This window comes from Lachnoanaerobaculum sp., assembly GCF_057250505.1.
Map to the genome: position 1 here is coordinate 1 of NZ_DBHIEQ010000017.1, position 57,671 is coordinate 57,671.

A 57,671-nucleotide genomic window follows, 5' to 3' on the forward strand; every position below is an offset into this window, starting at 1 on the left:
TAAACAGGACATTTTCGTTTGGGGTATATTAGGACTTTATCATATACGGCTTATATAAATATAAAACTTGTTATCAAATTTACTTGAAAAATGATAAAAAAAGTTGTAATATGATAACGAGTTTCAAATTAGACTATCCGAGTAGGGTAGCAATGTTGGAGGTGTGATTTGACAAAGGCTCAGTATAAAACCAAACAATTGTTGGAAATAGAGGATTTCCTGAAGGAAAATGCGAACAAGCATGTCACCGTGAATGATATTATTCTTTTTTTCAAAGAGCAGGGAAAGAATATCGGGAAAGCCACTGTTTACAGACATTTGGAAAGAATGGTAAGTGACGGATCTGTACATAAATATATGCTTGATGCGGGAGACAGTGCGTGCTTTGAGTATATTGAAGATGAGGACTTGCATCCGGTTTGCTTTCACTGTAAATGTGAGAAATGCGGTAAACTCATTCACTTGGAGTGTACTGAATTGTCCCTAATTGGAGACCATCTGAGAGAGGAACACGGCTTTGATATAGACCACACCAGAACAGTTTTTTATGGAACTTGTAATGAATGTAGAAAAGAGGGTAATCTATGAAAAGGTTTATTGGAATAGGACTTGGTATCCTTATGGTCATGATGACACTTCTCGGCTGTGCAAAAAAAGAGGATACGGCTGCAAGTGCGGGAAAAGAAGGTAAGAAAATCAGCATTGTTACCACTATCTTTCCGGCATATGACTGGGTAAAGCAGGTGGTAGGAGATAATAAGAATGTGGATATTACCTTCCTTATAGATAAGGGAGTGGATTTACACAGTTATCAGGCATCTGCACAGGATATTGCAAAAATCACAGACAGCGACCTGTTCGTATATGTAGGCGGAGAGTCTGACGGATGGGCTGAGGATATTGTGAAGGAAAATCCTAATCTAAAATATATCAGTATGGTAGACAGTATCGGTAAAGCTGCATTAGAAGAAGAACTTGTAGAGGGTATGCAAGAGGAACAAGGTGAAGAAGAGGGTGAAGAGTGCGCTATCGATGAGCACGTTTGGCTTTCATTGGCAAATGCCAAGACTATAGTGGGGGCTATAGAAGCCAAGTTGTCGGAGATAGATCCTGATAATAAGAGCAGCTATGAAAAGAATGCAAATGATTATATTGCAAAGCTTGATGCGCTTGACAAAGAGTATCAGGATGCCCTTTCAAATGTTCAGGATAAGACAATCCTTGTGGGAGACAGATTCCCGTTCAGATATCTTGTAAATGAGTATGGAATAAAGTATTATGCCGCATTTAAAGGATGTGATGCAAACAGTGAGGCGTCATTTGAAACAGTCAAATTCTTGGCAAACAAGATGGATGAGTTAAAGCTTACAAAGATATTTATAATTGACGGTTCAAAAGGTGACCTTGCAAAGACAATAGTGGAAAACACAAAGGATAAGAATGCAAAGGTTTTAGTACTTGACTCTATGCAGTCAACAAAGAGTAGTGATAATGCCGACTACCTCGATATAATGAAAAAGAATTTGGAAGTACTCAAAGAGGCATTATAGACTGGAGATTTATGATAAAATGTGAAAATCTGTCACTTGGATATGACGGAAAGGCTATAGTAGAGAATCTGAACTTTGAGATAAAAGACGGAGATTATCTATGCATTATAGGGGAGAACGGTGTGGGAAAGTCTACATTGATAAAGACGCTTTTAAAACTTATAAAGCCTATATCCGGAGAGGTTATATATAATGAGAATCTTGTGCCGACAGAAATAGGATACCTTTCACAGCAACAGCAGCTTATGAAGGATTTTCCGGCATCTGTCTTTGAAATAGTAATCTCGGGATGTCAGTCAAAAGTGGGGATTAGACCATTTTATAATAAAAAAGAAAGGATGGCCGCAAGGCAAAGGATAGAAGGGCTGGGACTTCTTAATCTTATGAAAAGAAGCTTCAGTGAACTCTCCGGCGGTCAGCAGCAAAGAGTTCTTTTAGCCAGAGCATTGATGGCAGGTCAGAGGCTCATGATACTTGATGAGCCTGTGACCGGTCTTGACCCGCATGCAAGTCAAAATATGTATGATATTATCAACGGGCTTAACAAAGACGGAATGACCGTAGTCATGATATCACATGATGTGGACGAGGCACTTGAGTATGCAACAAATGTGTTATATATCGGAAAGCAGATATTTTTTGGAGATACAGCCGAGTATAAAAGGAGTGTGGGAATACAATGAAAGAAATCAGCTTATATTTTAGTTATCCTTTTGTACGCTATGCGATAATTGTAGGAATACTTATAGCACTTTGCTCTTCACTTCTTGGAGTTATCCTGGTTTTGAAGAGATTTTCATTTATAGGAGACGGACTTTCTCATGTAGCTTTCGGTGCGGTATCTGTGGCTACAGTGTTTAATCTTACCGACAATATGATACTCGTACTGCCGGTAACAATTATTGCCGCAATTATCCTTTTGAAGGGCGGTACAGGCGGCAAGATAAAAGGTGACGCCTCTATAGCTATGATGTCGGTAGGAGCGTTGGCCTTCGGCTATTTGGCGATGAATGTATTCTCAAGCGGAGCAAATCTGGCAGGAGATGTATGTACCACTCTTTTCGGTTCCACCTCAATACTTACATTGACCAAGGAAAAGGTAATGCTTTGTATTATACTTTCGGTAGTTGTGATAGCTATATTTATACTGTTTTACAATAAAATATTTGCAGTAACGTTTGATGAAAATTTTGCTGTTGCAACAGGTATCAATACAAGAAAATACAATCTTTTGATAGCGATTGTCATTGCGGTAATTGTTGTACTTGCAATGAATCTGGTGGGATCATTGCTTATATCCGCACTTGTAGTATTCCCTGCACTTGCTTCTATGTGTGTGTTCAAAAGCTTTTTATCCGTAACAGTATCATCGGCAATATTTTCGGTGGTATGTACAAGTCTCGGACTTTTTATTTCAATACTTGCAGGTTCACCTGTAGGTGCAACTATTGTATGTATTGATATATTGGTATTCTTTGCATTTTATATAATAGGCAGAGTGAAGGGGTAGTTAGTACAGACTACCCTGTATTTATGCTTATATTTTATATTCTTTGTTATTTTTTTATCTTGATAATACTTTTGAATTAATGTAAAATCAAAGTCGAGTTTAGAAATAACAAACAACCGCAGTTATTTTCGGTTGCTTAAGATAGCATTTGATAGAAAAAGAGGTATATATGGATAAGAGACCGATAGTACTATGTATAATGGATGGTTTGGGTATAAGAAAAGGACATGATCACAATGCCGTGTTCGAGGCGAAGACTCCGAATCTTGATAGAATCGAGAAGGAATATCCTTTTGTAGAAGGTCAGGCAAGCGGACTTTATGTAGGTCTTCCTGACGGACAGATGGGCAATTCGGAAGTAGGTCATATGAATATGGGTGCCGGAAGGATTATATATCAGGAGTTGACCAGAATATCCAAAGCAATAGAGGATGGAGATTTCTATAAGAATAAGGGACTTTTGGCTGCTGTAGAGAATGTAAAGAAAAACAACAGTGCACTTCACCTTATGGGACTTGTTTCAAGCGGCGGTGTTCACAGCTATAACACTCATATCTACGGACTTTTGGAGCTTGCAAAGAGAAACGACATAAAGGAAGTTTATGTACATGCATTCCTTGACGGTAGAGATACACCTCCTACATCAGGTGAGGAGTTTGTAGCCAAGCTTGAAGAACAGATGAAAAAGATAGGTGTAGGTAAGGTTGCATCTGTGATGGGTCGTTTCTATGCAATGGACAGAGACAACCGTTGGGACAGAGTTGAAGCGGCTTACAATATAATGACAAAGGGCGGCAATGAAAAGGTAAGTGCCACAGAAGGTATACAGGAGTCATATGATGATGACAAGAACGATGAGTTCGTAGTACCTTTTGCAGTAGAAGGAACAAAGAGAATACAGAACAATGATTCTGTAATATTCTTCAACTTCAGACCTGACAGAGCAAGAGAGATGACAAGAGTGTTCTGTGTAGACGACTTTAACGGTTTTGACAGAGGACAAAGACTTCATACAACATTTGTTTGCTTCACGGATTATGATGACACTATCACAGATAAGATAGTTGCATTTGAAAAAGAAGAGATAAAGGATACATTCGGTGAGTTTTTGGCGGCACATCATTTAAAGCAGCTAAGGCTTGCAGAGACTGAAAAGTATGCACATGTTACTTTCTTCTTTAACGGCGGTAAGGAAGAGCCGAATGAGGGTGAGGACAGAATCCTTGTAAACTCTCCTAAGGATGTGGCAACTTATGACCTTAAGCCTCAGATGAGTGCTTATGAAGTTTGTGATAATCTTGTTAAAGCTATAAAGGGCGGTAAATATGATGTTATAATCATCAACTTTGCAAACCCTGATATGGTAGGACATACGGCAGTGGAAGCTGCAGCCATAAAGGCGGTAGAGGTAGTGGATGAGTGTGTCGGAAAGGCTGTTGAAGCCATCAAGGAAGTGAACGGTATAATGTTTATCTGTGCCGACCACGGAAACTGTGAGACATTAGTTGATGAAAAAACAGGTGAGCCTTATACAGCACATACTACAAACCCTGTACCTTTCATACTTGTGAATGCAGATCCTAAGTATAAGCTTGCAGAGGGAGGAAGACTTTGTGATATAGTTCCTACACTTATAGAGCTTATGGGAATGAAGAAGCCTGAGGTTATGACAGGAAAGAGCCTTTTGGTTGAGAAATAAAATATAATGATATGATAAAACGCTCGAAGGTAATACACCCGGGCGTTTTTTATTGCCGATATTTTAAACAAAAGTTAATCAATATGTACTTATTATTCATATGATATTACTTGACATTATAAATAGTTGGTGTATTATATGTGTTGGTACAGTTAATATAATTTATCACCTGACAAAAAGTAAAATAAATTATAAATATTTTGTGATTATTCTTGTTTAGAGGTAAATTTGCGATATAATATCAAGTAATTTACTGTAAAATGACGGAGGTTATATGAGAGGTAATATAATAAAAATAGGGGCTTTGGGAATGGCTTCCATATTAGCTTTTGAGAGCGTAGGGGCAAGTCATGTATTTGCACAGAGCTCAAACTTTGACTTAAGAAAAAAAGTAATAGGTCTTACAGGAATCACCTTTGTAAGTGGAAATATAGATAGATTTGTAACCAGAGGTGAGTTTGCAAAGATGCTCGTACAGGCTTCACAATATCGCTCTGTACTTACAAAAAGCAGCAATACATCAGTATTCAATGATGTTCCGAAAGACAATGAGAATGCCGCTGCAATAAAGATGGCGGTAGAACAGGGTTATATGACAGGTTATCTGGGCGGAAACTTCAAACCGAATGATAACGTTACACTGAATGATGCTGTAAGAGGAGTACTTACATTACTTGGATATCAGGCAAGCGACTTTGCAGGGGATGCCAATAATAAGAGAATGTCAAAGTACGGCTTTCTTGAACTGAATGAAAACCTTACATCACTGACTGCCAATTCAAATCTTACGGTAAGAGATTGTATAAACCTTTTCTACAATATGCTTAAGACCAATATGAAAGATGGCGGTGCATATGTAGTGACAGTTTTTAACGGTGAAATAAACAAAGATAAAGAAGTAAATCCGTTAAAGCTTGCCGACAATTCATTAAAGGGACCAAAGGTTGTAAAATCGGTAAATCAGTTGGCTAAGGCACTGCCGTTTGATTACAAGGATGCAAACTTATTTGTAGACGGAAGAAGTGTCGGTGCGGATTACTTTAAGAGTCTTATGGTATCATCCGAGGTTGGACTTGTAATATACTATTCGGCGGCGGCAAAGACTGTTTGGGCATATGATGAGAATACAGATGCCACTAACGGCAAGAAGGCTGTACATGGTACTGTAGAAAGTATTTATTATGAGTCAACATCTACACTTACACCTACATCAGTTACAGTAAACGGGGAGACATATCAAATTACAAACAGTGATATGCAGTTTGCATTCTCCATATATGGAAGCATCAAAGTAAATGATGATGTTACACTGGTAGTTGATATAAACAATGCTGAAGACGGTACTTCAACATATTCGGTAGTTGATTATATAGAGGATTAGTGGGGGAAAGATGAAGAAAAGATTTATAGTTATACCTGCACTTGTGCTGGCCGGAGTAGGTGTATTTTTCTTTATGAAATCAAGGAATGCTTCAAAGGTGGATATGAGTACATTTGTACCTACAGCTGTGGCTACAAAGCAGGATATATCTTCCGAGATTTCATCATCAGGAACCATTACTCCAAAGGATACTTACAATATCACGGCACTTGTATCGGGAGAGATTGTTTCAGCTGATTTTAATATCGGAGATATGGTAAGTAAGGATCAGGTGTTGTATCAGATAGATAAGTCAAGTATTGTATCTGATATAAATTCTTCAAATAATTCTTTAAATAAGGCTAATTCGGGTTATGCCTCGGCAAGTAAGGAGTATGCAAAGGCGAAGGCCGAATTTGCGGGGAATCTATATCGCTCCACCAGAAAGGGATATATAAAAGAACTTAGTATTCAAACCGGAGATAAGATAAGCGGAGGCACGAAGCTGGCCACTATATATAATGATAATGTCATGAATATTCGTATTCCTTTCCTAAGTTCGGATGCTGTCAATATAACACCGGGAATGTCCGGTACATTGACTATCGCCGATACCGGAGAGCAGGTAGAGGGCAAAGTTGTATCTGTATCAAGTATGGATCAAACCTTGGACGGAGGCCGACTTGTCCGCAATGTCACATTTGAAGTAAACAATCCGGGCGGACTGACAGATAAGACTACAGCCAATGCTACAGTCGGAGATATCACTTCTACAGGTGACGGTACTTTTGAAGCCTCTACAAATGTAGATATGAGTGCCGATTTGGCTGCGGGTGTGGATATAGAAAGTGTACTGGTAAATGTAGGTGACTATGTGGATGTGGGAACTCCTATATTCAAGATGACATCGGAAAGTACCGATAAACTCCTAAAGACTTACAAGGATGCTCTTGATACTGCACAGGGTGATGTAGATACAGCCAAAAAGGGTGTAGATACAGCTAAAAAAAATTCGGACGAATATACTATCAAGTCACCTATAGCAGGAAAGGTAATCAGCAAAAATTATAAGGTAGGAGATAAGGTCGGTTCAGGCAGTGACAATAAGGCGGTTACTATGGCGGTTATCTATGATATGAGTTCATATACCTTTAAAATGAGTGTGGATGAGAAAGATATCTCAAAGGTTCAAAACGGTCAGAAAGTAAGGATAAAGTCGGATGCTTTTCCTGATAAGGAGTACTCAGGTACAGTGACTAATGTAAGTCTTGAGAGTACAAGTCAAAATGGTGTGTCTACTTATCCGGTTACTGTAAAACTTGATGAAACATATGACTTACTTCCGGGAATGAATGTAGACGGATATATTACATTGGAGTCTGCAAAGGATGCACTTACTATACCGTCCAATGCGTTGATGAGAGGAAATAAAGTATATGTAAAGGACAATTCCGCTACAGAGACAAAGACGGCTGATTCAAAAGCAAATAAAGATTCAACAAATGCAAATTCAAGCGGAGACGGACTGGTTCCTGCAGGCTTTAAGGAAGTTACTGTAACTACAGGTGTTATCAATTCCGACTATGTGCAGATCACTTCAGGATTGAATGAAGGAGATGAGGTCTATATAGATGAGACTGCAAATATGAGTGTAGGTGAAACCGGTGCGGACGGAATGCCGGCAGATAACGGCGGCGGAATGGATGCAGGCGGAGAAGGAGCCGGCGAAGGCGGAGCAGGTGCAGGCGGAGCTGATGCAGGTGGTGCCGATGCAGGCGGAGCCGGAGGTCAGTAATGGAAAAACTTATCCAAATGATTGATATTCGAAAAGAATACAAGATGGGTGATGAGACAGTCTATGCAAATGACGGTATTACATTGGATATTGATAAGGGAGAGTTTGTGGCCATTGTCGGAAAGTCGGGTTCAGGAAAGTCTACACTTATGAATATCATTGGAGCTCTTGATGTACCGACTTCCGGAACTTATCTTCTGGGTGGCAAAAATGTAGGCAAACTGAGTGACAATCAGCTTGCAGATATTCGTAATAAGATGATTGGATTTGTTTTCCAGCAGTACAATCTTCTGCCCAGAATGAATATACTTGAGAATGTGGAATTGCCGCTTTTGTATGCACATGTACCGACACATGAGAGAGAAAAAAGAGCTTTGGAGGCACTTGAAAAGGTCGATTTGGCAGAGAAGGCAAAGCAGATGCCGAAGCAGCTTTCAGGAGGACAGCAGCAAAGAGTGAGTATTGCAAGAGCTCTTGCCGCCAATCCTTCTCTTATACTTGCAGATGAGCCTACAGGAGCCCTTGATTCAAAGACAAGCCGTCAGGTACTTGACTTTTTTAAGAAGATTCATGAAGATGGAAATACAGTTATTATGATTACACATGATAATTCAATCGCTGTTGAGGCAAAGAGAGTCATTCGAATAGCAGACGGCAAAATAAATTTTGATGGAAGTAGTGAAGATTATGCTGCAATCATTTAAACTTGCAATAAAAAGTATTATTGCTAATAAGATGAGATCATTCCTTACCATGCTTGGTCTTATTATCGGTGTATCCGCAGTTGTTATACTGGTAAGTGTAATGATGGGATATCTGAACAATATGGTAAAATCTTTTATGGAAATGGGTGCCAATACTATAACTGTCAGTTTGGTAAATATGCCTGCAAGACATGCTAGTGTTGACCAGATGTATGATTTTTTCAATGAGAATAGAGATGTTTTTTCTGAGATGACACCACAGGTAAACGTAAGCGGTACTGTAAAGGTGGGCACTACAAAGTCTACAACCACCACAGTAAGTGGTGTAAGCGAGTATTATGGTAAGTTAAAAAATTATAAGCTTGAAAAGGGTAGATTTTTATCATATTCAGATATGATATCCAGACAAAAGGTGGTTGTTATAGGTTACTATGTAGCCTTAAAGCTTTTCGGTTCGCCAAAGGAAGCTATGGGGCAGATTATAAAGATAAACGGCTCCGCCTTTACTGTTGTAGGTGTGGTAGAGAGACAGGATAAAAAACAGTTATCTGCAAGAGGAAATGATGATTTTGCATTTATGCCGTACTCTACAGCGGGGCAGTTAAACGGTACTTCAGTACCTGATAATTATATATTTGCTACAGTAAATACCAATATAAGTGATAAGGCCGTAAAGCTTTTGAATGAGTTTTTAAAGACTATTTATACTCAGAAAGATACTTTTTTTGTGCAGTCTATGAGTCAGATGCTTAGTGAGATAAATGTACAGATGGCACTTATGAGTACCATTATAGGAGCTATAGCAGGTATATCACTGCTTGTTGCAGGTGTCGGCGTTATGAATATTATGCTGGTATCGGTAACTGAGAGAACCAGAGAAATCGGTATAAGAAAAGCACTTGGTGCAAGAAGGGGTGTTATACTTCAACAATTTGTTATAGAGGCATTGGTTACCAGTACCATTGGCGGTTCAATCGGAATCGTAGTGGGCTGCATTGTCAGTCCTACTATCGGCAATATTATGGGAATGAGTTCACCTGCAAACTTTAATGCTGTAATTATTTCTTTCAGTGTATCCGTAGCTATAGGTCTTATATTCGGCTATATGCCGGCTATGAGAGCTGCAAGTCTTAACCCTATAGATGCACTCAGAAGTGAATAAAGTAACAGTCGGGACGGTTATGACGTTCCGGCTTTTTTGTGAGTTGAAAAGCTGTTGTCAAATTAATTTTAATACAAATTTTATTGGCTTATTAGATGAGATGGGTTATAATAGTGAAATGAAGAAATTTTTTTATACATTATGGATATCTTTATATCCGATACTTATTTATACATTTATACAGGTTGTATTGGCAATGGTAATGGCGGTTTTTGTCGTTGCTGCCGGAGTAAGTCAAAGAAGCATGACTGAAATCTTTACGAAAAATGCATTGCCGATTATAGCTGTAAGTGCGGTTTTGGCATCTGTATTTATGATCTTATTTTTTAATTTGGATTATAATAAGGGCAGGATTGAAAGACGGGAAAATATTAAAGCATTGGATTTTGTAATGGCTGTTTTAGGAGGGGCGGGAATTGCGGTTGTGCTTAATATTATTGTCAGTATTACAAATGTTTCCGGCCTTGATAACAGTTTTACAGAAGTCAGTAAGATTTTTAATGCAGGTCCTGTTTTTGTCACAATACTTTGTGCAGGTGTAATAATACCGATAGCTGAGGAGCTTATATTCAGGGGACTTGTCTTTAACAGAATAAAGTTTCAATATAATTTCATATCCGCACTTTTGATATCGTCTATAGTATTCGGACTCTTTCATGGAAATTTAGTTCAGGGTATTTATGCAACTCTATTGGGATTTTGCTTATCTTATACCTATAATAAAACTAAGAGTATTTTAATACCTATTTCCATACATTTCAGTGCAAATACATTTGTAATTATATTAGGTAAGCTGACAGAAAACAGTGACAGTCATGTTATATTAGCAATAATCATAATTGTCAGTTTGATATTTGCAGCTATGGGAATTATATATTTTGTAAAAAGAAAGGTATAGTAATGAAGATTTTGAGTATAGCGGTGCCATGCTTTAATTCTGCGGCATATATGAGAAAATGTATCGATTCCCTGCTTGCGGGTAAGGAAGATGTTGAGATATTGATAGTAAATGACGGTTCTAATAAGGATAATACTGCACAGATAGCGGATGAATATGAGAAAAAATATCCTACTGTCTGTAAGGCAATACATAAAGAAAACGGCGGGCATGGTGACGCTGTAATGTTTGGATTAAGAGCCGCTACAGGTGAGTTTTTCAAGGTGGTGGATTCTGATGACTATCTGGATAAGAAGTCTTTTTTAGAAGTACTCAACAAGTTAAAAGAGTTCATCAGAGACAAAGAAAATATTGATATGCTGCTTTGTAACTTTGTGTATGACAAGGTGGGAGTAAAGAAGAAAAAGGTAATGACTTACAAGAGGAATTTACCTGTGAATAAGAAGTTTGAATGGGAGGATATAAAGCCTTTCCATACAGGACAGTATATTCTGATGCACTCTGTAATATATAGAAGAGAGCTTTTGATTGAGAATGGGCTTGATTTGCCGAAGCATACATTCTATGTTGACAATATCTTTGTATATCAGCCTTTAAAGGCGGTGAAGGATATCTATTACATGGATGTTAATCTTTACAGATATTATATAGGAAGAGAAGACCAGTCTGTAAACGAGCAGGTTATGATCGGCAGGATAGACCAGCAGATAAGAGTGACCAAGCTTATGCTTGACGCCTTCAATCCGTATGATGTTGTCAATAAGAAGCTTAGAAAGTATCTTATAAGCTATCTTGAGATAATGATGGTAATATCTTCAATACTTGCCATTTTGTCAAAAGACGAGGAGAATCTGAAAAAGAAGGATGAGCTGTGGGACTACCTTAGAGACCGTAATCCTAGACTTTACAGAAGAATAAGGAGAGGTGCACTGGGTCAGGCTATGAATCTTCCGGGCAAGGTCGGAAGAAGTATTGCAGTAGTAGGATATAGAATAGCCAATAAACTTTACGGATTTAACTAATCGTTCAGATGTAGTTGCAGCTGTGTTTTAAGGGTGTAGAAAAAACGCTGAAGAGAAAATGTTAATGAAACTTAAAAAATGAAAATATCCTGACAAATACAAGGCATTTTTGCTTTGTGGTTTTGTCAGGATATTTTTTGTAATATTCTCATAAACTGATAGTTTAGATTATGTTTCAAAACTTTTCCTTTGAATTCTATATTATTAGGATTTAACATAAATAAGCAAATCAGTGGTGGAGTGTGTGCATATTTAATTGAGCGTCAATATCCCTTCCGGAATACATTACTCTAATAACTGTTACAATTTTTTTATAGCTATTTGGAATATAAAATATAAGATAATTATCAACCGGTAATACTAGAAGTTCACGGCTTTTCCATGGATCTTTTTCATACTTTGGATAACGTTCAGGCAAAGTATGAAGTTTTAATATATGTTCTTCCAAACGGTCAAGCTGTCCGCTTGCATTCTCGGGAGATTGTAAATCAAAAGCAATATACTCAAAGATTTCTCTCAAATCTTTGTCAGCCTGTTCAGATAATTTTATTTCATATATCATAGTCCATAATCTTTGCGAATGTCGGCAAAGACAGTATTCACATTTTTCGTTCGTCCGGCTTGCATATCCGCATATCCCTTTTCCAATTCATTATTAAATTCCTCCTCTGATAATGTGTTTATATCAACGGGCATTGAAGTCGGGATTTTTAATTCAAAAGGTAGTCCTTTATGTAAGATAATCTGCTTATAAAACATATTGATTGCACCGGAAGCCGGAATGCCGAGTGTAGAAAGAATGGCTTCTGCTTCTTCTTTAACATTCGGTTCAATCCTTGCATATAAATTTGCTGATTTTGTACCCATATAGAATATCTCCTTTCACGAGTAGTTTAAGTTTATATTTATTATAAAATAATGTGCGTACAATAGCAATACAATATTTTTGTAAAGGTGCTAAAGTATAATATACCTTAAAAAAATAGGGTAAAAAAACTTTAAAAAGTTTAAAATAATGCTTGACATATATTGGGATTTTTTATATACTTACAGAGCGTTAAACGCGACGGGATCTTAGCTCAGCTGGGAGAGCATCTGCCTTACAAGCAGAGGGTCACAGGTTCGAGCCCTGTAGGTCCCACTTTTTCATGTAAAGCATGAATTTAATATATGGCGATGTAGCTCAGTTGGCTAGAGCATACGGTTCATACCCGTAGTGTCGAGAGTTCGAATCTCCCCATCGCTATTTTTTCCATTTTGTCCCGACCTATTTGTCGGGGTCTTTTTTATTGCAAATTTTAATATTGTGAAAAAGCCGACCTATAATATCAGATTATAAGCCGGCTTATTTTTTAAAATTACTTTATCTCAAAACCGAAGTATCTTACTGCATTGTTAAATGAGATATTTTCTACAAGTTCCTTAAGTGCCTTGTCATCATTAGGATATTGTCCGCTCTCTACCCACTCACCTATAAGCTGACAAAGTATTCTTCTGAAATAATCATGTCTGGTATATGAGAGGAATGAACGGGAGTCTGTAAGCATACCGTTGAAGTTACCGAAACATCCGAGAGCCGCAAGTGATTTCATCTGAGCTCTCATTCCCTCATAGTGATCGTTGAACCACCAAGCCGAACCCTGTTGAACCTTGCCTATAGTGCTTGAGTCCTGGAAACATCCTATGATTGTACCGATAGCGGCATCATCATTAGGATTCAGAGAGTAAAGGATTACCTTCGGAAGCTCATCTGTTAAAGTGAGAGCGTCCAAAAAGTTTGCAAGCTGATCTGCCGGGGCATATCCGCTGATAGAATCAAAGCCTGTATCAGGACCCAGCTTGTCAAACATTGCGGTATTGTTGTTTCTCTTACAACCGAAGTGCAGCTGCATTACCCAGTTAAGCCTGTGGTACTCTCTGCCGAGGAAAAGAAGAAGAGCGGTCTTATACTGATACTGTTCTGTAAGACTTATATCATCACCTGCAAGTTTCTTTTTCATTATTGCATCAATGGCGGCGTCATCAGCCGGGTAGTAATATACGAAGTCAACACCGTGGTCAGAAACCGAGCATCCGTTTTCGTTGAAGAAATCAAGTCTGTTTTTAAGAGCAAGCTTCAGACTTTCAAAGTCTTTTACAGATACGCCGCTGACACTTGAAAGCTTTTGAATATACTCATTGTAGTCTGTCTTTTCAATATTTGTTGCCTTATCAGGTCTCCAGGCAGGAAGTACACTGAATCCTAAATCGGCTACCTCTCTAAGCTTTATATGCCACTCAAGAGAGTCTATAGGGTCGTCTGTTGTACAGATAACTTTTACATTTGAATTTCTTATGATATTTCTTACACTGAGTTCATCACTTGAGAGCTTTTCCTTTGTAAGGTTCCAAACCTCATCTGCGGTCTCAGGGCATAGATGACCTGTGTAGCCGAAGTATTTTTGAAGCTCAAGATGTGACCAGCTGTAGAGAGGATTACCTATAAGCTTAGGCATAGTGGCGGCCCATGCGTCAAACTTCTCTCTGTCTGTGGATTCATTTCCTGTTATAAGCTTTTCAGGCACACCGTTTGATCTGATCTGACGCCATTTGTAGTGGTCACCTCCAAGCCAAACCTGTGTGATATTGTCAAATTTTTTGTCTTCATATATTTCCTGCGGATTGATATGACAGTGATAGTCGACTATCGGCATCTTCCCTGCATAGTCGTGATAAAGGTGTTTTGCTGTTTTTGTATCAAGTAAAAAATCCTGATCCATAAAATTGTTCATGTTAACCTCCTTAGCCAAACGGCTGCATAAAGTAAAATTTATAAATAACTACATACAGTAGCCATATATCAATAAGTCTGCTTATAAAGGTTCTAAGCCTTAAAAGTATCTCTTTCAATAATCACAGGTTCAAATACTCTGATATTTTCAGGCGTTTGCCCGTCAAATACTTCTAAAAGAGTGTTTACACTGTGACTGCAAAGGTCAAAGAGCCTTGAGTCTACAGTGGTAAGTTCAGGGGATGAGAATTTGGAAAAAATCGAATTATTATATCCGATTATAGATAAGTCTTCAGGTACCGAAATATTATTTTGCTTTGCAAACTTCAGAGCAATCATTGCTAAAAAATCATCACTTGCAATTATACCGTCTGGTATAAAATTCTCCTCACCGAATTTAAAAAGTGCCGACAATATACTGTCTATATCGTTTTCCATACATAAAAGAGAGGAAAAAACGGCACCTGAATGTTCGTACTCTTTACATCCATTCATAAATCCGTCAAGTTTTCTTTTGGCGGACTGTGATGTGGAGTTGTAAAGAAAAAGCAGTTTTCTTTTTCCGGCTTTGTATAACATATTTGCACATTTTTTTGTGGCGTTAAAGTCGTCATAGTATGAGCAATATATGTTCTCACCGGTTAAAGAGCCGTTTATCAAAAGTATGGGTAGGGATTTTGCAGTGTTTTTTATAAGATTTTTATTATCTCTTGAAGATATATATTTTGAGCCTATCATAATGACGGCATCCACACTTTTTGAGATAAGTATATCCATATATTTTTTCAGATTCTTTGTATCATAGCCGCTGCAACATAAAAGTGAGTCGTATCCGTTTTTACGAAGCATTTTTTCAAAGCAGGACAATGCTCCGGCTACATAGATATCTGAAGGGTCAGAGCAAAGTATACCTATGGTCTTCATAGTATTAAGCCCAAGCCCTCTTGCAAATACATTAGGAGTAAAACCCAGCTCATCCACTATATCCAAAACCTTTTTTCTTGTTTTCTCACTTACCTTAGGGCTGTTGTTGATGACTCTTGAAACCGTGGCTATAGAGACATTTGCCCTGTTTGCAATATCATATATATTCATAATCCTCCAAGACCGTACAGTAAAGTCTGTAAAAGTATAAATTCATAACTTTTACTATACAAGCATATCTGTGTCTTGACAAGCCGTAAAAGTCCCTTGTATAATGCGATTGTAAACGCTTACATTCATTATAAGCTTAATACTGAAATTTGGCAAGGAGTAAGAGATGGATTATATCAAAATCAATGATTCGGACAATGTATGTGTGGCACTGAATGCATTGAAGGCCGGAGAAAAAATCACTATAGGGAATGAAAGTGTGGTGACAAACAGCGATATTCCGGCAGGACATAAGGTGGCATTAAAGGATATAGGTGCAGGTGAAGACATTATCAAGTACGGAAACAGAATAGGTCTTGCAAAAGAAGATATAAAGGTCGGAGACCACGTACATACTCACAATATAAAGACGGCTCTTGGAGATCTTTTGGAATACAAGTATGTTCCGAAGATAAAGGAGATAAAAGAAACGGCTCATGAGAGCTTTATGGGGTTTAGGAGAGCAAACGGCAAGGTGGGAGTAAGAAATGAGATATGGATTATTCCGACTGTGGGTTGTGTCAACAATATAGCACAGGCTATTGAAAGAAGAGCAAAGTCTCTTATAAGGGGAAGTGTTGAGGATGTTATAGCGTTTGTACACCCGTACGGTTGCTCACAGATGGGAGACGATCAGGAGAATACAAGAAAGATTCTTGCAGATATGATAAATCATCCCAATGCCGGAGGCGCACTTGTACTTGGACTTGGTTGTGAAAACTCAAATATTCCTGTGTTGAAGGACTATCTTGGAGATATAGATGAAAGCAGGGTAAAGTTCCTTATCTCACAAGAGGTGGAAGATGAGATAGAAACAGGACTTTCACTTATAGAAGAACTTATAAACAATATAGCCTATGAAAAGAGAGAAGAAATAGATGCAAGCGAGCTTATTATCGGAATGAAATGCGGAGGTTCGGACGGACTTTCAGGTATTACGGCAAATCCTATAGTAGGAGAGTTTTCCGATATCCTTATTTCAAAGGGTGGAAGTACAATACTTACAGAGGTGCCTGAGATGTTCGGAGCGGAGACGCTTCTTATGGAGAGGTGTAAGGACAGAGAGACTTTTGAAAAGACTGTGGCTCTTATAAATGATTTTAAGATGTATTTTAAAAATCATAATCAGACTATATATGAAAATCCTTCGCCGGGAAATAAGGCGGGCGGTATATCTACACTTGAGGACAAGTCACTCGGATGTACACAGAAGTCCGGAAGTGCCAAGGTGGTTGATGTGCTTTCTTATGGCGAAACTTTAAAGACAAAGGGCTTAAATTTGCTTTCTTCACCGGGAAATGACCTTGTTGCGGCTACAGCTCTTGCAATGAGCGGTGCACATATAGTATTATTCACCACAGGAAGAGGAACACCATTTGCGTCACCTGTGCCAACTTTAAAGATTGCCACCAATTCAAGACTGGCAAAGGCTAAGGGAAACTGGATTGATTTTAATTCAGGCAGGATGATAGAAGATAAGTCAAAGGACGAGCTGGCAAACGATTTATTCAAATTGGTATTAGAGGTTGCAAGTGGTAAGAAGGTGAAGTCTGAAATCGCAGGATTCCATGACTTTGCAATCTTTAAACAGGGAGTAACGCTTTAATGAAAATAAATCGCACAACAGAAAGAAGTGTAAAGATACTTGAGCTTGTAGCCAAGGCAAATGACGGACTTGATATGGATGAAATCTGTGAGAAGCTCGCTATACCCAGAACAAGTTGCTATGATATTTTGGTGACTTTGGTACATATGGGAATGCTTGAGGTAAGTACGGGTACAAAGAGAAACTATAAGATAGGGTTGAATGCATACAGGATCGGAATGAGTTATACAAATAACAGAAATATATCTGAGATTATAGATCCTGCACTGAAGGAGCTGTCAAAGGAACTGAAAAAGACCTGTTTTTTCGGAGTATTGGAAGGGACAAAAATTGTGTATATATCAAAGTTTGAACCTGAGAATCCGATAATAACCACAGCCACCATAGGAACAAGAAATCCGGTGTACAGCACTTCTTTGGGTAAGGCGATATTAAGCACTATGAGTGATGAGCAAATAAGAGAGATAACAAAAGATATTGAGTTTAAGCAGGCTACAAGGTTTACACTGAAAAGTCCGGATGAGCTGATTGAAAATATAGATATTGTAAGGAGCAGAGGTTTTGCACTTGATGAGAGAGAGGTGGAAGAGCATATGGAATGTGTCGGAGTGCCTGTTTTCAATGAAAAAAGAGAGTGCATAGGTGCCATATCGGCGTCAAGTCTTTACAGAAAAGATGAGGACTATATAGCTCTTGGAAATACACTGAAAGAAAGAGCTTTTAAAATATCAAAATCTTTAGGCTATATGCCTTGACAATACTTAGAAAGTTAATTACAATCAAGTCATCGCAAATATGAATTGAGGTTCGTATATACGAATATTGATATATTATTTATGGAGGTTCAAATGAGAAAAGAACAGGTTCTTACAAGAATGAAAGAAGATTGTTTGGTTGCCGTTGTTCGTGCAAAGAACAAAGAGCAGGGTGAGAAGGTAATAGATGCTATAGTTGCAGGCGGCATCAATTTTATTGAGATTACAATGACTATGGATGAGGGCAATCCTGTAGAGTTCATACAGTTTATGGCTGATAAGTACAGAAATAACGACAAGGTAGTTATAGGTGCAGGTACTGTGCTTGATCCTGAGACGGCAAGAGCGGTAATCCTTGCAGGTGCAAACTATGTGGTAAGTCCGGGACTTAATGTGGAGACAATCAAGCTTTGCAACAGATACAGAGTACCGATGCTTCCGGGTGTAATGTCACCTACAGAGGCTATTACAGCACTTGAAGCAGGATGTGATATTATAAAGGTATTCCCGGGAAATGTTGTAGGACCGGGTGCAATCAGCTCATTTAAGGGACCTCTTCCACAGGGAGATTTTATGCCGAGCGGCGGTGTGGATGTAGACAATGTAGACAAGTGGATTAAAGCGGGTGCTTGTGCTGTAGGTACAGGTTCATCACTTACAAAGGGCGCAAAAACAGGAGACTTTGCGGCTGTAACTGCAAAGGCAAGAGAGTTCGTAGAGGCTGTAGCGGCAGCAAGAAAATAGTATTGGAGAAATTATGGCAAAGATAGTTACAATGGGAGAGATAATGCTCAGATTATCAACTCCGAACAATGAGAAGTTTATTCAGGCGGATGAGTTCGATATCAATTATGGCGGCGGTGAGGCAAATGTTGCCGTTTCACTTGCAAACTACGGTCATGATGCGGATTTTGTAAGTGCGTTACCGAAGAATCCTATAGGTGATGCGGCTATTGCAACTCTTCGCAAGTACAATGTAGGTACAAAGCATATTTCAAGAAGCGGTGAGAGAGTGGGTATCTATTTCCTTGAGACAGGTTCCGCTATGAGAGCGTCAAATGTAGTATATGACAGAGCACATTCTTCTATTTCTACAGCTAAGGTGGATGAGTTTGACTTTGATGAGATTTTCAAAGATGCGGATTGGTTCCATTTTACAGGTATTACACCTGCAGTTTCAGACAGTGCGACAGAGCTTACAGAGGCTGCTCTTAAGGCTGCCAAGAAGGCCGGAGTTACAGTATCTGTAGACCTTAACTTCAGAAAGAAACTCTGGTCATCAGAGAAAGCAAAGAAAATAATGACAAATCTTATGCAGTATGTAGATGTATGTATCGGTAATGAAGAGGACGCTGAGAAGGTTCTCGGATTTAAGCCGGGCAACACGGATGTTACAGCAGGAGAACTTGAGCTTAGCGGCTATGTGGATATCTTCAATCAGATGTGTGATCAATTTAAGTTTAAATATGTTATAAGCTCACTTCGTGAGAGCTTCTCAGCTTCAAACAATGACTGGTCGGCTTGTATCATGGACGGAAGCGCAAGAGAGTTCTATCACTCAAAGAAATACCATGTAACTCCGATAGTAGACAGAGTCGGCGGCGGTGACTCATTTGCAGCAGGCGTTATCTGCGGACTTTGCGATAAGAAAGACTTTAAGTCTGCACTTGAATTTGCCGTAGCGGCTTCAGCACTTAAGCATACAATTCCGGGAGATTTCAACCTTGTAACAAGAGAAGATGTTGAGAGCCTTGCAGGCGGTGACGGTTCAGGCAGAGTGCAAAGATAAGACAAAATATGTATTTTCCTATAAAAAGGAGCCGGCAAGTTGCCGGCTCTGTTTTTATTGGATCTTTCTCTTTTTTAGTGTCACTTCTGTGACATATATTAATGTTGAATAACTATATTCCCTACAGTTTCAGTACTACTTAATGATGATTAGATAATCAATGGAGAAGTGGTTAGAGTATATCTTCGGCGGATTAAGAGTTTTCATAAAAATATGACAATGTATGTCCGGTTATTGTGATATAATAATTATAGGAGATGTTAAGACGATGAAAGATAATAGGCTGTTTAGGATACTATATTACATTCTGGAAAAGGGAAAAGTTACAGCAAGCGAACTTGCTGATAAATTTGAGGTATCAGTCAGAACAATTTATAGAGATATTGACTCTATCAGTAGTGCAGGTATTCCCGTTTATGCGTTGCAAGGAAAGGGCGGCGGAATAGAAATTGCTGAGGATTTTGTTCTTAGTAAATCACTACTGTCTGAAAACGAGAAACAACAAATTATGTCAGCTCTTCAAGGATTGTATAATACCGCAATACAGCATGAGAATGAGCTTCTAACAAAACTTTCCGCACTCTTTAAAATGAAAAATACCGGTTGGATAGAGGTTGATTTTAATAATTGGCAAAACAATAAGCTGTATGAACAAACGTTTAATGATATTAAATCTGCAATTTTAAGTAAAAATATTATTTCATTCACATATTTTAGCAGCAATGAAAAAGAAACAAGTAGAAGAGTTAAACCCGTTAGACTACTTTTCAAGAGTCAGGACTGGTATCTATATGCTTTCTGTTTACTTAGAAATGATTTTAGATATTTCAAATTGTCCCGGATAAAGAATTTAGAAATCCATACTGAAAAGTTTGATGACAGCTTTGAAGATGCAATACTCAAGAAAGAAATGCCACACGAGAACACGGTGCATATAAAAGTTAAGTTTGATCGTAAAGTTGCTTTTCGAGTATATGATGAATTAAACGGAGAAATTATAGAAGATAATGATGGAAATTTATATTCAAAAATAGAAATAACGAATGACTATAACCTATACAATTATATTTTTTCTTTCGGAGATGGAGCGGAAGTATTAGAACCGAAAGAGATACGAATGCAGATTAAAGAAATGATAAATAAAATGGCAGAAAAATATATAATATGACAAATGGTGTCAAGTATCCTCCTGTATAATAAATTAACCAAATGTAAAGGGAGGACCGGATAATGAAATATGAGTGGAGAAAACAAGAAAAGAATCTTTATGGTGTAAAGCAAACACCTGTCATTGTAGAAGTGCCAAAGCAAAAATTTATTTTGGTAAAAGGTAAAGGCAATCCGAATGAAGTAGATTTTTCAGATAGAATATCCGCATTATATTCTCTTGCTTATGCCATTAAAATGTTGTTTAAAAATGCAACGAAAAATAAAACTGATAACGAGATTGCAGATTTTACGGTATATCCACTAGAGGGATTTTGGAAAAAAGTAAATGGAGAAGAGCTTGATAAAAATAAACTGGAATACACATTGATGATTAAACAACCTGATTTTATTACACAAGAGATATTCACAAAGGCACTTGAGAATATAAAAAAGAAAAAGCCTAATGCATTGTATGATGAGATGAGTTTTAGAGAAATAGAAGAAGGTAAATCCATTCAGATTTTACATGTTGGAAGTTATGATGATGAGTCAAAATCATTTGAACGGATGAATGAATTTGCAAGAAAACTTAATCTTAGAAGAATAGGTGATTTTCATAAAGAAATATATCTAAGTAATAAAAACAGAACATCAGAAGAAAAACAAAAAACCATATTAAGATATTCAGTTGAATAGGAGGAATTTGTTGTGCCAAGACCAACGACAAAAAATGATTTAATGACTGCTGCTAAGGGAAACTATGAAAAGTTAAATTTACTTATTTCAAAGATGACAGAGGAAGAGTTAAACACACCGTTTGATTTTTCAAAAGATGAAAAGAAAAAAGAAGCTCATTGGAAAAGAGATAAAAACTTAAGAGATGTTTTAATCCATCTCTATGAATGGCATCAGCTTATTTTGAATTGGGTACATTCCAATCAAAAGGGAGAAGAAAAACCATTTTTGCCTGAACCATATAACTGGAAAACTTATGGAGATATGAATGTGGAATTTTGGAAAAAACATCAAAATACTTCTCTTGAAAATGCAACTAAAATGTTTCATAAATCCCATAGCGATGTTTTACAGTTGGCTGAAACCTTTACAAACGAAGAACTTTTTTCAAAAGGTGTATATAAATGGGTTGGAGGGAGTACGCTGGGTTCATATTTTGTGAGTGCGACTGCAAGCCATTATGATTGGGCAATGAAAAAGATTAAAGCGCATCAGAAAAATGTAAATCAAAAATAATTGGAATAGGATAGTAAAGTGCATTTTACAAAAGTAAAAGTTATATGTAAATGATGCAGAAATATATTTTTTATATCACGGTGATAATTTTCTGAAACAATAAGTCTATACTGTTCCATCATTTAATCCCTCCCGAAGACGTTTCATGGACTCCTCAAAACTTAATGTATGACCGTTTGAAAAGTCATCTTCGCTTTGTTCCAAAAGCCTATATAGTTCATACTTACTTGTTAATTTATTATATAAGTCAATGCTCATAACGGCTAAGTCACCTCGACCGTTTTTAGTAATAAATATAGGTTCATTTGTGTTATGACAAAATGTAGATATATCATTGTAGCTGTTACGTAAGTCTGTACTTGATTTAATTATCGGCATAAAACCTCCTTTCTAAAGAAATTATAATATTATTTCTTTAGAAACTCAATAAATAAAAGTCGTAAAATTTGAAAAACCATATTGACAAAAAAATAACAATATAGTATCATTTAATTATGTTAAAAAAATAACGAAATATATTTTATTATGTCGGAGGAAATATGGCAGATAAGAGTTTTATTGTGGATAATATCGACAATTTGAGCATCAAAATGAAAGAGTTAAAAGAAGCCCAAAGAGAATTTGCAACCTATTCTCAGGAACAGGTGGATAAAATATTCTATGAGGTGGCTATGGCTGCCAACAAGGCGAGATTTGAACTTGCAAAGATGGCTGTAGAAGAGACGGGAATGGGCGTATTGGAGGATAAGGTTATCAAAAACCACTATGCGGCAGAGTATATCTACAACGCATATAAGGATACAAAGACCTGCGGTGTGATTGAAGAGGACGATATATTCGGAATAAAGAAAATAGCAGAGCCTATAGGTGTTATAGCTGCCGTTATTCCTACTACAAATCCTACATCAACAGCTATATTCAAGATACTTTTGGCACTTAAGACAAGAAATGCAATCATCATAAGTCCTCACCCTAGAGCAAAGAACTGTACAAACTATACTGCAAAATTTCTTTTGGAAACAGCGGTAAAAGCCGGTGCACCAAAGAACATAATAGGTTGGATTGATGTGCCTTCACTTGAACTTACAAACGAAGTAATGCATGAGGCCGATATCATACTTGCTACAGGCGGTCCGGGAATGGTTAAGTCCGCATACTCATCAGGAAAACCTGCAATAGGTGTAGGTGCCGGAAATACTCCTGTAATTATTGACGAAACGGCAGATATCAAGATGGCTGTAAATTCAATAATACACTCAAAGACATTTGATAACGGAATGATTTGTGCTTCAGAGCAGTCTGTTACCGTAATGGAAAGCATATATAATGAAGTGAAAAAAGAGTTTGCTTACAGGGGTTGTTATTTCCTAAAGAAGGATGAACTTGATAAGGTCAGAAAGACTATCATAATAGGCGGTTCTTTAAATGCAAAGATAGTAGGACAGCCTGCATATAAGATTGCAGAGATGGCAGGAGTCAATGTACCTGAAAATACAAAGATTCTTATCGGTGAAGTTGAATCTGTAGATATAAGTGAAGAGTTTGCACATGAGAAGCTTTCACCTGTACTTGCAATGTATAAGGCAAAGACATTTAATGAAGCCGTTGCAAAGGCTGAAAGACTTGTTGCGGACGGCGGTTACGGTCATACATCAGGTATCTATATAGGTGTAAATGAAAAAGAGAAGCTTAATATACATCAGAATGCAATGAAGACTTGCAGAATTCTTGTAAATACACCAGCATCGCATGGAGGTCTCGGAGATTTATACAACTTCAAGCTCACACCTTCACTTACATTAGGCTGCGGTTCATGGGGCGGAAACTCCGTTTCGGAGAATGTAGGCGTTAAGCATCTTATAAATATAAAAACTGTAGCACAAAGGAGAGAGAACATGTTGTGGCTTAGAACTCCTCAAAAGGTATACTTTAAGAGAGGCTGTCTGCCTGTAGCACTTGACGAGCTTAAAACTGTAATGCATAAGAAGAGAGCCTTTATTGTAACAGATACCTTCCTATATAAGAACGGATATACAGATGTTATAACAAACAAGCTTGATGAGATGGGTATAAGATATTCATGCTTCTTTGATGTAACTCCTGACCCTACACTTCAGTGTGCAAGAGAAGGTGTGAAGGCGATGACAGCTTTTGAGCCTGATGTAATAATAGCACTCGGAGGCGGTTCTGCTATGGATGCCGCAAAGATAATGTGGGTAATGTATGAGCATCCTGAAGTTAACTTTGAAGATATGGCAATGGACTTCATGGATATCAGAAAGAGGGTATATAAGTTCCCTAAGATGGGAGAGAAGGCATACTTTGTGGCAGTACCTACATCATCAGGTACAGGTAGTGAGGTAACACCTTTTGCTATCATTACAGATGCGGATACAGGAATAAAGTGGCCTATAGCGGATTATGAAATCCTCCCGAATATGGCAATCGTTGATGTAAACAATATGATGGATCAGCCTAAGGGACTTACTGCGGCATCGGGAATTGACGTTCTTACCCATGCTCTTGAAGCATATGTATCTATAATGGCTACAGATTATACTGACGGACTTGCTCTCAGAGCGATGAAACTTGTGTTTGATTATCTACCTTCAGCATATGAAAACGGAAGTGCGGATCCGATTGCAAGAGAGAAGATGGCTGACGCTTCATGTCTTGCAGGTATGGCTTTTGCAAATGCATTCCTCGGTGTAAACCACTCAATGGCACATAAGCTCGGTGCATTCCACCATATAGCACACGGACTTGCAAATGCGGTAATACTTACAAGGGTTATGAGATACAATGCATCTGATGTTCCTACAAAAATGGGTACGTTCCCGCAGTATGAATATCCTAAGGCAAAGGCAAGATATGTTGAGGCTGCAAAGTACTGTGGTGTAACCGGAAAGAATGATGACGAGATATTTGAAAACTTTATAAAGAAAATAGAAGAATTGAAGAAATTCATAGGGGTAAAAGAGACAATAGCACTCTACGGAGTAGAAGAAAAATACTTCTTAGATACATTGGACGAGATGAGTGAGCAGGCATTCAACGATCAGTGTACTGCTGCAAATCCGAGATATCCGCTTGTAAGCGAGATCAAAGAGCTGTATTTGGACGCTTATTACGGCAGATAATACCTGGTTGGAAAGGAGATTGATTATGGATTTGACAAACAAAAAGCTTATTGTAGAGAGAAAGCATAAGAAGGTATATGAAACAAGCGATTGCATTATAAAGGCATTCAGCGGCGAGCATCCGAAGTCTGATGTATTTAACGAGGCGCTCAATCAGGCAAGAATAGAAGAGACAGGGCTTAATGTTCCGAAGGTACTTGCCGTAGAGGCGATGGATGACGGATGGGCAATCATAATGTCAAAGAAAAACGGAAAGACATTGAAAGAGATTATGGAGTCGGACAAGGACAATATAAGAAAGTATATGGATATGTTTGTGGATATTCAGCTTGATATAAACACCAAGTCGTCACCGCTTCTTAACAGAATGAACCTTAAATTCAGCAGACAGATAAATGAGTTGAAGGAACTGAATGCAACCATCAGATATGAGCTTTTAACCAGACTTGACGGAATGAAAAAGCATACAAAGATTTGTCACGGAGATTTCAATCCGAGCAATGTGCTTGTGGGAGAAGATGGAGAGGTATCAATAATCGACTGGTCTCACGCTACTCAGGGAAATGCTGCCGCTGATGCTGCAAATACCTATCTGCTCTTTGCACTTACAGATAAGAATCTTGCAGATATGTATATGGATATTTACTGTGAGAAATCCGACACTGCAAAGCAATATGTACAAAAGTGGCTTTCAATAGTTGCGGCACAGAGATTGTCCAAGCATATAGAAGATGAGAAAGAACTGCTGATGCAGTATATTGACGTAGTGGATTACTTATAGAAGCGATTTCGGAGTGAAAAAGTGATAAACAAGGGATTGTATATGATTTTATAATTGTATACAATCCTTTTTTGTGCTATCATAGGTACTCATATAATGAAAGGAATAAAGGTAAAATATTTTAAATGAATGAGGGAGTAACATCATCAAATTTTAGAATAGATGCAAACGAGAGAAGAAAAAAGATAATAGCCGTGTCCGTAACAGGTATTGTCACAAATCTGTTTCTGGGTATTTTAAAGGCCGTACTCGGTGTGCTGTCAGGATCCGTTGCACTTGTCAGCGACGCTTTAAACAATATAACGGATTCGTCATCGTCACTTATCACTATAATAGGTACAAAGCTTGCCGGTAAAGCACCTGACAAACAGCATCCTTTCGGACATGGCAGAACCGAGTATCTGACAAGCCTTTTGATAGGCGGTATCGTATTTTTGACAGGTTTTCAGTCGCTTATAAGTTCGGCTAAGGCCATATTTCATAAAGAAGAGATGAGTACCGGTGTTGTGACTGTGATAATAATTATTGCAACAATTGTGGCTAAAATAATATTGGGGACATATACACAAAACAGCGGAATAAAGTACAATTCAGGTGCGCTGCAAGCTTCAGGTGCGGATGCCAAGAATGATGCAATAGTATCTGTGGTTACGCTTATTTCTACGGCTGTATACATATTTACAAAGATTTCGATAGACGGTATTGCCGGTGTTATCATATCTTTGTTTATATTAAAGGCTGCATATGACATACTCTCCGATACAATAAAGAAGCTTCTCGGTGAGAGAGTGGACGGAGATATGGTCAGAGGAATAAAGGAGATAGCAAGGAGTACTGAAGGTGTTATAAATTGCTTTGACCTTATATTAAATGATTACGGTCCCGACTTTTATACCGGTTCCATCAATGTTGAAATAGAGGACAACAGAAGTATAGGAGAGATGTATCCTATCTTACATGAGGCGCAGACAAAGATTTATGACAAGTATAATGTATTCTTAGTGTTCGGATTTTATGCGGTAGATGTAAAAGATGAGAGATATAAAAAGATAAAGGCGTTGCTTCAAAATTATAAGGACAGTGAAAGACATATCATAAACTATCATGGAATAGTGATTGATGAAAAAGATATGACTATATACTGTGACATTACAAAGGATTTTGATATTAAGCCGGAAACTATCATAGAAGATGTGAACAGAATATTGAAAGCACAATTCCCGCAGTACGACATACATGTGAATATAGATACGGAATTCACAGGAGAATAGTTAAATTTCAGACAATAGGCAGTGTACAGATGATTTTGTACACTGTCTATTATTTTTTAATATTAAATTTATTACAATGTATATATTAAGTATTTTAAAAACACAAAAAATACATGAAAAAACTTGAAAATAAATTTATCTTTTAGTATACTCTTCAAAGTTAGATATAGCTAACCCAACCAATAATATAGTACTTAAATGCAAAGGGGAGAGTTTTTGCAATAGTATTTAGTCATAGTTGCAGTATAACATTATGATTTAAATACTTTTTTGTAGTGCAACTTTCCTTTATTTAAGTAAAAAAGTTAGAGGCCACTAACTAAAATGTAATAGGAGATTTATGAAAAGAAAGCTTATTTTTAATGTAGGAGTCGGTGCATTGAGCATATTGATGGCTACAACACAGGTTACACCTGCTTTTGCCGGATCGTGGAAGAAAGAGCAGAGCGGCTGGAGTTATATAAACGACAACGGTGCCAAAGCTGTCGGGTGGACAAAGACTCCAAGCGGATGGTATTACTTGGATTCTACGGGTCTTATGAAGACAGGCTGGTTGCAGGACGTTGACGGAAAGTGGTATTTTTTGGATACTGCTAAAGGTATACAAGAGGGCAAGATGCTTACAGGATGGAATTGGATAGACGGATATTGCTATTATTTAGACATTCAAAGCGGAACTTTGCTTGTAAATACCACAACACCTGACGGCTACAAGGTGAATGCCGACGGCAAGTGGGAAAAAGACGGCAAGGTTATGTTCTCACAGGGTAAAGGGCATTCGTCAGTTTCAAGTATAGTCGGAAATACTGCAAATCAGTCAGCGGCAAAAAAGAGAGGTGCAGCTGCTAAGGGCGGCTCAAGAGGCGGCTCCGGCGGTTCAAGAAGCGAAGCGAGCAGTTCTCGAGGCGGTTCCTTAAAAAACTCAGGTGGAAACAGTGTAAGCCAAAACGGTTCCGATACAGCTAACGGGCAAACAAATAACGCAGGAAATAATAATACAGTAAGTAACGGAACACAAAATCAAGTTTCAGGAATACAAGAAGGTAGTGTTAACAGCGGACATTTGACAGGTGACGCGGAGCATACGGAGCATAGTGTTAATGCGGGAAATAATGTAAGCAATATAATAGGAAATGCACGAGTTTATGCGACTTTAAACAATGAAGGTGCAACAACAAACCAAACAGGCAGTGAAACTGCAAGTAATTCAGAAAATACCTCAAATAATGAGGCTTCAAATAACGCAGGAAACACCTCAAACAGTGAGGTTACAAATAACACAGGAAACACCTCAAACAGTGAGGTTGCAAACAATGATAAATTTGCATATGTAAATTATACAAAAAATGTTAATACGGATTTTGGTCAGTATGTAGTGGTTACATTCAAATACGGAACAATCGACAATTACAAGGTGCTTGTAGACGGTACGGATGTCACATCAAGGATGACAAAGGTGGATGATGAAGGACATGTGGTAAAGTGGCTTTCAACCGTAAAAGATCCGTCGGCACTGCAGATAGTAAGTAAGGCTGATAATGATACTCAGGATATCAAACTTGCAGGCGGTGAGAGAAAGAATATAGCAAGGACTGATGTAAAGGCTCCGAAGTATGTGCTTTCAAACGGACCTATGACAAAGTTTGATTAGCTGCTTGAAACCTATGACAATGAAGGTAAGGTCAGAAAAGATCCTGCAAAGACAACATTTACATTACAGACCAAAAAGACAGATTCAACTGCTGCCGCAGTTCCGTCAAAGTACTATATACCTGTGACGGAGATAGATAATATAGGAACAGGAAATATAAAGATAAAGCTTCAGCTTGAGAATGAGGAGCAGGAGGCTTGGTTTGACGGACTTAACAATATAAAGCTCCTTAGTGAGGAACACAATATTATAAATCAGAACCTTGTATACAATAAGAGTAAGGAAACAAAGTACGGCAAGGTCGGAGTTATAAATATTCCGCTTCCTCAAAACAATGCAAGGAGCAGAGGAGACTATTATGTAAGTGTAGGTTCTTCAAAGAATTCTAAAAGGGTAAGCCTTCCTATATCACTTGTAACCAAGACAGATTTCAAGGTGGTAAGAGACAGTTCAACACCGAATCCTAAGGTTGGCGGAGATATAAGATTTAAGATAGAGGATCCTAAGGGATTGCAGAGCTTCGGCAATGACTACGGTCTTGTTATGTATAAGGTGACACTTACAAAGCCTGACGGTTCTGTGATAGAGTTGCCTCATTATGACAGCTGGTACAATATAATGGGACTTATGCATATCAGCGGAACGGATAAGACATCAGGTAAAGTGTACACAGATGTAGCGGGAGTGTATACAGCTACTATTTACGCCAAGGGCTATAAGACAATGACAAAGAAATTTGAAGTCTTAAACAGCGACGGTTCATCGGCTGCGACAACAGGTGATAAGGATTCGTCAAAGTCTGTTGATGCAATATCCACTCCTACAGTAAATAAGACACATTCGGGAAACAGAGAGTCATCAAGTACTTCATCCGTAGTTATAGGAGGATACACAGGTTCATCAAGTTCAGGCAAGAAGGCGGACAGTGTATCGGGTGCTACGAAGAAGTCCGGCGGTAAGGCTGACTCCACATCAAGTGCGACCGGAAGTATGATGATAAACGGATATTTACTTTATGACTATGACTTGCTTACAAATGCTATGGTTCTAAATGAAATCGGACTTAGAAGTAAGGATTCGGATGCGGTAATGAATTGGTGGTTTGACCAGACTCCTGAGGCGATAGTCGGAGATGACAAGGGAAAACTTTATGAGTTAAACAGCTTTGTAGATGCATATAAAGATGCAAGACTTGACGGAAATGTATTGACATTTGAAGATTATATAAAATCATCAGATGCAAAGACAAGAGAGATGGTAGGCAATGTAAAGAATGTGCTTGAGAACGGTAAACTCGGTACGGTATATCGCTACGGAAATCTTGTGGGAGAGGCCGCACCTACATTTACAGGACTTACAGCCCCGGTTGCGGACAGCTTTACAATAACTACCGACAATGCCGACTTTATAAAGAATCTTAATTCAATCATGCTTGACGGTTCAGGTTCACCGCTTAGAAGTGACAACTATCTGAAGCAGTATGAGATAGGTGCGGACGGTAAGAGTATCATAATCTATAAGAGTGCATTCAACAAGTATCTGAATCCTTTAGTAGGAAAGCATAAGATAGCACTTGATTCTATAGGTTTTGAGAAGATAGAGCTTGAACTGAATATAACGGATACATTTGAAAATATAGAACTTACCGATGTAAGTGATAAGCATGAGACCGATTCGGCTATAGTGATAAAGGCTGTTAAGGATGATGATCCTAAGAAGGGTGACTTCTTAAGTAAGCTTGGAAGCGTAAAGGTACAAAATCCTGACGGAACTATAAGAGATGTAATGTCGGCATTTGCAGGCGGCAATACTTCAGATACGGTATATGATATAGCGGACGGAAAGATTACTCTTCGAGGAGGACTCTTTAAAAATGCCGGAGAGTATACAATCTACTTGCAGTCAAGTGATGCAAACTACGCCGTACAGTCTGTTAAGGTAAATATTGCACAGAAGGAAAATGCAGCTCCTGTAACACCGGTAAGCCCTGTAACACCTGTGACACCGGTTGCTCCTTCTACAGAAGAGGGCAAGGATACACCTAAAGCAAATACAGGTAAAAAGTCAAGCTCATTTATGTATGATATGCTTACAGTAAAGTTTGAAGGCATGAATGAAGGTGACCTTGAGAAATATTTGAAAGCGGTCACAAGTGTTAGTGTAAACGGAGAGGATTATGCTAAAGCGGGTATACTCGGATTCGGATATGAAAGCAACAAAGAATTTAAGGCACATGATGATTCGGTCTATGGCGGTAAAGTGAGTCAGTTGTCTGTAAAGGCACGCAGCTTCACAGACAATAAGTTTGATTTTGTTGTAAAGGCTGAGGGCTATAAGGATTTGGCATTTACAATGAATGCTGACGGAAGTATCGTTAAAAGCACTGTGCCTGCACCTGTAGTTCCGGCTACTAATGATGTGGAAGTTGATAAGGTAGAAGTTACAAAGTATAACAATGCCGAGGTCTATGCGGTTACACTAAAGGGTGAGTCAGCAAAGATTGATAAGTTTATCGAAAAGCTTAACGCTATAGAAGTAAACGGCGTAAAGGTTGAAGAAGGTAGAATATCAATACTTGGCAGAGACTGCTTTGCTGTAAACAATGACAATGTAATCTATATAAAGTCAAGGAAGATAAAGGGACTTGCAGACAGACTGGTATTTAAGGGAGACGGTATGGACGATTTAAGCTATACCACATCTTCAAAAATAGATACGCCTGCAATCACAGGTTCGGAGATTAGGAGAGGTTATGATAATTATGTAAGATTGACATTTGATGATACAAATAAGCCGATGCTTAAACTTTTTACGGAACTGATAAAGCCCGGAAAGGCTACAGTGACTGTAAACGGTGTTACTTATAACAAAGGTTATAATATAAGCAATACCGCTACATATAAGCTTTCATCAAATATGACTTACGGATATACTCAGTTTATTGACCTTTCACTTGACGGATTCAATCAGTCAAGCAATGAAGTGGTGATAAGCTCTGAAAACTTTGGTACGATCAGATTTAATGTAGAGGTATCTGAGAATACTTCGGGTAAGCAAAGAACAAGAAGAGATTTGAGTGCTTTTGAAATTGCTACATCATCCAACGCAAACAGATAAAAATGATGTCGACTCCATAGCGGGTCGGCATTTTTTATATAAAATATGACAAAGAACAAATGTTTGGGATTGACAGATAAGATTTCTTTTAGTAAGATGAAAGTTGCACTATTGTAGGGGGTTTTATGCCCTTTGATAGATGCCCAGATAATGTAACTTGCCAAAAGGCTAAACTAAATGAAATGGTTTTTCTATTATATCATAGAAAAATCTAAATTCATACCAGAAAAATATACAGGGGTGAAACGTCAATGGATAGAAGCAAGATGCGTCCGATAACTTCCGGAAAGAGCATGAGGATGAGTTTCCAAACACAAAAAGAAGTTCTGGAAATGCCGAATTTGATAGAGATACAAAAAGACTCATATCAATGGTTCCTGGATGCAGGTCTAAAAGAAGTTTTTAGAGATATATTTCCTATAGAAGATTTTGCAGGACATTTTAGCCTCGATTTTGTCAATTTCAAGTTGGCAAGAGATGAAGTTAAATATTCCATAGAAGAGTGTAAAGACAGAGATACAACATACGCAGCTCCGCTAAAGGTGAAAATCAGACTTATAAATAAAGATAAGGACGAGATAAATGAGCACGAGATCTTTTTAGGAGATTTACCGCTGATGACTGATACCGGATCATTTGTAATAAATGGTGCAGAAAGAGTTATTGTCAGCCAGTTGGTTCGTTCACCGGGTATTTATTATACAATAGAACATGATAAAATAGGTAAAGAGTTGTTTATGTGTCAGGTCATCCCGAACAGAGGTGCATGGCTTGAGTACGAAACGGATTCAAACGATATTTTCTACGCAAGAGTGGACAGAACAAGAAAGGTTCCGATTACAGTACTTTTGCGTGCTTTCGGACTTGGAACAAACACACAGATTATAGATATGTTCGGAGAAGAGCCGAAGATTATGGCAAGCTTTGCAAAAGATCCTTCCGAGAATTATCAGGACGGTCTTTTAGAGCTGTATAAAAAGATAAGACCGGGTGAGCCGCTTTCTGTAGACAGTGCGGAAGGGCTTTTAAGGTCAATGTTCTTTGATGCCAGAAGATATGATTTGGCAAAGGTCGGAAGATATAAGTTCAATAAAAAGCTTCACTTCAAGAACAGAATAAAAGGACATACTCTTTCAAGAGATGTAGTGGATGAGAATACAGGCGAGGTGATTGCACAGGCTGAGACCGTAGTGGATGCGGATATCGCTACAGCTATTCAAAATGCGGCAATTCCTGCAGTGTGGATACATGGAGTGGAGAGAGAAGTCAAAGTCCTTTCAAACTTGATGGTAGATATTGAAAGCTATGTGCCTGAGCTTAGTGATCCTAAGTCTATAGGTATTACGGAACAGGTATATTATCCTGTACTTAAAAAGCTTATGGAAGAGAATGAGGGCGAAGAGCTTATAAAGGCAATCGAAAAGAGTGTCAATGAGCTTATCCCTAAGCATATAACAAAGGAAGATATCTTTGCTACCGTAAACTACAACATGCATATCGAAGAGCATATCGGCAACAAGGATGATATCGACCACTTGGGAAACAGAAGAATAAGAGCGGTAGGAGAGTTGTTACAGAACCAGTACCGTATCGGTCTTACAAGAATGGAAAGAGTTGTAAGAGAGAGAATGACTACTCAGGACATCGACTCCATTACGCCTCAGTCACTTATCAATATTAAGCCGGTAACGGCGGCGGTAAAGGAATTCTTCGGAAGTTCACAGCTGAGCCAGTTCATGGATCAAAACAATCCGCTTTCAGAGCTTACTCACAAGAGAAGACTTTCAGCTTTGGGACCGGGAGGTCTTTCAAGAGAGAGAGCAGGATTCGAGGTTCGAGACGTTCACTATACTCACTATGGAAGAATGTGCCCTATTGAGACACCTGAAGGACCTAACATCGGACTTATCAACTCACTTGCAAGTTTTGCAAGAGTAAATGAGTACGGATTTGTCGAGGCTCCTTATCGTGTGGTGGATAAGTCGATAGATCCTTTAAACCCGGTAGTAACGGATGATGTTGTATATCTTACAGCGGATGAAGAGGATAACTTCACGGTAGCACAGGCGAACGAGCCGCTTGATGCTGACGGACATTTTGTACACAACAATGTATCAGGTCGTTATCGTGACGAAACTTCAGAGTTTGCAAAGAAAAATATAGATTTGATGGACGTATCTCCCAGAATGGTGTTCTCGGTTGCTACAAGTATGATTCCTTTCCTTGAGAACGATGATGCGAACCGTGCACTTATGGGATCAAACATGCAAAGACAGGCTGTGCCTCTTATGATTACCGATGCTCCTGTAGTAGGTACCGGAATGGAGACCAAGGCCGCAGTCGACTCAGGTGTATGTGTGGTTGCAAAGAATTCGGGAACAGTAACGGAATGTTCATCAGATAAAATTGTTATAAAAAGAGATGACGATGCGGTACTTGATACATATAAGCTTATCAAGTTTGCAAGAAGCAACCAGTCAAACTCTTACAATCAAAAGCCTATAGTATTTAAGGGCAATCATGTCAATGCAGGTGAAGTTATTGCAGACGGTGCTTCCACATACAACGGTGAAATAGCACTTGGAAAGAACCCTCTTATCGGATTTATGACATGGGAAGGATATAACTACGAGGATGCCGTACTCCTCAGTGAAAGACTTGTCGAGTATGATGTATATACATCCATTCATATCGAGGAATACGAATGTGCGGCGAGAGAAACAAAGCTTGGACCTGAAGAGATCACAAGAGATGTACCGGGTGTAGGTGACGACGCTCTTAAAGACCTTGATGAGAGAGGTATCATAAGAATCGGCGCCGAGGTAAGAGCCGGAGACATTCTTGTAGGTAAGGTTACTCCAAAGGGAGAGACCGAGCTTACAGCGGAAGAAAGACTGCTTCGTGCAATCTTCGGTGAGAAGGCAAGAGAAGTAAGAGATACTTCACTTAAGGTACCGCACGGTGCATACGGTGTCGTTGTTGATGCGAAAGTATTTACAAGAGAAGCCGGAGATGAATTGGCTCCGGGAGTTACACAGAATGTAAGAATTTATATAGCACAAAAGAGAAAGATTTCAGTCGGTGATAAGATGGCGGGCCGTCATGGTAACAAGGGTGTTGTTTCCAGAGTATTGCCTGTAGAAGATATGCCTTTCCTTCCGAACGGAAGGCCGCTTGATATAGTTCTTAACCCTCTGGGTGTGCCTTCGCGTATGAACATCGGACAGGTACTTGAGATTCACCTCTCACTTGCGGCAAAGGCACTTGGATTTAATGTTGCCACTCCTGTCTTTGACGGTGCAAACGAGAACGACATTATGAACATGCTTGAAGTGGCAAATGACTATGTCAATACCGAGTGGGACAGCTTTGAAGAAAAGTATAAGGATGTATTGGAGCCTGAAGTTATAGATTACCTCGGTTCACATCTTGAGAACAGAAAGCTTTGGGAAGGTGTTCCTCTTTCAAGAGACGGTAAGGTAAGACTTCGTGACGGTAGAACCGGAGAGTACTTTGACAGCCCTGTTACAATAGGTCACATGCATTATCTTAAGCTTCACCACATGGTAGATGATAAGATCCATGCCAGATCTACAGGTCCTTACTCACTTGTTACACAGCAGCCGCTTGGCGGTAAAGCGCAGTTCGGCGGACAGAGATTCGGAGAGATGGAGGTTTGGGCACTTGAGGCATATGGTGCTTCATACACCTTACAGGAGATTCTTACCGTAAAATCCGATGATGTTACAGGCCGTGTAAAGACTTATGAGGCTGTAATCAAGGGTGAGAATATACCTGATGCAGGTATACCTGAGTCATTCAAGGTACTTTTAAAAGAGCTCCAGTCTTTGGGACTTGATATAAGTGTACTTGGAGAAGACGGAAGAGAAGTGGAACTTAAAGAGAATACGGAATATGCAGATCTCAGCATTCACTCTATTATAGAGGGTGAGAGCAGACACCATGGAAGAGAAGATTTCAAGTCTGCAGGTTATAGTGAGCAGGAAGTAAAGGAAGGGGAGTTTGTATCCGTTTCGGAAGATGCTGCCGATATGCAGAATGTCGATGCTGACTATGATGGTGATATAGATTCGGGGGATGATTCCTCCTATGACGAAGATTCATTTGATGACACAGATAATTTTGAAGAATAATCTGAAAGTGGAGTGAATACTTATACAGCAGATGCCTTTTTTGGCATCTGCGAAAAAATCAATGAAGTCGATTTATCGTTTTATATAGAAGGGAGCAAATTTTATGCCTGAAAACAATGATGCTTATCAGCCAATTTCTTTTGATGCAATTAAGATTGGTTTGGCTTCTCCTGAAAAAATACTACAGTGGTCTCACGGTGAGGTTACAAAGCCTGAGACTATCAACTATAGGACATTAAAGCCGGAGAGAGACGGTCTGTTCTGTGAAAGAATATTCGGACCGAGCAAGGATTGGGAATGTCATTGTGGTAAATACAAGAAGATACGCTACAAAGGCACAGTCTGTGACAGATGCGGCGTAGAGGTAACAAAATCCAGCGTGCGTAGAGAGCGTATGGGTCATATAAAGCTTGCAGCTCCGGTATCACATATCTGGTACTTTAAGGGTATTCCTTCAAGAATGGGTCTTATCATGGATATAGCACCTCGTATCTTGGAGAAAGTATTGTACTTTGCATCATATATAGTACTTGACGGAGGAGATACACCTCTTAACTACAAGCAGGTGCTTTCGGAAAGAGAGTACAGAGATGCAATCGAAAGCTACGGTTACGGCTCATTCAGAGCCGGCATGGGTGCGGAGAGCATCTTGGAAATACTTAAGAATATAGACCTTGAAAAAGAGTCTGAAGAGCTGAGAGAAGCATTGGTGGATGCAACCGGACAAAAAAGAGCAAAGATTATTAAGAGACTTGATGTAGTGGAGGCTTTCAGAAGCTCAGGCAATAAGCCGGAGTGGATGATACTTACAAATGTGCCTGTAATACCGCCTGATATCAGACCTATGGTACAGCTTGACGGCGGCAGATTTGCAACAAGTGACCTTAATGATTTATATAGAAGAATTATAAACAGAAACAACCGTCTTGCAAGACTCTTGGAGCTTGGTGCCCCTGATATCATTATCAGAAACGAAAAGAGAATGTTACAGGAAGCTGTAGATGCTCTTATAGATAACGGTAGAAGAGGAAGACCTGTTACAGGTCCGGGAAACAGAGCGCTTAAGTCACTTTCGGATATGTTAAAGGGTAAGCAGGGACGTTTCCGTCAAAACCTCCTCGGAAAGCGTGTTGACTATTCGGGAAGATCCGTTATCGTAGTAGGGCCTGAACTTAAGATATATCAGTGCGGTCTGCCGAAAGAGATGGCTATTGAGCTGTTTAAGCCTTTTGTAATGAAAGAGCTTGTAGAAAAGGGTACCGCACACAATATAAAATCCGCCAAGAAGATGGTAGAGAGAATGCAGACTGAAGTATGGGATATCCTTGAGGATGTTATCAAAGAGCATCCTGTAATGCTCAACAGAGCGCCTACACTTCACAGACTCGGTATCCAGGCATTTGAGCCTGTACTTGTAGAGGGTAAGGCTATCAAGCTTCATCCGCTTGTATGTACCGCTTTCAATGCCGACTTCGACGGTGACCAGATGGCTGTCCACCTTCCTCTTTCAGTAGAGGCACAGGCCGAGTGCAGATTCTTACTTCTTTCACCGAACAACCTGCTTAAGCCTTCAGACGGCGGACCGGTTGCCGTGCCTTCACAGGATATGGTACTCGGTATATACTATCTGACACAGGAAAGACCGGGAGCAAAGGGAGAAGGTAAGTTCTTTAAGAGTGTAAATGAGGCAATACTTGCATATGACAACAAGATTGTTACATTGCATTCAAAGATAAAGGTCAGAATGACCAAGGAACTTGAAAACGGAGAGATTTTGTCGGAGACTGTGGATTCTACAGTAGGTAGACTTTTATTCAATGAGATAATACCTCAGGACCTCGGATTTGTGGACAGAAGCATTCCGGGCAATGAATTAAAGTCTGAGATTGATTTCCTTGTAAAGAAAAAGCAGTGTAAGCAGATCCTTGAAAAGGTTATCAATGTACACGGACTTTCAAGAACGGCGGAAGTGCTTGATGATATAAAGGCAATCGGATACAAGTATTCGACTATTGCTTCTATGACGGTTTCCATTTCAGATATGACTGTGCCTGCAAGTAAGCCTGAGCTTATAAAGAATGCACAGGCAACCGTAGACAGAATTGCAAAGAACTTCGCCCGTGGATTTATCACTGAAGAAGAGAGATACAAGGAAGTTATAAAGACTTGGGATATGACCGATAAGCAGCTTACAAGAGACCTGCTTGACGGACTTGATGCATACAACAACATCTTCATGATGGCGGACTCAGGAGCGAGAGGTTCAGATAAGCAGATAAAACAGCTTGCAGGTATGCGTGGTCTTATGGCGGATACAACAGGTCATACTATCGAGCTTCCTATCAAGTCAAACTTCAGAGAGGGTCTTGACGTTTTGGAGTACTTTATCTCGGCACACGGTGCGAGAAAAGGACTTTCAGATACAGCTCTTCGTACAGCCGATTCAGGATACCTTACAAGAAGACTTGTAGATGTTTCACAGGATTTGATAGTTCGTGAAACAGACTGCTGTGAGGGCAAGGATATTCCATATATGGAAATCAAAGCATTCTCGGACGGCAAGGAAGTTATAGAGAGTCTTGAAGAGAGAATCACAGGCAGATATATTGCGGAGACCATCACGGATCCTGATACAGGAGAGGTTGTTATCAAAGCAAACCATATGTGTACGCCGAAGAGAGCGGCTACAGTAATGAAGGTGCTTGAGAAGCTTAACAGAGACAGCGTAAAGATAAGAACAATACTTTCATGTAAATCACATACAGGTATTTGTGCTAAATGTTACGGTGCGAACATGGCTACAGGACAGGCTGTACAGGTAGGTGAGGCTGTAGGTATTATTGCAGCACAGTCTATCGGTGAGCCGGGTACACAGCTTACCATGCGTACATTCCATACCGGAGGTGTTGCCGGTGGAGATATCACACAGGGTCTTCCTAGAGTCGAGGAGCTTTTCGAGGCAAGAAAGCCGAAGGGTCTTGCAATCATCACAGAGTTCGGCGGTGTTGTAGAGCTTAAGGATACCAAGAAGAAGCGTGAAATTATTGTTACAAATAATGAAACAGGCGAGTCAAAGGCATATCTTATACCATACGGTTCAAGAATCAAGGTGTCAAACGGTGATGTGCTTGAGGCAGGTGACGAGCTTACAGAAGGTAGTGTAAACCCACACGATATCCTCAAGATTAAGGGTGTTCGTGCCGTTCAGGATTACATGCTTCGTGAAGTTCAAAGAGTTTACAGACTTCAGGGTGTTGAGATCAACGATAAGCATATCGAGGTTATCGTTCGTCAGATGCTTAAGAAGGTAAGAATAGAAGAGAACAATGATGCGGATGTACTTCCGGGAAATTCTATGGATGTTCTGGATTACAACGATATGAATGAGAAGCTTGTTGCAGAAGGTAAGACTCCTGCAGAGGGTAAGCAGGTAATGCTCGGTATTACCAAGGCATCACTTGCAACAGACTCATTCCTTTCAGCTGCATCCTTCCAGGAGACTACAAAGGTTCTTACAGAAGCCGCTATCAATGGTAAGGTTGATCACCTTATCGGACTTAAGGAAAACGTACTTATCGGTAAGCTTATACCTGCAGGTACAGGTATGAAGAGATACAGAAATGTAACTTTGAATACAGATGAGTTAATCGGAGAAGATGACGAAATAATCCTAAGCGAGGATGATCCTGCACTTCTTGATATCAAGGATGAGCTTATAGCCGATGCCAAGGAAGCCCTTGAGCAGGAAGAAAAGGCACATGAGAAAGAGACCAAGAAGGAAGAATTTTCTGAAGAAACTTCACAAGAAGAGTCTAACGAAGATGAGCCTGCAAAAGAAGAGCTTGTAGAAGATAACGCAGAGGATTCTGCAGACGAGAGTGCGGAGTCTGTATCGGATGAAGAAACGGACGGAGCAACAGATACTGAAGAATAAAATAGCCGGTTACGGTTATATAGATAAGAGAGACTGCCAAAGGGCGGTCTCTTTTTTGTTGGTTCTGTAAGGGATGGAATCCTAATTATTTCGGATGCGGCAAAAAGAGCAGGTATGAGCGAAGAGAGATTCAGAGGATATATTAAATAGTATAGTAAGCTTTAAGTATAGAAATTATCAGACAAAAAGTTTGGACTTTAAGAAAGCGTCTTAAAGTCCAATTTTCCATAGCCGATTCCGGGGTCACCGTATTTTTTTATATATTCCTTTAGTCTCAAAATAAGGCTCGATGTTGATTTATAAGAGTATTCACCAAGCACTCTTTGACTTGCCTGAGGAAAGTCATAGTTGATATATTCTATATTGAATAGTGATTGAAATTTTCGAATACCGCTGTCTTCATCCAGTAGAGGAAGTATATTGGGGCTTAGTAGCCATGAAGAACAGTCACATTTCTTATATTCTGAAAAAATCTTACCGGCAAGTATAATAGATCTTTTACAATCATCAATATCAAGTTTCTTGCCCTCAGGAATATGTATATGTACAATATTACCTACAGCATCCGGCTCAAATTGTAGCCTGCCGAGGCGAAATATATTACCCTTTATTGAATTTGCAACCCACAAAGCTTCTGTAAGCCCTATCTTACCGGTTTGCCTTCTATATACTTCCTGCCATATTTTAATGTCCGACATGGTATCAAAATAAATTTGTTCAAGTGCCGCCTTGTTATTGTAAAGGCTTGTAACATTGGTTGATTTTAGATTTAAACTATCGGTAAAAATATCAAAGTTATCACAGGCAAACAGAACATAGAGTTTTAGTAAAAAACTTTCATCATATTTATCCTGCTTACAGTGCTTTATTAAAAAATCGGTATTCACATCAAACAGCTTTTTGCAATAATTGTATTCTGAATCTTCAATGTTATAACTGTTTAAATAATCTATAATATCTTGGCAAAAGCCGGATTTATTCAAAAAATAGTTTAATTTTAACATTATCCTTTTACAGAGCCTTTCATCATTCCTGAAGTTATATATTTTCTAAATATAAGAGTTATTATGGCAGGCGGTATTATGGCAAGTATACCTGCCGCCGCACTTAGCCCGTAATGTACAGTATCCTTTGTTATAAACTCGGATGTAACGATAGCAATAGGTTTTGTATCAGCATTTGAAGCAAGTATAAGAGGTATTTGAAATTGGCTCCATGTACTTAAAAATATAATGATAATTGATGTAGCTATTAAAGGTAGTGAAAGCGGAAGTATAATATATATAAATGTTGATAATTTATTACAACCGTCAACCATAGCAGCTTCATCTAAATCTTTAGGTATAGTTACAAAGTAGTTTGACATGAGCCAAACTATAACAGGAAGATATGATGTGACATATACAAGACTGAGTGCGTACATATTATTTAACAACTTAAATTGTATAAACATCTTATATATAGGTATAATAGTCGCCATAACAGGAATTGCCATGGTAATCAATAATGTGTTCTTTATAAGGCTTCTACCATAAAAATTAAACCTGCTAAGAGGATATGATGATAACAATGATATCGGTATACATATAATTATAGTGAGTATACTTGATATTATTGCATTTCTTATACCTGAAAATAACAGACTTCCCTGCCTTGAACCGAAATTTAAAAGTGTAGTATAGTTTTTTAAGTTTAATATCGGCGGGATAAAATTAAGGCTTTTTTCCAAGACCATTGAATCAGGTGTAATCGATATAATGAATGTCCAGGCGAAAGGCCCAAGATAAAATAATATGAAAATAGACAGTGCAATTATATAAAGTAACTTTTTGAATAATCTCATATTCAGTAATCGACCTCCTTATTTAAACTTCTTATGTAGAAAATACCAAGTAATATAGCCATAATCATTACAATATAAGTGTACGCACTACCTTTACCGAAATCTAAAAAGCTGAAAGTGGTAAGATAACTGTCTATAAGAACACTCTTACCTACATCAGAATATCCGTTCAGCGCTACAATCTCATCAAAAACATTTATTGCGCCTATTGAAGTTTGTGTAATTCCTATAGCCAGAAACGGAAGCATAAGCGGGAGAGTGATTTTTTGAAAAATATAAATACTTCCGGCACCGTCTATCCTGGCTGCCTCTATCAAGTGCTCATTTATAGAATGTCGGCCTGACAGACAAATCAGTGTCATGAAAGGTATCAGTCTATACGATGTTACAAATGCAACTATTATAAGTAAGCTTATTTTATTATCAAGCCATGAAACCGGAGAGTTCAGTATTCGCATATTTATCAGCAATTTATTCAAAAAACCATAACCTGAGTAGAATACAAACTTCCAAAGCAGTGCATTAACAAAAGGAGGAACTGCCCATGGTATAATGGATATAGCAAGAAGCAGGCCTGAAAATCTTACCTTTATATTGAGAAAAAGTGATACGGCTATGGAAATAATTGTAGTAAAAAGTACTACAAGCAGCAGTATAAATATTGTATTATACAGGCTGCTGTGAAATGATTTTGAAAATAAGATGTTTATATAATTTTTAAATCCTATAAACTTAACGGCATTAGGTTTGCTGAGCTTCCATTTTTTCATACTGTATGAAAAGGTAATTATTATAGGATATATCACCAGTGCAAACATAATAAGAAGCATAGGTGAGAGTAATGTATAAGCAAATTTTTCTTTCTTCATAGTATTTATTTTTCATATAAAATATATTAGCTTAGTACTTCGATCGAATCAGTACTAAGCTAAAAAAGTTAAAAGTTACTTGTTTTCAGAGATAATTTCTTTAATTTTGTCATTCATTTGTGTGAACGCTTCATCAACATTAAGATTTCCAAGTGCCATACCGTTTACTGCATTGTATATGGCATTACTCATTTCATTGTAATAAACAGGAACACCATGTGGGAAAGGTGAAGCAATAAGCTTTGCCTGATCTATCATAGCACCCGGATTCTCGATTTTTCCTTCAGAAACCAGCTTTTCCAAAACGGAGTTTCTTGTCGGCAGATTTCCCAGTTCTTCATTAAGCTTTTCCTGAATGTCGGCTGAAGTGTACCAGTCTATAAATTTTCTTGCAGCTTCTTTATTTTTTGAAAACTTTGTTATTCCAAGCGCTTCAGGAAGTGCCATAGTGTGTTTTGCGGTATCTGATTTTCCAGGCATAAGTATAGGCGTAACCTCACCTACGACCTTACTTTTTTCTTTATTTTGTACTGTACTTATATATGAAGTAGGTCCGGTCAAATAACTTGCGCTACCGTCGGTAAGTCTCTCATAGGTCTTGCCGCCGTCAGCTGTTTTATCGGCAGGGTCAATAAGGTCTTCTTTTATCAGTTTATCGTAAAAATTAAGAGCATCTTTCACTGAAGACTCGTTCAATGTACCGTCGTCGTTAAATACTACATCATTCATTGTATATGCAGTCCATATAAGTCCTGTACTTGCTTTTTCCTCAGCAGTAAGAACAAGCGGATAAGGATGTTCGGCGATACCCGCATCTTTTATTGCCTTAACTGCCGTATAGACTTCATCATATGTTTTTGGTGCCTGAGTAATACCGGCTTCGGCAAATTGTTTTGTATTATAATATGCTATTCTGTAGTCATTAGAATATGGTATTGCAAGAATCTTCCCGTCTACAGAAAATGTGGAAAGAGTGGTCATATCCTCCCTGAGCGAGTCGTCAACAGTTAGAGGTTCAAGCCAATCGGCCTCATTGAATTCACCGACCCATGACCAGTCAACTTCTACAACATCTGCGCTTGCTTCCCCACCGCTTGAAGCTATAGAAATTTTATCCCTTATAGCATCCCAGTCAACTTGATTGATTGTTACATTTATTCCTGTTTCTTTTGTGAACTCTTGTATAAGTGAATCTGAAGGTACTGCCCATTCAGGAATCATAACAGTTAATGAATCGGAGCCTTTTTTACTCTCATCACTGTTATCAGAGGTGTTTTGGGTATCTGCTGTAGTTGTCTGCTTTTTTGTATCGGTTGAGCAGGCTGATAGTGACAGTGTCATCAATGTGATTAAACCTATTGATGCAATTAGATTTTTTTTCATAAACTATTGTATATGTAGTACATATCCTTTCTTTGATTATAAAATATTTTAAAAGTATAACAAAAAACAGCAATAAATTCTATTTATATTCAAAAAACAGATAGATAATGTAATATAATTTAAAAGATATATAAATGATTATACAGGGTATATTTCCTGCAAAAATAATCAAGTTTTTTGTAAAATTCTTAGGTTGACTTTTATATAACTAATGTCTAAAATTTTAATTAGGGCATAGATGCGTACATTTTTTATACAGTTTTACAAAATAATTATATAAGACAAGTGAATTTCTAAAGGGGGGAAGATGCAACAAGATATAATATTTATACCTCTTGGCGGAGGACAGAGAGTGGGGGCAAGCTGCTACTACTTAAAAGTGGGGGATGCCAATATCATCTTGGATGCGGGAATAGGCATTGACGACGGACTTGAGTTCGGACCGGATTTTCAGTTTCTTATAAGGACACCTTTTATACAATCAATGACACAGATCAACAATATCTTTATATCCCATGCACATATGGATCATGTAGGATACTTGCTGAAGCTTATGAATCAGACAAGCTATGCAGGTGTATATATGACTGAGATCACAAAAGTTTTATCGGAATATCAGCTTTATGACAGACTGTTTATAGGTAAGTCAAGAGATGAGAATACAAGATTGGCTGCAAGAAGTCTGTTGGAAAGAATTGCGACTGTCAGCTTTATGCAGACTATGGATTTTGGAAAGTACAAGGTTACATTCTATCCGGCAGGGCATATGCCCGGTGCTATGATGATGCTTTTTGAAACAGGAAAGAAAAGAATACTGTATACAGGAGATTATTCATTGAATAATACCTCATTGACACAGGGATGCATGATACCTAAGGATGTTGAAATAGATACCGTTATAATATGCGGACTTCATGCCAAGCATCCTGACTATACCAAAAAGTCGGATGCGATATATAAACAGGCAGGGTATGTGCTCCATACAGTAAAAGATAACCGTCAATCTCTGCTTTGTCAGATACCGCAGCTTAGCAAAGGAATAGAATTTATAAAAAAACTGAATGATTGGAATGATACCGGAGTACCGATATATATAGACCGCTCAATCATGGATATGGTGGTAAAGATGGAAAAACTCTCAGTACCCGTTCTTAACGCGTACAACAAAGTGATGGGGGATGAGAAGCCGTCTGCGCCGCATATATATTTGACGTCCGATAGGAACACAAAGTGGGCAGGTCATTATAAAAGTATTAAGGTTGATTTCTCATTACATGAGGATTTTAACGAGATGAAGCAGTTTTTAAAAAGAATAAATCCCAGGCAGGCAATAGTGGTACACTGCGGCAAGGAAAATTCAGTATTTGATGATACGATTGAGCAGGAAATGATGAAGGATGTGGATTGTAGGACACAGTTTACATTTGCAGAAGAAGAAGAAGTATACAGGCTTTAATAAGGGGGAACTATGCTAAATATCAATGAAGAAAAAATCAATGAAGTTGTACAGAACATACATGAGGCTATGGTCAGAAAAGCCAAGAAAAGCGGGAAGTCAAGTGAGGAAATAGTCACCGAGAGCAGGATTTTTTCTATTATATGCAGTGATTTTGACCTGGCACCGTCTAAGGTGGCTACGCTTATGAACAGTAACTACGGATATGATATGACCGGCGAAGAAGTTATACGGATTTTTAGGAACAGAAAGATGGCAAATCCGAACGAAAGAAAAGAGCTTTTCAAATGGGCGGACAATGTTGCGAGGCTTTTTAAAGGCGCAATGCTTGGAAAGAAAGAAAAGTTTGAAAAATTTGAAAGCCTTAGAAAAGAACCGGCACTAAAGAGCGGAAAGAAGCACGATTCACAGGACAGGATTGCAGCGATAATGATATATGAAAACTATCCTGAGATTGATATTTTTGATGATAAGAACAGCCTTTATCTGCTTGGAAATACAATGGCAAAGTACTTTTTCTATGATATGGTGGATGCCGTTCGCAATGTATACTTTTTTAATGAAAATGACGGAAGCAGAGCCGGACAAACCGAGAAAAAGAATAAGCTTTCATATGAGCAGGCACTCAGAAAAGTGGAGCAGCTTGAGAGTGCACTTGAGAGAACCAATACAATGCTTCAGGATTTGCAAGATGAGTTTGACGAGCAGCTTGAGGCAAGCAAGGTAAAGGAACTGGCGGATTTTTTTGCTATGCTCAATTCGGAAAAGTACGGTTGTATACTGGATGAGCTTTTGGTGGTAAGAAAGGGAGTGGATGCTCTCAGAAAGAGCAATTATGAGTTGCCTATAGAGATAAACGGGCTTCTTATTATGGTAAAGAAACTTGTACAGTTTGTGCGTGACAGTCATATAGAACCTATGATGAAGATAGATTCAATCAAGGAAGTGAGTGCTTGTGATATTGAGTTTTGTAATTACGAGGGTTCACCTTTTGACAGTGATAAAACCAAGAAAGTGAGGGTAATATCTCCGGGATGGGTATATAAGGACAAGGATTTGCAGATTTCAAGGCCTAAGGTAAAGGAGGTGAAGTCATGAACGATTTATGTGTAGGAATAGATCTTGGTACTACCAATTCGGTACTTGCAACTATCAATGAGAAGCCTAACGGTGATATTGTAAGTAAAGTTGTAGAGATTTCAAGAGCGGTGGATATGTACAATGCCGTATCGGGTGAAGCTAAGCTTACCACTATGAAAAAGCCCACGCTTCCGTCATGTGTATACTACAGACAGGAGAAAAACTACGAGCCGCTTGTGGGAGATTTTGCAAAGATGCAATACCCTTTGCGTCCGCATCTTGTGGCAAAGTCTATAAAGAGTCAGATGGGCAGGTCTGTTGCGGAAGGGCTGTCACCTGATATTCCGGATAAGACTCCTGCACAGATTTCTGCAAGGATTTTAAAGCATTTACTCAGAGAGGCGTCAAAGGTTTACAGATTGGACATAAAGGACGCGGTAATTACGGTGCCTGCAAACTTTGACTCCGCTATGTGTAAGGCTACAAGAGATGCGGCTGAACTTGCAGGTATTAAGGTAAAAAACGATGACGGCACTGAAAGAGCTGTACTTTTGTCGGAGCCGAATGCCGTAATTTACGACCTTATAAATCAGATTCATAACGGTGAAATTTCAAGTCATATCTTGGATCTCAGTGAGAAAAAGAGGGTATTGGTATTTGACCTTGGCGGCGGCACACTTGATATCACAATGCATGAGATAAAGAGGCGAGAAGATAATAAAGAGATATTAAAAGTAGATGAGATAGCTACCAACAGATATACGCTTCTTGGCGGTGACGACTTTGATGAAGTGATTGCGGGGGCTATGTATGAAAGATATTTGAAACAATACGGCAGCCACCCTGATGTTGTAAATAAGCTTAAGAAAGAAACAAAGGTCATAATGCCTCAGCTTTTGGTATATGCGGAGCATCTCAAACTTGAATTAAATGAAAGATGCGGTGACGACTACGATTCGGGATGGGACGATCCTGATGAAGATATAGAGATTTCAACAGGCGGAAATATGGGAGGTATTGGATACTCCTATGATGATACATTTACACAAAAAGAAGTGGAAGATATATTGTCGGTATTTATGGGAGGAGACCTTAAATATGAAGATTATAAAAAAATTGAAAGTATAAAGAATACAAAGAATATCATTTATCCTATACTTGATGTTTTAAAAAAGGCTACAGAAAAGCTGAATGTTGATGATATATCTGTAGATGCTGTAATTGTAAACGGCGGAATGTCCAAGTTCTATATGGTTACAGACAGACTGAAGGAGTTTTTCGGATTTGAACCTATTGTTGCGCTTGATCCGGATCAGGCGGTAGCAAGAGGTGCGGCCGTATATCATTATTATTTGAACAAGTATGACGAGATGAAGGATGATATGAGAATGCTTGGAAATGAAGCCGGTGAGATATCATCTGTTCAAAGTAATAATACGATGAGAACTATGCCGCAGGTGGCAATAGAGTGGGGAGATAATATCCTAAATGACTGTTTGTACCTTGGAGTAAAAAACGGTGCGGTTCATGAGATTATTCCTACAGGTGCCAAACTTCCGTACCTGTCAAATACTATGAGCGGCTTTAGAGTGGAGCCCGGTCAGAATCTGATAGCAGTACCTATAAAGAGTAAAAATCTTGACGGAACATACAGAACTATTGCAAACGGTAATATTACCTTCAATCAAAAGTATTATAACGGTGCATATGTGGCGTTTAAGATACATATGGGTAAGAACAAGGTAATAAGTATGAAGGCTTGGACCAGCAAAGACCTTGCAGGCAAATCAAAGCTTGAGGAAGGGTATACTGAGATTACTATTGACAGTAGTGAACAGTCGGGAGCCAAGTCAAAGATTATGGCACCTACCGGCAGTAAATTGCAGCCGAAAGATGAGATCAACAATCTGCTTCAGCTGTGCCAAAATTATGAGAAATGTAGGAATAAACTTGAAAAGGTCAATCTTGCAAAGAGGATTTTTTCCTGCGGTACAAGTATCTGCAATGCATCCAATAAAGATGAATTTGCGGAGGTGATACTTGACGCACTCAAAAATGTCACACTTGAGGAAGCCAGAAAGAGATTGTTTGTCATAGCAAGAAAAATCGGAAATTCTTGGAGCGATGATGAAAAAAGAAAGCTTTCAAAACTTTGCATGAGCCAAATAAGTACTGAAATCAGCGGATTTTCAATTACAGGAGGACCGAAGATTTCCACAAATATTCAGGCTATATATACTTTGGGTATGTGCGGCAGTATGGACCAGCTCAGTAAGCTCTCGGCGCTACACTCCAATTCCAGATATTTACAGGCCTGTCTTTACACTCATGCAAAGACAAGGTCGGATTTGCAGTGGATTCAGGATGAATTTGAGGCTAACGCCAAAAAGAGCTTAAAGGGAGCCGGCAACAATATTCAGTTCAGTGCCTATGCAATAGGAATAGCACTCAGAAAATCCGATTCAGGTACAGAGATACTTTCAAGCTCGGCAAGAGGCAAGATAGTAAAGAATATGTGCAATATCATAATATCCGGAAAGCTGAGTGAAGAGGCGCTTACAAGCTGCATCATTGCAATCGGTTGGATATGTGACAGCAGAACGGAAGCTTCCGATATTGAAGATACAATAATCGACTATGCGCTAAAGACCGTCAGAGATATCAAGTATGTCTATTCACCAAGTACAGTGATGAAGGATGAAAAGATGATTGATATAGTCACAAAGATGATAAACGGTGATTCACTTGACAGCTATGAGGAAAAATTCCTGCTGACCAAGTTGAATATATAATCAACCCTTTATACTTTCACCGATTAACCCCTTTATCAAAAACTTTTGTATAAAAATAAATATAATAATTGTAGGAATCATAGAGACAACACTTGCAGCCATCTGAGTTTCCCAAGTGGTTTTATAAAGCGACTGATAGTCTGTAAGTGCTGTTGCTATGGTTCTGTTTTTTGGTGAGAGTATAAAAGTTCTTGCAAAAAGTAAATCATCATAGGCTCTGATGAATGCAAAAAGCCCTGTAGTTATTATGCCGGGCAGCATCAAAGGAGCCACTATAAATCTGACTCCCTCAAGCCTTGTGGCACCGTCCACCCATGCTGCCTCCTCAAGTGTTTTTGGTATAGCTTTAATATATGAATACAACAACCAAAGACTCATAGGCAGGCATACCGCCACATTGGCTATAATAAGAGCCTGTTTGGTGTCTAAAAGTCCGAACTTTTTGAATAAGATGTATATAGGAGATGCCAGTATAACCTCTGAAAACATCTGCGTAAAAATAACTGTCAGAAGTACCGCCCTTTTAAGTCTGAAGCTGTATCCGGCAAGGGCATAGGCGGCTAATATACTTAAAAATATACAAATAAGTGCCGACACAAAAGATATATAAAAACTGTTAAAAAGTGAAGGCAGTATGCTCTTTTCACCAAATAATACAGTTTTATAATTATTCCACTCAAGAGGACCGTTAAACCATGTAGGCGGCCATTTTCTGATATCCTCATATTTTTTCAGAGAGGTATTTATCATAATAAGCAGCGGACTTATAAAAACAAAAACAAATGTAGAGTATACAATTGTCCTTATAAGTTTGAAAATTTTCTTTTTTAAAATCATTTTAAGTATCCTCTTTATTCATTGAACAGTAAATAAAGGTAAATATAAATAAAATACTTACAACAAGACAAGACAGAGCGTATGCAACACCGAGTTCAAACTTAGAGAAGGCTTCTTCATATATCTTGAGCATAAGTGTTTCGGTACTTCTCATCGGTCCTCCGCCTGTCAGCACAAAGATTACATTAAAAGAGTTAAATGTCCATATACCTACAAGTGTTAATGTGACAAAGAATACTCTTTTTATACAAGGGCAGGTTATATGGATAAAACGCATGAAAACACAGGCACCGTCTATTTTGGCACTTTCATACAGTGAAGGGTTAATATTTGAAAGTCCGGATATAAATATCATAGCTACCATAGGGATACCAAGCCAAGCATCTACAAAAGATGCGGCAAAAAAGGCCGCTGTAGGACTTGAGAGAAAACTTATATTTTCATGTATCAGTCCGAATTTTTGAAGATAAAAATTAAGATAGCCGTAGTTTCCGTCAAAAATCCACTTCCATACAACAGCAACAGCTACCTGCTGCATAGCCCATGGAAGCAGCGTCAGAAACTTCAATACCTTTGAAAAGTACATATCACTGCTTAAAAATAATGCAGTTATAAAACCCAGCGAGAGCTTTAAAAACAGTGTAAAAGCGGTATACCTGAATGTAAGTGATAATGTAGGCAGCAGGTATTTTGAATTGAATATTTTTTTGAAATTGTCAAAGCCTATAAAACTTCTGTGACCGTCTATGATTGCAATCTTATAAAAAGACCCCGATATAATATGATATATCGGGTATCCAAACAGTAATGCTACTGATATAAGTAAAGGCAACAGCAATATATACGGTTGAAAGTCTTTTTTTATATTTGGGAAGATTCCATGTCTATTGTGCAACTTGTGACTGTGCCTCATCTAACGCCTCTTTTGCTCCCATCTCACCGGTAAGAGTTTTTTGCACTGCGGTAAGGAATGCTTTGTTAAAGCTGTCCCAGTCAGCCACCTGCGGTTCACTGATTCCATACTCTATGCTTGCTGCAAACGGTTGCATAAATTCACTTTTGAATCTTTCGTCATTAAACTCTTCTTTCAGTATCGGGAACCAACCGAAGGCTTCTGAAACAGGTCTTTGATATTCAGGCTGCCCCATAAATTCAACAAACTTCCAAGCCAAGTCTTTGTTCTTACTGATACTTGAGATAACATAGGAGTCGGTTACCAAAGTCTCGGCCTGTTTCTTGCCTGCAGGAAGTATTGCAACCTTATAAGGTGATTTATCAGCCGCCTTATCAAGGGTTTCCTTCTCCCAAGGTCCTGATACAAACATTGCAAGATTGCCGTTTGCAAATAATGTGGCCTGGTCTTCTCTTGCAGTGCTTACAACATCGGGAACAAGTTTTTCATCATTGAATTTTTTCAGGTACTCAAGTGTAGCTACATTTTGTGAAGTGTCAAAGGTTATTTCACCCTTGTCATCTACAAGAGCACCTCCGTTTTGATATATAAAGTTCAGAAGTTCGTCTGTACCGCTTGTAATATCTGTAGGTATGGAAAATCCGTATATGTCGGGATTTTTTGAATGCACATCCTTTGCGACGGACAAAAGTTCATCCCAATTGGTAGGCGGAGTCTCTATAAGGTCGCTTCGGTAATAAAGCGCTCTTGATGAAAACGCCATAGGTATACCGTATTGCTTTCCGTCTACAGTTCCGGTTGCCAGTACTGATTCAACTCTGTCTTTTTTGAAATCATCAGTTATATGAGAACTGAGATCTTCTGCGATACCCAGTGTAGCAAGTTGCTTTAATGTTCTTGAACCTGTAAGCATTATATCAGGTGCGTCACCGGCTTGATACAGTGAGACAATTTTTGAGTTGAGTTCGTCCCAACCTACAGAGACTATCGCCACCTTAACACCCTCATTTGCCTTCTCAAATCCTGAAATACCGGCGTCAAGTTCCTTCTTCAAATATCCGCTGTCATAGCCCGGTACAAGCAGTTTTAAAGTTTTGGAATCTGTTGATGTAGCGGATGTGGACTCTAAGGAAGCGGCAGTTGACTGAGTGTCATCCGTTTTTTGTGAAGATGAACACCCTGTAAGTAATGTACCTGCAAGCATCATACTTACAAGACCGAATGATAAGATTTTTTTCATAATTATTATTTATAACCTTTCTTTTGTATTAGACGGAGTAAATTATAACAAATAGTATAAATAACATCTATCTGTATTGAAAAAAACAATATAATGCAATGATTTATTTGAAAAATATATAATTATATCTGTGATTTTATATTAAAATATTCTGAGAAAGGTATATTAAGATTATGAAAAGTAAAGATGAACTGTTAAAGTTACTTGCAGAATATGTTAAAGATATGGAAGATGAAAAGATAAAGGATGTAGCAAGAGCGTATCTTGAAGCGGGATATCCGGCAAAAGACGGTATACTTGACGGGCTTACAGTTGGAATGAAAGAGGCCGGAAAGCTTTATGATGAGGAAGAGTACTATATCGCCGAATTGCTTTTATGTGCCGATGCGATGTATGCCGGAATAGATGTATTAAAGGCTGAAATAAAAAAAGATACTGAAAAAAAGACAAAGGCGGTAATAGGTGTAATAGATGGTGATACACATGATATAGGTAAAAATCTGGTAAAGATAATGCTTGAAACGGCGGGATTTGATATGATTGACCTTGGCAAGGATGTGGCGGCAAAAGATTTTATAAAGGCGGCCATAGATAATAAGGCAAGTCTTGTATGTATGTCGTCACTTATGTCTACGACCATGTACGGTATGAAAAAAGTAATAGATGGGCTTGTAGAATGTGGGTATCGTGACAGTGTAAAGATTATGGTAGGCGGAGGCCCCGTTACAAAAAGTTTTGCAATTCAGATAGGTGCTGACGCATATTCGGACAATGCAATAGAAGCTGTAAATGTTGCAAAGAGACTTTGCGGGTTAAACTGATATGACGGCAGATTTATGTGATTGTAATGTAGAGATATTTGAAAATAACAGTTTATATAATAAAAATGTATATGAGCTTGACGGAATATTGCAATGCTTTGACAATGAAAACGCACTTAATCTTATATACAGGTATATCTTAAAATATAACAGCCTGAAAGATTATACAAGATTAAAATTGCAAATCAAATTAGATACCGTGGTTGACGGACTTATAGATGAAGCAAAGAATGCCTTGAATAGCGGGTATAAGATAATAAGCCTTGCAGACCCTCTTTCAGGAATGAAATTTTTGGGAGAGAGAGGTGCAAGGATTTATATTAAAAAAATATTTACAGACTTTCTTGTCAGGTTAAAAAAACTGTGTGAGAAATATGGCGGACATATTCATATTTGTCCAAGATTAAGTTTTTTACTCTACAACTATTGTGAGCTTTGTATTGAGTTTAAAAATGTAAGACTTTCTAAAGCGTATGATTCACTGCTTGAGGCCATACTTTTTGAGAGTGTGGATACAGTGACGGCCTGTAAATGTATACATTTTTTGGGAAAAGTGGATGAAATCACAGTACTTAGATGGGAGCGGTATGACAATACTTGATTTTTTGAGAGAAAATAATATATGTTTGGATGCCGCCTGCAACGGACTTGGAATTTGCGGAAAATGTAAAATAAAAATCGGAAATCTGAAAGCCTTTGAAGGCGAAAGAAAAGTGCTGGGTGATAAAGATATAGATGCAGGATACAGACTTGCATGTATGCACTCTGTGGATGAATGTGACAAAGAGATTATATTAAAGGATATTAAAGAAAGCACCGGCAGTGTAGTACTTGTGGACGGTTTTATGCCGAAGGTGAGTCATACAAATATATGTGATAAATACGGTATAGCTATAGATATAGGTACCACGACAGTAGCTATGGAACTTATAGACTTGAGCAATGCCGCTATAATAGCAAAAGCGTCGGATATAAATTCACAAATCGCATTCGGATTTGATGTAATGAGCAGGATTGCATATACCATGGAAAATGTTGACGGGTTTTTTAAGCTTCAAAAGAGTATTGTGCATACTTTAAATATGCTTATAGATAAATTGCAGGCTGATACAGGTAAGGTCGGAGAAGATATAGCAGAAATAACTGTGGCGGCAAATACAGTTATGTGCCATATTTTATTGGGTGAGAGTGTGGAAGGCCTTGGAAAATATCCTTTCTCACCTGTATTTACAAAGAGTAGGAGTGTGGCAGCCTCAGATATCGGAATAAAATCAGATGCAAAAGTCACAACATTGCCTCATATATCAGGTTTTGTAGGTTCGGATATAGTTGCAGGAGTGTATGCAAGCGTATTATGTAAGGATAATAAAAATGTACTCTTTATAGATATAGGAACCAACGGTGAAATGATTTTGAAATCCGGAAATAAGTTACTTGCGACCTCATGTGCCACAGGACCTGCACTTGAAGGCATGAATATATCATGCGGTATGAGAGCGGGAGAAGGTGCTATAGATAATTTTTGCATTGATGAAAATAAATTAAGCTATACAACTGTCGGAAATAGAGCTGCTGTAGGTATATGCGGAAGCGGAGTACTTGCAATGGTCAGAGAGCTTCTTAAAAATAATATTATAAACGTTAGGGGAGCTATAGATATTGAAAATCAAAAGAAAGCATATGATTTTATAGCCTTTGATAAATCAGATAAACCTTTTATAAAGATATCGGATGATATATATTTTACATCTAAAGATATAAGACAGGTACAACTGGCAAAGGGTGCGATATTGTCAGGGATTTTGGCACTTGTAAGTAAAGCAAAGCTTGAATTAAAGGATATATCGAAGGTATATATTGCAGGTCAGTTCGGTAAGTATATTAGTGTAGATTCTTTCTTTTGTGTCGGACTTTTACCGATTGAATTTTTTGATAAGGTTGAATACCTTGGAAATACTGCATTGGCAGGGGCATATACGGCACTTTTAGATAAATATGCAATAGAGGATATGAGTTTACTCTCAAATAAAACCGAATTTTTTGAGCTTTCAAGGATTGATAATTATGACAGGATTTTTGCAAAGGCTTTGAGATTTAACGGAGAAAATATATGAAACTTAAGATTCACAAAAATGATAAGATGACACCCGATGAAAGAGCAAGGGCAATTGCCGAAAAAAGAGATTATGATAGAATAATGATGGATCCTTTTTTAGGCGAGATAAAGGCGAGGCTTATAGGCAAGAATACAAGACAATATTGGAGAAATGAAGATAATCTTGTTATGGGTGATGTGGAAGCTGTGAACAGATTCGGACTTGACGGTATGGGAGTCGGTCCGAATGCGTACGGTATAGCGGAAGCAATGGGAATTGTGCCTCACTATCCTGAGCAGGGTTTAATTTATGTGGAAAAGCATCCGATAGACAGTATAGAAGAGGTGGAGAAGCTTAAAGATATTACACTTGATAGCGGAAGTCTCAGAATGTACTATAATGTAACTGCAAGACTTAGAGAGATTGCAGAAGGGTTTTGCGGTGTAGGTGTTTCGGTTTCAGGTCCTATAACATTGGCAGGATTTGTACTGGGAACGGATAAGCTTTTAAAAGCAATGATAAAATCGCCTGATAAAGTACATATTTTTCTAAGGTATATCACAGAGAATGTAAAATATGTTGTTGATAAGTTTTCGGCACTTGATGTGGGATTTTCTATGGCTGACCCTATAGCGTCATGTACTATGATAAGCCCGAAGATGTACAAAGATTTCGCATATCCGTATACTGTTGAGATAAGCTCATATATAAAAGAAAAGTCGGGCAGAGCACCAAGCTATCATATCTGCGGCAATACAAGAAAAATATGGGAGTATATAAAGGAGTTGGATATCGGCGTTTTCAGTGTGGACAATGAAATGGACATTGACGAGACTTGTGAGTTTTTTGCAGATTCAAAGATGATTGCAGGTAATGTGGCTCCTGTAGCCACTATATGTAACGGTAGCAAAACTGATATAGAAAGAGAAGTAAAAAAATGTATACTTGCAGGGAGAAAGTGTAAAAATGGATTTATGCTTGCTCCCGGATGTAATCTTCCTTTGGTTACGACAGATGAGAAGATTGATATGTTTTTGGACACAGGCAGAAAATATGGTATCATGATATAAACATAAAATTTGCGGATTGGAATATATTATGATAAAAGATAGGGAAAATGCCTTGGCAGGTGCCAGATGTATTATTCAAAACTGGTTGGAGGCAAAGGAAAGTGAAGTGATACACTTTATAACCGATGAAAGCCATGTAAAAGAGGCTGATATTTTTGAGCTGGCAGCCTTTGAATGCGGAGTTGTTCCGAAGATAAGTATACTCTCTTTGGACGGAGTGCAGTCCGGAGAGGTGATAGATAAGATGAAGAACACCATGTACTACTCGGATGTGATAGTGGGTGCTACACATTATTCATTTGTAACTACGGAGGCTGTGGAGTTTGCACTGAAAAAAGGCTCGAGATTTTTGTCTTTTCCTATGCATACAAACGACGGAAGTTGTATATTTGAAAGAGAATTTATAAGGATGAGCCCGAAGCAGGCAAAGAAAATGGGAAAGTCTGTAGCACAGAGTATAACGGACGCTAAAGAGGTTGTGGTAAAAACAAAGAAAGGAACAAATGTTGCTTTTTCTACAAAGAACAGAAATGCAGGCATATTTGCAGGAAGTTGTACAAGAAAGGGTAAGATTGACTCTTCAAGTTTTGAGGTGTATGTACCGATTGTAGAGACTGCGACAAAAGGCAGAGTCATAGCTGACGGTTCACTTGGTTATCTTGGGAAAATAAGCGAACCGATAGAGCTGATATTTGAAGCCGGCTACTTGGTAGAGATAAACGGCGGAGAGGATGCTCTCAGATTAAAAAAGTATATGGAGAGTTTCGGTGACAAGGAGATTTATTGTGCTGCGGAACTTGGTATCGGACTTAATACAAAGTCAAAATGTGACGGTATTTGCTATATTGAGGATGAGTCTGCATACGGCACATTTCATATAGGGTTTGGAAGAAATATCGCACTTGGCGGAATGCATGAGGCAAGGGGACATTTTGATATTGTTACACACAGCCCCGATATATTTGTTGATGAAGTTGTTATAATGGAGAATGGGGAGTTTATTATATAAACCTTAAAATATTCATACTATTATCGTAAGTAAATTGTAATCAAATATTGCATTTTAACA

The 57,671-nt window shown here is 38.5% G+C and carries 45 protein-coding genes and 2 tRNA genes; 35 read left to right on the forward strand and 12 right to left on the reverse strand.

The genetic code is table 11. The features are described from left to right. The first annotated feature begins 168 nt into the window (after nt 1–168). The 11 genes from ACO6FI_RS08270 to ACO6FI_RS08320 all read left to right on the forward strand — a co-directional run bounded on the left by ACO6FI_RS08270 (nt 169) and on the right by ACO6FI_RS08320 (nt 11,700). Nucleotides 169–588 (forward strand): Fur family transcriptional regulator, encoded by a 420-nt coding sequence (locus ACO6FI_RS08270; protein ID WP_485456920.1) that lies wholly within the window; start codon nt 169–171, stop codon nt 586–588. After that, nucleotides 585–1,550, forward strand: coding sequence for a metal ABC transporter substrate-binding protein (locus ACO6FI_RS08275; RefSeq protein WP_485456921.1), 966 nt, complete (start codon nt 585–587; stop codon nt 1,548–1,550). The genes ACO6FI_RS08270 and ACO6FI_RS08275 overlap by 4 nt, the downstream gene beginning before the upstream one ends. Before the next feature lie 11 nt (nt 1,551–1,561). Next, nucleotides 1,562–2,233: a metal ABC transporter ATP-binding protein gene (locus ACO6FI_RS08280; protein WP_485456922.1), complete on the forward strand. Its 672-nt coding sequence runs from the start codon at nt 1,562–1,564 to the stop codon at nt 2,231–2,233. After that, the gene (locus tag ACO6FI_RS08285; RefSeq protein WP_485456923.1) at nt 2,230–3,060 is read left to right on the forward strand and encodes a metal ABC transporter permease; all 831 of its coding nucleotides are present in this window, start codon (nt 2,230–2,232) and stop codon (nt 3,058–3,060) included. The genes ACO6FI_RS08280 and ACO6FI_RS08285 overlap by 4 nt, the downstream gene beginning before the upstream one ends. 169 nt (nt 3,061–3,229) lie before the next feature. Continuing rightward, nucleotides 3,230–4,759 (forward strand): 2,3-bisphosphoglycerate-independent phosphoglycerate mutase, encoded by a 1,530-nt coding sequence (gene gpmI / locus ACO6FI_RS08290; protein ID WP_485456924.1) that lies wholly within the window; start codon nt 3,230–3,232, stop codon nt 4,757–4,759. 274 nt (nt 4,760–5,033) lie between these two features. Further along, nucleotides 5,034–6,140 (forward strand): S-layer homology domain-containing protein, encoded by a 1,107-nt coding sequence (locus ACO6FI_RS08295; RefSeq protein ID WP_485456925.1) that lies wholly within the window; start codon nt 5,034–5,036, stop codon nt 6,138–6,140. Nucleotides 6,141–6,150: 10 nt separating this feature from the next. Next, a complete protein-coding gene (locus tag ACO6FI_RS08300) occupies nt 6,151–7,914 on the forward strand; it encodes an efflux RND transporter periplasmic adaptor subunit (protein WP_485456926.1) in 1,764 nt (587 codons plus the stop codon). Then, a complete protein-coding gene (locus ACO6FI_RS08305) occupies nt 7,914–8,618 on the forward strand; it encodes an ABC transporter ATP-binding protein (RefSeq protein WP_485456927.1) in 705 nt (234 codons plus the stop codon). The genes ACO6FI_RS08300 and ACO6FI_RS08305 overlap by 1 nt, the downstream gene beginning before the upstream one ends. Further along, entirely contained in the window at nt 8,602–9,780 is a 1,179-nt protein-coding gene (locus ACO6FI_RS08310; protein ID WP_485456928.1) for an ABC transporter permease, read from the forward strand. The genes ACO6FI_RS08305 and ACO6FI_RS08310 overlap by 17 nt, the downstream gene beginning before the upstream one ends. Before the next feature lie 118 nt (nt 9,781–9,898). Next, the gene (locus ACO6FI_RS08315) at nt 9,899–10,678 is read left to right on the forward strand and encodes a CPBP family intramembrane glutamic endopeptidase (protein ID WP_485456929.1); all 780 of its coding nucleotides are present in this window, start codon (nt 9,899–9,901) and stop codon (nt 10,676–10,678) included. 2 nt (nt 10,679–10,680) lie between these two features. Then, nucleotides 10,681–11,700: a glycosyltransferase family 2 protein gene (locus ACO6FI_RS08320; protein WP_485456930.1), complete on the forward strand. Its 1,020-nt coding sequence runs from the start codon at nt 10,681–10,683 to the stop codon at nt 11,698–11,700. 229 nt (nt 11,701–11,929) lie between these two features. Here the strand turns inward: ACO6FI_RS08320 and ACO6FI_RS08325 are convergent, their stop codons facing one another. Together ACO6FI_RS08325 and ACO6FI_RS08330 are read right to left on the reverse strand one after the other, a co-directional pair. Beyond that, the gene (locus tag ACO6FI_RS08325; protein ID WP_485456931.1) at nt 11,930–12,262 is read right to left on the reverse strand and encodes a type II toxin-antitoxin system RelE/ParE family toxin; all 333 of its coding nucleotides are present in this window, start codon (nt 12,260–12,262) and stop codon (nt 11,930–11,932) included. Continuing rightward, a complete protein-coding gene (locus ACO6FI_RS08330) occupies nt 12,259–12,567 on the reverse strand; it encodes a type II toxin-antitoxin system RelB/DinJ family antitoxin (RefSeq protein WP_485456932.1) in 309 nt (102 codons plus the stop codon). Before ACO6FI_RS08330 ends, ACO6FI_RS08325 begins: the two co-directional genes overlap by 4 nt. A 201-nt stretch (nt 12,568–12,768) precedes the next feature. Here ACO6FI_RS08330 and ACO6FI_RS08335 point away from each other — a divergent pair. Together ACO6FI_RS08335 and ACO6FI_RS08340 are read left to right on the forward strand one after the other, a co-directional pair. After that, nucleotides 12,769–12,841: transfer RNA gene (locus ACO6FI_RS08335), tRNA-Val, on the forward strand. Nucleotides 12,842–12,872: 31 nt separating this feature from the next. Continuing rightward, nucleotides 12,873–12,946 (forward strand) — tRNA-Met (locus ACO6FI_RS08340). A gap of 112 nt (nt 12,947–13,058) precedes the next feature. On the opposite strand, the gene uxaC is transcribed toward ACO6FI_RS08340, so the two are convergent. Beyond that, nucleotides 13,059–14,471, reverse strand: coding sequence for a glucuronate isomerase (gene uxaC, locus ACO6FI_RS08345; protein WP_485456933.1), 1,413 nt, complete (start codon nt 14,469–14,471; stop codon nt 13,059–13,061). 92 nt (nt 14,472–14,563) lie between these two features. Beyond that, complete coding sequence (locus ACO6FI_RS08350; RefSeq protein WP_485456934.1) at nt 14,564–15,565, reverse strand: LacI family DNA-binding transcriptional regulator; 1,002 nt, start codon at nt 15,563–15,565, stop codon at nt 14,564–14,566. 166 nt (nt 15,566–15,731) lie between these two features. Here ACO6FI_RS08350 and ACO6FI_RS08355 point away from each other — a divergent pair, with 166 nt between their 5' ends. The 7 genes from ACO6FI_RS08355 to ACO6FI_RS08385 all read left to right on the forward strand — a co-directional run bounded on the left by ACO6FI_RS08355 (nt 15,732) and on the right by ACO6FI_RS08385 (nt 22,154). After that, a complete protein-coding gene (locus ACO6FI_RS08355) occupies nt 15,732–17,210 on the forward strand; it encodes a UxaA family hydrolase (RefSeq protein ID WP_485456935.1) in 1,479 nt (492 codons plus the stop codon). Further along, nucleotides 17,210–17,965, forward strand: a complete 756-nt coding sequence (locus ACO6FI_RS08360; protein WP_485456936.1) for an IclR family transcriptional regulator — start codon at nt 17,210–17,212, stop codon at nt 17,963–17,965. Before ACO6FI_RS08355 ends, ACO6FI_RS08360 begins: the two co-directional genes overlap by 1 nt. Before the next feature lie 93 nt (nt 17,966–18,058). Further along, nucleotides 18,059–18,709, forward strand: coding sequence for a bifunctional 2-keto-4-hydroxyglutarate aldolase/2-keto-3-deoxy-6-phosphogluconate aldolase (locus ACO6FI_RS08365; RefSeq protein WP_298055832.1), 651 nt, complete (start codon nt 18,059–18,061; stop codon nt 18,707–18,709). Between the two features lie 13 nt (nt 18,710–18,722). After that, entirely contained in the window at nt 18,723–19,754 is a 1,032-nt protein-coding gene (locus tag ACO6FI_RS08370; protein ID WP_485456937.1) for a PfkB family carbohydrate kinase, read from the forward strand. A gap of 268 nt (nt 19,755–20,022) precedes the next feature. Next, the gene (locus ACO6FI_RS08375) at nt 20,023–20,922 is read left to right on the forward strand and encodes a helix-turn-helix transcriptional regulator (protein WP_485456938.1); all 900 of its coding nucleotides are present in this window, start codon (nt 20,023–20,025) and stop codon (nt 20,920–20,922) included. A 62-nt stretch (nt 20,923–20,984) separates the two neighbouring features. After that, entirely contained in the window at nt 20,985–21,599 is a 615-nt protein-coding gene (locus tag ACO6FI_RS08380) for a GyrI-like domain-containing protein (protein WP_485456939.1), read from the forward strand. A gap of 12 nt (nt 21,600–21,611) precedes the next feature. After that, the gene (locus ACO6FI_RS08385) at nt 21,612–22,154 is read left to right on the forward strand and encodes a ClbS/DfsB family four-helix bundle protein (RefSeq protein ID WP_485456940.1); all 543 of its coding nucleotides are present in this window, start codon (nt 21,612–21,614) and stop codon (nt 22,152–22,154) included. Between the two features lie 105 nt (nt 22,155–22,259). Here the strand turns inward: ACO6FI_RS08385 and ACO6FI_RS08390 are convergent, their stop codons facing one another. After that, nucleotides 22,260–22,532 carry a type II toxin-antitoxin system prevent-host-death family antitoxin gene (locus ACO6FI_RS08390; protein WP_485456941.1) on the reverse strand — a complete coding sequence of 91 codons (273 nt, stop codon included), beginning with the start codon at nt 22,530–22,532 and terminating at the stop codon, nt 22,260–22,262. Nucleotides 22,533–22,693: 161 nt separating this feature from the next. Here ACO6FI_RS08390 and adhE point away from each other — a divergent pair, with 161 nt between their 5' ends. The 7 genes from adhE (at nt 22,694) to rpoC (ending at nt 40,202) form a co-directional block, all read left to right on the forward strand. Further along, entirely contained in the window at nt 22,694–25,294 is a 2,601-nt protein-coding gene (gene adhE / locus ACO6FI_RS08395) for a bifunctional acetaldehyde-CoA/alcohol dehydrogenase (protein WP_485456942.1), read from the forward strand. 25 nt (nt 25,295–25,319) lie between these two features. Next, nucleotides 25,320–26,075 carry a phosphotransferase gene (locus tag ACO6FI_RS08400; RefSeq protein WP_485456943.1) on the forward strand — a complete coding sequence of 252 codons (756 nt, stop codon included), beginning with the start codon at nt 25,320–25,322 and terminating at the stop codon, nt 26,073–26,075. Between the two features lie 125 nt (nt 26,076–26,200). Beyond that, nucleotides 26,201–27,346: a cation diffusion facilitator family transporter gene (locus tag ACO6FI_RS08405; protein ID WP_485456944.1), complete on the forward strand. Its 1,146-nt coding sequence runs from the start codon at nt 26,201–26,203 to the stop codon at nt 27,344–27,346. Between the two features lie 340 nt (nt 27,347–27,686). After that, a complete protein-coding gene (locus ACO6FI_RS08410; RefSeq protein WP_485456945.1) occupies nt 27,687–28,997 on the forward strand; it encodes a hypothetical protein in 1,311 nt (436 codons plus the stop codon). 123 nt (nt 28,998–29,120) lie between these two features. Further along, a complete protein-coding gene (locus ACO6FI_RS08415; protein ID WP_485456946.1) occupies nt 29,121–32,114 on the forward strand; it encodes a hemoblobin-interacting domain-containing protein in 2,994 nt (997 codons plus the stop codon). A gap of 251 nt (nt 32,115–32,365) precedes the next feature. After that, nucleotides 32,366–36,268, forward strand: a complete 3,903-nt coding sequence (rpoB, locus tag ACO6FI_RS08420; protein ID WP_485456947.1) for a DNA-directed RNA polymerase subunit beta — start codon at nt 32,366–32,368, stop codon at nt 36,266–36,268. Nucleotides 36,269–36,371: 103 nt separating this feature from the next. After that, nucleotides 36,372–40,202, forward strand: a complete 3,831-nt coding sequence (gene rpoC / locus ACO6FI_RS08425; RefSeq protein ID WP_485456948.1) for a DNA-directed RNA polymerase subunit beta' — start codon at nt 36,372–36,374, stop codon at nt 40,200–40,202. A 197-nt stretch (nt 40,203–40,399) separates the two neighbouring features. Here rpoC and ACO6FI_RS08430 read toward each other — a convergent pair whose 3' ends face one another. The 4 genes from ACO6FI_RS08430 to ACO6FI_RS08445 all read right to left on the reverse strand — a co-directional run bounded on the left by ACO6FI_RS08430 (nt 40,400) and on the right by ACO6FI_RS08445 (nt 44,297). Continuing rightward, a complete protein-coding gene (locus ACO6FI_RS08430) occupies nt 40,400–41,206 on the reverse strand; it encodes an acyltransferase domain-containing protein (RefSeq protein ID WP_485456949.1) in 807 nt (268 codons plus the stop codon). Next, complete coding sequence (locus ACO6FI_RS08435; protein WP_485456950.1) at nt 41,206–42,045, reverse strand: carbohydrate ABC transporter permease; 840 nt, start codon at nt 42,043–42,045, stop codon at nt 41,206–41,208. Before ACO6FI_RS08435 ends, ACO6FI_RS08430 begins: the two co-directional genes overlap by 1 nt. Before the next feature lie 2 nt (nt 42,046–42,047). Then, nucleotides 42,048–42,914, reverse strand: a complete 867-nt coding sequence (locus ACO6FI_RS08440) for a carbohydrate ABC transporter permease (RefSeq protein WP_485456951.1) — start codon at nt 42,912–42,914, stop codon at nt 42,048–42,050. Between the two features lie 75 nt (nt 42,915–42,989). After that, nucleotides 42,990–44,297, reverse strand: coding sequence for a sugar ABC transporter substrate-binding protein (locus ACO6FI_RS08445; protein ID WP_485456952.1), 1,308 nt, complete (start codon nt 44,295–44,297; stop codon nt 42,990–42,992). Between the two features lie 307 nt (nt 44,298–44,604). On the opposite strand from ACO6FI_RS08445, the gene ACO6FI_RS08450 reads away from it, so the two are divergent. The 3 genes from ACO6FI_RS08450 to ACO6FI_RS08460 are packed head-to-tail and all read left to right on the forward strand — an operon-like array spanning nt 44,605 to nt 49,625. After that, entirely contained in the window at nt 44,605–45,753 is a 1,149-nt protein-coding gene (locus ACO6FI_RS08450) for an MBL fold metallo-hydrolase (RefSeq protein WP_485456953.1), read from the forward strand. A 12-nt stretch (nt 45,754–45,765) separates the two neighbouring features. Beyond that, the gene (locus ACO6FI_RS08455) at nt 45,766–46,851 is read left to right on the forward strand and encodes a hypothetical protein (protein ID WP_485456954.1); all 1,086 of its coding nucleotides are present in this window, start codon (nt 45,766–45,768) and stop codon (nt 46,849–46,851) included. Continuing rightward, nucleotides 46,848–49,625 (forward strand): Hsp70 family protein, encoded by a 2,778-nt coding sequence (locus tag ACO6FI_RS08460; RefSeq protein WP_485456955.1) that lies wholly within the window; start codon nt 46,848–46,850, stop codon nt 49,623–49,625. The genes ACO6FI_RS08455 and ACO6FI_RS08460 overlap by 4 nt, the downstream gene beginning before the upstream one ends. Here the strand turns inward: ACO6FI_RS08460 and ACO6FI_RS08465 are convergent, their stop codons facing one another. The 3 genes from ACO6FI_RS08465 to ACO6FI_RS08475 are packed head-to-tail and all read right to left on the reverse strand — an operon-like array spanning nt 49,626 to nt 52,615. Then, complete coding sequence (locus tag ACO6FI_RS08465) at nt 49,626–50,462, reverse strand: carbohydrate ABC transporter permease (RefSeq protein WP_485456956.1); 837 nt, start codon at nt 50,460–50,462, stop codon at nt 49,626–49,628. A 1-nt stretch (nt 50,463) separates the two neighbouring features. Next, nucleotides 50,464–51,375, reverse strand: coding sequence for a carbohydrate ABC transporter permease (locus tag ACO6FI_RS08470; RefSeq protein WP_485456957.1), 912 nt, complete (start codon nt 51,373–51,375; stop codon nt 50,464–50,466). Further along, a complete protein-coding gene (locus ACO6FI_RS08475; RefSeq protein ID WP_485456958.1) occupies nt 51,347–52,615 on the reverse strand; it encodes an ABC transporter substrate-binding protein in 1,269 nt (422 codons plus the stop codon). Before ACO6FI_RS08475 ends, ACO6FI_RS08470 begins: the two co-directional genes overlap by 29 nt. Nucleotides 52,616–52,788: 173 nt before the next feature. Between ACO6FI_RS08475 and ACO6FI_RS08480 the strand changes: the two genes are divergently transcribed. Genes ACO6FI_RS08480 through ACO6FI_RS08500 form a run of 5 tightly spaced genes read left to right on the forward strand, consistent with a single transcriptional unit; the run spans nt 52,789 to nt 57,611 of the window. Then, nucleotides 52,789–53,436, forward strand: coding sequence for a cobalamin B12-binding domain-containing protein (locus tag ACO6FI_RS08480; protein WP_485456959.1), 648 nt, complete (start codon nt 52,789–52,791; stop codon nt 53,434–53,436). 1 nt (nt 53,437) lies between these two features. Beyond that, nucleotides 53,438–54,037 (forward strand): hypothetical protein, encoded by a 600-nt coding sequence (locus ACO6FI_RS08485; protein ID WP_485456960.1) that lies wholly within the window; start codon nt 53,438–53,440, stop codon nt 54,035–54,037. After that, nucleotides 54,024–55,550: an ASKHA domain-containing protein gene (locus tag ACO6FI_RS08490; protein ID WP_485456961.1), complete on the forward strand. Its 1,527-nt coding sequence runs from the start codon at nt 54,024–54,026 to the stop codon at nt 55,548–55,550. Before ACO6FI_RS08485 ends, ACO6FI_RS08490 begins: the two co-directional genes overlap by 14 nt. Continuing rightward, the gene (locus ACO6FI_RS08495) at nt 55,547–56,602 is read left to right on the forward strand and encodes a uroporphyrinogen decarboxylase family protein (protein ID WP_485456962.1); all 1,056 of its coding nucleotides are present in this window, start codon (nt 55,547–55,549) and stop codon (nt 56,600–56,602) included. The genes ACO6FI_RS08490 and ACO6FI_RS08495 overlap by 4 nt, the downstream gene beginning before the upstream one ends. Nucleotides 56,603–56,630: 28 nt before the next feature. Further along, the gene (locus ACO6FI_RS08500) at nt 56,631–57,611 is read left to right on the forward strand and encodes a 2,5-dihydroxypyridine 5,6-dioxygenase NicX family protein (protein ID WP_485456963.1); all 981 of its coding nucleotides are present in this window, start codon (nt 56,631–56,633) and stop codon (nt 57,609–57,611) included. The last annotated feature ends 60 nt before the right edge of the window (nt 57,612–57,671 follow it).

What these genes read in the sequence shown, in the direction of transcription:
- ACO6FI_RS08275 (WP_485456921.1), top strand. Translation starts at nt 585, where the DNA reads ATGAAAAGGTTTATTGGAATAGGACTTGGTATCCTTATGGTCATGATG.
- ACO6FI_RS08280 (WP_485456922.1), top strand. Translation starts at nt 1,562, where the DNA reads ATGATAAAATGTGAAAATCTGTCACTTGGATATGACGGAAAGGCTATA.
- ACO6FI_RS08285 (WP_485456923.1), top strand. Translation starts at nt 2,230, where the DNA reads ATGAAAGAAATCAGCTTATATTTTAGTTATCCTTTTGTACGCTATGCG.
- gpmI (WP_485456924.1), top strand. Translation starts at nt 3,230, where the DNA reads ATGGATAAGAGACCGATAGTACTATGTATAATGGATGGTTTGGGTATA.
- ACO6FI_RS08295 (WP_485456925.1), top strand. Translation starts at nt 5,034, where the DNA reads ATGAGAGGTAATATAATAAAAATAGGGGCTTTGGGAATGGCTTCCATA.
- ACO6FI_RS08300 (WP_485456926.1), top strand. Translation starts at nt 6,151, where the DNA reads ATGAAGAAAAGATTTATAGTTATACCTGCACTTGTGCTGGCCGGAGTA.
- ACO6FI_RS08305 (WP_485456927.1), top strand. Translation starts at nt 7,914, where the DNA reads ATGGAAAAACTTATCCAAATGATTGATATTCGAAAAGAATACAAGATG.
- ACO6FI_RS08310 (WP_485456928.1), top strand. Translation starts at nt 8,602, where the DNA reads ATGCTGCAATCATTTAAACTTGCAATAAAAAGTATTATTGCTAATAAG.
- ACO6FI_RS08315 (WP_485456929.1), top strand. Translation starts at nt 9,899, where the DNA reads ATGAAGAAATTTTTTTATACATTATGGATATCTTTATATCCGATACTT.
- ACO6FI_RS08320 (WP_485456930.1), top strand. Translation starts at nt 10,681, where the DNA reads ATGAAGATTTTGAGTATAGCGGTGCCATGCTTTAATTCTGCGGCATAT.
- ACO6FI_RS08325 (WP_485456931.1), bottom strand. Translation starts at nt 12,262, where the DNA reads ATGATATATGAAATAAAATTATCTGAACAGGCTGACAAAGATTTGAGA.
- ACO6FI_RS08330 (WP_485456932.1), bottom strand. Translation starts at nt 12,567, where the DNA reads ATGGGTACAAAATCAGCAAATTTATATGCAAGGATTGAACCGAATGTT.
- uxaC (WP_485456933.1), bottom strand. Translation starts at nt 14,471, where the DNA reads ATGAACAATTTTATGGATCAGGATTTTTTACTTGATACAAAAACAGCA.
- ACO6FI_RS08350 (WP_485456934.1), bottom strand. Translation starts at nt 15,565, where the DNA reads ATGAATATATATGATATTGCAAACAGGGCAAATGTCTCTATAGCCACG.
- ACO6FI_RS08355 (WP_485456935.1), top strand. Translation starts at nt 15,732, where the DNA reads ATGGATTATATCAAAATCAATGATTCGGACAATGTATGTGTGGCACTG.
- ACO6FI_RS08360 (WP_485456936.1), top strand. Translation starts at nt 17,210, where the DNA reads ATGAAAATAAATCGCACAACAGAAAGAAGTGTAAAGATACTTGAGCTT.
- ACO6FI_RS08365 (WP_298055832.1), top strand. Translation starts at nt 18,059, where the DNA reads ATGAGAAAAGAACAGGTTCTTACAAGAATGAAAGAAGATTGTTTGGTT.
- ACO6FI_RS08370 (WP_485456937.1), top strand. Translation starts at nt 18,723, where the DNA reads ATGGCAAAGATAGTTACAATGGGAGAGATAATGCTCAGATTATCAACT.
- ACO6FI_RS08375 (WP_485456938.1), top strand. Translation starts at nt 20,023, where the DNA reads ATGAAAGATAATAGGCTGTTTAGGATACTATATTACATTCTGGAAAAG.
- ACO6FI_RS08380 (WP_485456939.1), top strand. Translation starts at nt 20,985, where the DNA reads ATGAAATATGAGTGGAGAAAACAAGAAAAGAATCTTTATGGTGTAAAG.
- ACO6FI_RS08390 (WP_485456941.1), bottom strand. Translation starts at nt 22,532, where the DNA reads ATGCCGATAATTAAATCAAGTACAGACTTACGTAACAGCTACAATGAT.
- adhE (WP_485456942.1), top strand. Translation starts at nt 22,694, where the DNA reads ATGGCAGATAAGAGTTTTATTGTGGATAATATCGACAATTTGAGCATC.
- ACO6FI_RS08400 (WP_485456943.1), top strand. Translation starts at nt 25,320, where the DNA reads ATGGATTTGACAAACAAAAAGCTTATTGTAGAGAGAAAGCATAAGAAG.
- ACO6FI_RS08405 (WP_485456944.1), top strand. Translation starts at nt 26,201, where the DNA reads ATGAATGAGGGAGTAACATCATCAAATTTTAGAATAGATGCAAACGAG.
- ACO6FI_RS08410 (WP_485456945.1), top strand. Translation starts at nt 27,687, where the DNA reads ATGAAAAGAAAGCTTATTTTTAATGTAGGAGTCGGTGCATTGAGCATA.
- rpoB (WP_485456947.1), top strand. Translation starts at nt 32,366, where the DNA reads ATGGATAGAAGCAAGATGCGTCCGATAACTTCCGGAAAGAGCATGAGG.
- rpoC (WP_485456948.1), top strand. Translation starts at nt 36,372, where the DNA reads ATGCCTGAAAACAATGATGCTTATCAGCCAATTTCTTTTGATGCAATT.
- ACO6FI_RS08430 (WP_485456949.1), bottom strand. Translation starts at nt 41,206, where the DNA reads ATGTTAAAATTAAACTATTTTTTGAATAAATCCGGCTTTTGCCAAGAT.
- ACO6FI_RS08435 (WP_485456950.1), bottom strand. Translation starts at nt 42,045, where the DNA reads ATGAGATTATTCAAAAAGTTACTTTATATAATTGCACTGTCTATTTTC.
- ACO6FI_RS08440 (WP_485456951.1), bottom strand. Translation starts at nt 42,914, where the DNA reads ATGAAGAAAGAAAAATTTGCTTATACATTACTCTCACCTATGCTTCTT.
- ACO6FI_RS08445 (WP_485456952.1), bottom strand. Translation starts at nt 44,297, where the DNA reads ATGAAAAAAAATCTAATTGCATCAATAGGTTTAATCACATTGATGACA.
- ACO6FI_RS08450 (WP_485456953.1), top strand. Translation starts at nt 44,605, where the DNA reads ATGCAACAAGATATAATATTTATACCTCTTGGCGGAGGACAGAGAGTG.
- ACO6FI_RS08455 (WP_485456954.1), top strand. Translation starts at nt 45,766, where the DNA reads ATGCTAAATATCAATGAAGAAAAAATCAATGAAGTTGTACAGAACATA.
- ACO6FI_RS08460 (WP_485456955.1), top strand. Translation starts at nt 46,848, where the DNA reads ATGAACGATTTATGTGTAGGAATAGATCTTGGTACTACCAATTCGGTA.
- ACO6FI_RS08465 (WP_485456956.1), bottom strand. Translation starts at nt 50,462, where the DNA reads ATGATTTTAAAAAAGAAAATTTTCAAACTTATAAGGACAATTGTATAC.
- ACO6FI_RS08470 (WP_485456957.1), bottom strand. Translation starts at nt 51,375, where the DNA reads ATGAGGCACAGTCACAAGTTGCACAATAGACATGGAATCTTCCCAAAT.
- ACO6FI_RS08475 (WP_485456958.1), bottom strand. Translation starts at nt 52,615, where the DNA reads ATGAAAAAAATCTTATCATTCGGTCTTGTAAGTATGATGCTTGCAGGT.
- ACO6FI_RS08480 (WP_485456959.1), top strand. Translation starts at nt 52,789, where the DNA reads ATGAAAAGTAAAGATGAACTGTTAAAGTTACTTGCAGAATATGTTAAA.
- ACO6FI_RS08485 (WP_485456960.1), top strand. Translation starts at nt 53,438, where the DNA reads ATGACGGCAGATTTATGTGATTGTAATGTAGAGATATTTGAAAATAAC.
- ACO6FI_RS08490 (WP_485456961.1), top strand. Translation starts at nt 54,024, where the DNA reads ATGACAATACTTGATTTTTTGAGAGAAAATAATATATGTTTGGATGCC.
- ACO6FI_RS08495 (WP_485456962.1), top strand. Translation starts at nt 55,547, where the DNA reads ATGAAACTTAAGATTCACAAAAATGATAAGATGACACCCGATGAAAGA.
- ACO6FI_RS08500 (WP_485456963.1), top strand. Translation starts at nt 56,631, where the DNA reads ATGATAAAAGATAGGGAAAATGCCTTGGCAGGTGCCAGATGTATTATT.